General features: G+C 57.4%; 49 protein-coding genes (1 of these 49 only partly in view). 13 read left to right on the forward strand and 36 right to left on the reverse strand.

What is annotated here, in order from left to right:
* The 8 genes from FIV08_RS12820 to FIV08_RS12855 all read right to left on the reverse strand — a co-directional run.
* Positions 1-330, reverse strand: the 5' portion of a protein-coding gene (locus FIV08_RS12820) for a hypothetical protein (protein WP_152438597.1). The gene continues 123 nt to the left of window position 1, outside the view; only the first 330 of its 453 coding nucleotides appear in the window; its start codon is at positions 328-330; its stop codon lies off the left edge, out of view.
* A gap of 20 nt (positions 331-350) precedes the next feature.
* The gene (rfbD, locus tag FIV08_RS12825) at positions 351-1,199 is read right to left on the reverse strand and encodes a dTDP-4-dehydrorhamnose reductase (protein WP_152438598.1); all 849 of its coding nucleotides are present in this window, start codon (positions 1,197-1,199) and stop codon (positions 351-353) included.
* Positions 1,200-1,271: 72 nt separating this feature from the next.
* Positions 1,272-2,345 carry a dTDP-glucose 4,6-dehydratase gene (gene rfbB, locus FIV08_RS12830; protein WP_152438599.1) on the reverse strand — a complete coding sequence of 358 codons (1,074 nt, stop codon included), beginning with the start codon at positions 2,343-2,345 and terminating at the stop codon, positions 1,272-1,274.
* Positions 2,346-2,365: 20 nt separating this feature from the next.
* Positions 2,366-3,121: a Wzz/FepE/Etk N-terminal domain-containing protein gene (locus tag FIV08_RS12835; RefSeq protein ID WP_152438600.1), complete on the reverse strand. Its 756-nt coding sequence runs from the start codon at positions 3,119-3,121 to the stop codon at positions 2,366-2,368.
* Between the two features lie 150 nt (positions 3,122-3,271).
* Complete coding sequence (locus FIV08_RS12840) at positions 3,272-4,210, reverse strand: Wzz/FepE/Etk N-terminal domain-containing protein (RefSeq protein ID WP_152438601.1); 939 nt, start codon at positions 4,208-4,210, stop codon at positions 3,272-3,274.
* A gap of 134 nt (positions 4,211-4,344) precedes the next feature.
* Positions 4,345-6,837: an SLBB domain-containing protein gene (locus FIV08_RS12845; RefSeq protein ID WP_152438602.1), complete on the reverse strand. Its 2,493-nt coding sequence runs from the start codon at positions 6,835-6,837 to the stop codon at positions 4,345-4,347.
* 177 nt (positions 6,838-7,014) lie between these two features.
* Positions 7,015-7,380 carry a GxxExxY protein gene (locus tag FIV08_RS12850; protein WP_058089948.1) on the reverse strand — a complete coding sequence of 122 codons (366 nt, stop codon included), beginning with the start codon at positions 7,378-7,380 and terminating at the stop codon, positions 7,015-7,017.
* Between the two features lie 169 nt (positions 7,381-7,549).
* Positions 7,550-9,031, reverse strand: coding sequence for a capsule assembly Wzi family protein (locus tag FIV08_RS12855; RefSeq protein ID WP_152438603.1), 1,482 nt, complete (start codon positions 9,029-9,031; stop codon positions 7,550-7,552).
* A gap of 763 nt (positions 9,032-9,794) precedes the next feature.
* Between FIV08_RS12855 and FIV08_RS12860 the strand changes: the two genes are divergently transcribed.
* From FIV08_RS12860 to FIV08_RS12870, 3 genes are all read left to right on the forward strand, one after another.
* Complete coding sequence (locus FIV08_RS12860; RefSeq protein WP_152438604.1) at positions 9,795-10,682, forward strand: EAL domain-containing protein; 888 nt, start codon at positions 9,795-9,797, stop codon at positions 10,680-10,682.
* A gap of 90 nt (positions 10,683-10,772) precedes the next feature.
* Positions 10,773-11,858 (forward strand): hypothetical protein, encoded by a 1,086-nt coding sequence (locus FIV08_RS12865; RefSeq protein ID WP_228715415.1) that lies wholly within the window; start codon positions 10,773-10,775, stop codon positions 11,856-11,858.
* A 49-nt stretch (positions 11,859-11,907) separates the two neighbouring features.
* A complete protein-coding gene (locus FIV08_RS12870; protein WP_152438605.1) occupies positions 11,908-12,915 on the forward strand; it encodes a putative solute-binding protein in 1,008 nt (335 codons plus the stop codon).
* 66 nt (positions 12,916-12,981) lie between these two features.
* Here FIV08_RS12870 and FIV08_RS12875 read toward each other — a convergent pair whose 3' ends face one another.
* From FIV08_RS12875 to FIV08_RS12950, 16 genes are all read right to left on the reverse strand, one after another.
* Positions 12,982-13,266, reverse strand: a complete 285-nt coding sequence (locus FIV08_RS12875) for a hypothetical protein (RefSeq protein ID WP_152438606.1) — start codon at positions 13,264-13,266, stop codon at positions 12,982-12,984.
* Between the two features lie 91 nt (positions 13,267-13,357).
* Complete coding sequence (locus FIV08_RS12880) at positions 13,358-13,756, reverse strand: hypothetical protein (RefSeq protein WP_152438607.1); 399 nt, start codon at positions 13,754-13,756, stop codon at positions 13,358-13,360.
* 14 nt (positions 13,757-13,770) lie between these two features.
* Complete coding sequence (locus FIV08_RS12885) at positions 13,771-14,139, reverse strand: STAS domain-containing protein (RefSeq protein ID WP_152438608.1); 369 nt, start codon at positions 14,137-14,139, stop codon at positions 13,771-13,773.
* A complete protein-coding gene (locus tag FIV08_RS12890) occupies positions 14,130-14,555 on the reverse strand; it encodes an ATP-binding protein (RefSeq protein WP_152438609.1) in 426 nt (141 codons plus the stop codon). Before FIV08_RS12890 ends, FIV08_RS12885 begins: the two co-directional genes overlap by 10 nt.
* On the reverse strand, positions 14,497-16,908 hold the full coding sequence (locus FIV08_RS12895) for a SpoIIE family protein phosphatase (RefSeq protein ID WP_152438610.1): 2,412 nt from the start codon (positions 16,906-16,908) through the stop codon (positions 14,497-14,499). Before FIV08_RS12895 ends, FIV08_RS12890 begins: the two co-directional genes overlap by 59 nt.
* Before the next feature lie 26 nt (positions 16,909-16,934).
* On the reverse strand, positions 16,935-18,794 hold the full coding sequence (locus FIV08_RS12900) for a pilus assembly protein TadG-related protein (protein ID WP_152438611.1): 1,860 nt from the start codon (positions 18,792-18,794) through the stop codon (positions 16,935-16,937).
* Positions 18,787-19,659, reverse strand: coding sequence for a tetratricopeptide repeat protein (locus FIV08_RS12905; RefSeq protein ID WP_152438612.1), 873 nt, complete (start codon positions 19,657-19,659; stop codon positions 18,787-18,789). Before FIV08_RS12905 ends, FIV08_RS12900 begins: the two co-directional genes overlap by 8 nt.
* Before the next feature lie 71 nt (positions 19,660-19,730).
* Complete coding sequence (locus tag FIV08_RS12910; protein ID WP_152438613.1) at positions 19,731-20,603, reverse strand: type II secretion system F family protein; 873 nt, start codon at positions 20,601-20,603, stop codon at positions 19,731-19,733.
* On the reverse strand, positions 20,596-21,510 hold the full coding sequence (locus FIV08_RS12915) for a type II secretion system F family protein (protein ID WP_152438614.1): 915 nt from the start codon (positions 21,508-21,510) through the stop codon (positions 20,596-20,598). Before FIV08_RS12915 ends, FIV08_RS12910 begins: the two co-directional genes overlap by 8 nt.
* Positions 21,507-22,706, reverse strand: a complete 1,200-nt coding sequence (locus tag FIV08_RS12920; protein WP_152438615.1) for a CpaF family protein — start codon at positions 22,704-22,706, stop codon at positions 21,507-21,509. The genes FIV08_RS12915 and FIV08_RS12920 overlap by 4 nt, the downstream gene beginning before the upstream one ends.
* Before the next feature lie 11 nt (positions 22,707-22,717).
* Entirely contained in the window at positions 22,718-23,893 is a 1,176-nt protein-coding gene (locus FIV08_RS12925; RefSeq protein ID WP_152438616.1) for a response regulator receiver-like protein, read from the reverse strand.
* Between the two features lie 13 nt (positions 23,894-23,906).
* The gene (locus FIV08_RS12930; protein WP_152438617.1) at positions 23,907-25,106 is read right to left on the reverse strand and encodes a type II and III secretion system protein family protein; all 1,200 of its coding nucleotides are present in this window, start codon (positions 25,104-25,106) and stop codon (positions 23,907-23,909) included.
* On the reverse strand, positions 25,096-25,992 hold the full coding sequence (gene cpaB, locus FIV08_RS12935) for a Flp pilus assembly protein CpaB (RefSeq protein ID WP_152438618.1): 897 nt from the start codon (positions 25,990-25,992) through the stop codon (positions 25,096-25,098). Before cpaB ends, FIV08_RS12930 begins: the two co-directional genes overlap by 11 nt.
* 58 nt (positions 25,993-26,050) lie before the next feature.
* Positions 26,051-26,491, reverse strand: a complete 441-nt coding sequence (locus FIV08_RS12940) for a TadE/TadG family type IV pilus assembly protein (protein ID WP_152438619.1) — start codon at positions 26,489-26,491, stop codon at positions 26,051-26,053.
* A gap of 48 nt (positions 26,492-26,539) precedes the next feature.
* Complete coding sequence (locus FIV08_RS12945; protein ID WP_152438620.1) at positions 26,540-26,761, reverse strand: hypothetical protein; 222 nt, start codon at positions 26,759-26,761, stop codon at positions 26,540-26,542.
* Positions 26,762-26,935: 174 nt separating this feature from the next.
* Entirely contained in the window at positions 26,936-28,303 is a 1,368-nt protein-coding gene (locus tag FIV08_RS12950; RefSeq protein ID WP_106695067.1) for a hypothetical protein, read from the reverse strand.
* A gap of 220 nt (positions 28,304-28,523) precedes the next feature.
* Here FIV08_RS12950 and FIV08_RS12955 point away from each other — a divergent pair, with 220 nt between their 5' ends.
* The 4 genes from FIV08_RS12955 to FIV08_RS12970 all read left to right on the forward strand — a co-directional run bounded on the left by FIV08_RS12955 (position 28,524) and on the right by FIV08_RS12970 (position 34,165).
* Positions 28,524-29,120 carry a hypothetical protein gene (locus FIV08_RS12955; protein WP_152438621.1) on the forward strand — a complete coding sequence of 199 codons (597 nt, stop codon included), beginning with the start codon at positions 28,524-28,526 and terminating at the stop codon, positions 29,118-29,120.
* A 174-nt stretch (positions 29,121-29,294) separates the two neighbouring features.
* On the forward strand, positions 29,295-30,386 hold the full coding sequence (locus FIV08_RS12960; protein ID WP_152438622.1) for an OmpA family protein: 1,092 nt from the start codon (positions 29,295-29,297) through the stop codon (positions 30,384-30,386).
* A gap of 15 nt (positions 30,387-30,401) precedes the next feature.
* Positions 30,402-32,396 carry an Ig-like domain-containing protein gene (locus tag FIV08_RS12965; protein WP_152438623.1) on the forward strand — a complete coding sequence of 665 codons (1,995 nt, stop codon included), beginning with the start codon at positions 30,402-30,404 and terminating at the stop codon, positions 32,394-32,396.
* 212 nt (positions 32,397-32,608) lie between these two features.
* Complete coding sequence (locus FIV08_RS12970) at positions 32,609-34,165, forward strand: methyl-accepting chemotaxis protein (RefSeq protein WP_152438624.1); 1,557 nt, start codon at positions 32,609-32,611, stop codon at positions 34,163-34,165.
* 62 nt (positions 34,166-34,227) lie between these two features.
* Here the strand turns inward: FIV08_RS12970 and FIV08_RS12975 are convergent, their stop codons facing one another.
* The 8 genes from FIV08_RS12975 to cysQ all read right to left on the reverse strand — a co-directional run bounded on the left by FIV08_RS12975 (position 34,228) and on the right by cysQ (position 49,497).
* The gene (locus FIV08_RS12975; protein ID WP_152438625.1) at positions 34,228-37,200 is read right to left on the reverse strand and encodes a parallel beta-helix domain-containing protein; all 2,973 of its coding nucleotides are present in this window, start codon (positions 37,198-37,200) and stop codon (positions 34,228-34,230) included.
* A gap of 84 nt (positions 37,201-37,284) precedes the next feature.
* Positions 37,285-39,768 carry a membrane dipeptidase gene (locus FIV08_RS12980; protein WP_228715416.1) on the reverse strand — a complete coding sequence of 828 codons (2,484 nt, stop codon included), beginning with the start codon at positions 39,766-39,768 and terminating at the stop codon, positions 37,285-37,287.
* Positions 39,769-39,983: 215 nt separating this feature from the next.
* Complete coding sequence (locus FIV08_RS12985) at positions 39,984-41,348, reverse strand: DUF1329 domain-containing protein (protein ID WP_152438626.1); 1,365 nt, start codon at positions 41,346-41,348, stop codon at positions 39,984-39,986.
* Positions 41,349-41,374: 26 nt separating this feature from the next.
* Positions 41,375-43,279 carry a DUF1302 domain-containing protein gene (locus FIV08_RS12990; protein WP_152438627.1) on the reverse strand — a complete coding sequence of 635 codons (1,905 nt, stop codon included), beginning with the start codon at positions 43,277-43,279 and terminating at the stop codon, positions 41,375-41,377.
* A gap of 95 nt (positions 43,280-43,374) precedes the next feature.
* Positions 43,375-46,491, reverse strand: coding sequence for a hypothetical protein (locus FIV08_RS12995; protein ID WP_152438628.1), 3,117 nt, complete (start codon positions 46,489-46,491; stop codon positions 43,375-43,377).
* Positions 46,492-46,725: 234 nt separating this feature from the next.
* Positions 46,726-47,997: a GGDEF domain-containing protein gene (locus FIV08_RS13000; protein WP_152438629.1), complete on the reverse strand. Its 1,272-nt coding sequence runs from the start codon at positions 47,995-47,997 to the stop codon at positions 46,726-46,728.
* Between the two features lie 180 nt (positions 47,998-48,177).
* Positions 48,178-48,657 (reverse strand): transcription/translation regulatory transformer protein RfaH, encoded by a 480-nt coding sequence (gene rfaH / locus FIV08_RS13005; protein ID WP_152438630.1) that lies wholly within the window; start codon positions 48,655-48,657, stop codon positions 48,178-48,180.
* Between the two features lie 72 nt (positions 48,658-48,729).
* Positions 48,730-49,497: a 3'(2'),5'-bisphosphate nucleotidase CysQ gene (gene cysQ, locus FIV08_RS13010; protein ID WP_152438631.1), complete on the reverse strand. Its 768-nt coding sequence runs from the start codon at positions 49,495-49,497 to the stop codon at positions 48,730-48,732.
* Positions 49,498-49,662: 165 nt separating this feature from the next.
* Between cysQ and FIV08_RS13015 the strand changes: the two genes are divergently transcribed.
* Positions 49,663-50,313 carry a transposase gene (locus FIV08_RS13015; protein ID WP_228715417.1) on the forward strand — a complete coding sequence of 217 codons (651 nt, stop codon included), beginning with the start codon at positions 49,663-49,665 and terminating at the stop codon, positions 50,311-50,313.
* Between the two features lie 60 nt (positions 50,314-50,373).
* On the opposite strand, the gene FIV08_RS13020 is transcribed toward FIV08_RS13015, so the two are convergent.
* The 3 genes from FIV08_RS13020 to rlmE all read right to left on the reverse strand — a co-directional run bounded on the left by FIV08_RS13020 (position 50,374) and on the right by rlmE (position 53,442).
* Positions 50,374-51,735, reverse strand: a complete 1,362-nt coding sequence (locus tag FIV08_RS13020) for an MBL fold metallo-hydrolase RNA specificity domain-containing protein (RefSeq protein WP_152438632.1) — start codon at positions 51,733-51,735, stop codon at positions 50,374-50,376.
* Positions 51,736-51,962: 227 nt separating this feature from the next.
* On the reverse strand, positions 51,963-52,601 hold the full coding sequence (locus tag FIV08_RS13025) for a c-type cytochrome (RefSeq protein WP_152438633.1): 639 nt from the start codon (positions 52,599-52,601) through the stop codon (positions 51,963-51,965).
* A 214-nt stretch (positions 52,602-52,815) separates the two neighbouring features.
* Complete coding sequence (gene rlmE, locus FIV08_RS13030) at positions 52,816-53,442, reverse strand: 23S rRNA (uridine(2552)-2'-O)-methyltransferase RlmE (protein WP_152438634.1); 627 nt, start codon at positions 53,440-53,442, stop codon at positions 52,816-52,818.
* Positions 53,443-53,612: 170 nt separating this feature from the next.
* On the opposite strand from rlmE, the gene FIV08_RS13035 reads away from it, so the two are divergent.
* The 5 genes from FIV08_RS13035 (at position 53,613) to FIV08_RS13055 (ending at position 57,185) form a co-directional block, all read left to right on the forward strand.
* The gene (locus FIV08_RS13035; RefSeq protein WP_152438635.1) at positions 53,613-55,250 is read left to right on the forward strand and encodes an NAD(P)/FAD-dependent oxidoreductase; all 1,638 of its coding nucleotides are present in this window, start codon (positions 53,613-53,615) and stop codon (positions 55,248-55,250) included.
* Positions 55,247-56,017: a TrmH family RNA methyltransferase gene (locus FIV08_RS13040; RefSeq protein ID WP_152438636.1), complete on the forward strand. Its 771-nt coding sequence runs from the start codon at positions 55,247-55,249 to the stop codon at positions 56,015-56,017. The genes FIV08_RS13035 and FIV08_RS13040 overlap by 4 nt, the downstream gene beginning before the upstream one ends.
* Positions 56,014-56,364: a hypothetical protein gene (locus FIV08_RS13045; protein ID WP_072676759.1), complete on the forward strand. Its 351-nt coding sequence runs from the start codon at positions 56,014-56,016 to the stop codon at positions 56,362-56,364. The genes FIV08_RS13040 and FIV08_RS13045 overlap by 4 nt, the downstream gene beginning before the upstream one ends.
* Before the next feature lie 136 nt (positions 56,365-56,500).
* Entirely contained in the window at positions 56,501-56,887 is a 387-nt protein-coding gene (locus FIV08_RS13050; protein ID WP_152438637.1) for a glutaredoxin family protein, read from the forward strand.
* Between the two features lie 16 nt (positions 56,888-56,903).
* Positions 56,904-57,185 carry a pyrimidine/purine nucleoside phosphorylase gene (locus FIV08_RS13055; RefSeq protein WP_152438638.1) on the forward strand — a complete coding sequence of 94 codons (282 nt, stop codon included), beginning with the start codon at positions 56,904-56,906 and terminating at the stop codon, positions 57,183-57,185.
* A 64-nt stretch (positions 57,186-57,249) separates the two neighbouring features.
* Here FIV08_RS13055 and FIV08_RS13060 read toward each other — a convergent pair whose 3' ends face one another.
* The gene (locus FIV08_RS13060) at positions 57,250-57,642 is read right to left on the reverse strand and encodes a DUF1622 domain-containing protein (protein WP_152438639.1); all 393 of its coding nucleotides are present in this window, start codon (positions 57,640-57,642) and stop codon (positions 57,250-57,252) included.
* Positions 57,643-57,671 lie beyond the last annotated feature (29 nt).

Raw genomic sequence — 57,671 nt, forward strand, 5'->3', positions numbered from 1 at the left:
GAGCTGTGCTTCAACCGGATACCCATCGCTCGTAACAGCCCAAATATTTTGAGGTAATTCACCCTTCATTTGAACGCTCACCATTCCTTTCGCGGCACCCTCGGACAAAAGCGATTCCGCTATCTCTTGATCAAAGATACCACAATCGTCGCAGAGTGTTTTATGGGGCCTTGGGTCCGCAGGCGGCGTCAGGCCAAAATTTCCAGGGTTGCGCTTGTGTTCCGGGTTTCCGCCGTATTTGATCGTTTTGGCGAGAGCTATGCGCTCATCTCCTGTAAGCGTCGTTTTCAGCTTGCGCTTGGGGTTGAATCGGCTGCGGCGTGGCTTCATTCCTTTGAGAGCTCCTTTGATCAATTTTTCAGGTATTCACTCAGTGTCAGCGTCAGTTGGCTTTGCCAGGTCGGGAGCTGGATACTAAGGGCTTGTTCGAGTTTGGTGACTTCCATCCTTGAATTCAGCGGTCTTTGGGCTGGGGTTGGGTAATCGCTGGTTGGGATGGGGTTTGCTTTTATGTTGTGCCCTGCCAGGTGGAAGATTTCTTTTGCGAAGCCTTGCCAGCTGGTCTCGCCTCTTGGGGCCAGGTGGTAGAGACCCTTGGCCAGCTGGCCATGTATCGCCAGAGTGGTTGCCTGTGCAATTAACCTTGCCGGCGTGGGAGCGCCGATCTGGTCTGCCACTATGTTGAGTTCGGTTTTGCTTTCGGCCAGGCGCAGCATGGTTTTCATGAAGTTGTTGCCGCGCGCGCTGTATACCCAGCTGGTGCGGAAGATGAGGTGGTCCGCTCCGCTTTGCTGGATGGCTTCATCGCCTTCAAGCTTGGTTTGGCCGTATACGCTCAGGGGGCCGGTTGGGCTGGCTTCCTGCCACGGGGTTGTGCCGGTGCCGGGGTAGACGTAATCACTACTGTAGTGAACCAAGCGTGCGTTGTTGGCCTTTGCGTATTCTGCAAGCTGTTTGGGTAAGCCGGCGTTGAGGCGTTGGGCTTCGGCTTGCTGGTTTTCGGCGGCGTCTACGGCTGTCCAGGCGGCGGCGTTTACGATCAGCTCTGGTCTGGTTTGGGCCAGGTAGTTATTTACGGCTTGTTCGTTGGTTAGGTCGAGCTCTTCTCTGCCCGGGGCGGTGATGGGGCCCAGGGGGGAGAGGGTTCGGTGGAGTTCGAAGCCGACTTGGCCGGTTTTTCCTAACAGGAGTATTTTCATGGTATTGGTGTTTGGGGTCAGTCCACGCTGGGACAGACCCCGTCGAGGCCTTGGTTCATTGGTCTGAAAATTTTAACTCGCTACGCCTAGCCGCTCGCGCTGATAGCTGCCGTCTTGCACTCGTTGGCACCAGTCTAGGTTATTCAGGTACCACTGGACGGTTTTGCGGATGCCGGTTTCGAAGGTTTCTTCCGGGGCCCAGCCCAGCTCTTTCTGGATTTTGCTGGCGTCTATGGCGTAGCGCATGTCGTGGCCGGGGCGGTCTTGCACAAAGGTGATCAGGTCCCGGTAGCTGCGTTCCTGCGGGCGGAGGTCCTGGAGGATGTCGCAGATAGTGTGTACCACTTCGATGTTCTGTTTTTCGTTGTGGCCGCCGATGTTGTAGGTTTCGCCGGGTTTGCCTTCGGTGACGACTTTGTAGAGGGCGCGGGCGTGGTCTTCGACGAATAGCCAATCGCGGATTTGGTCGCCTTTGCCGTAGACCGGGAGCGGCTTACCTTCCAGGGCGTTGAGGATCATCAACGGGATGAGCTTTTCCGGGAAGTGGTAGGGGCCGTAGTTGTTGCTGCAATTTGTGACCAGTACCGGCAGGCCGTAGGTGCGTTGCCAGGCTCGTACCAGGTGGTCAGAGCTGGCTTTGCTGGCTGAGTAGGGGCTACTTGGGGCGTAGGCCGTTTGTTCGGTGAACAGGTGTTGTTCCGCGTTGGGCGTTTCGCTTGGGTGCGGCAGGTCGCCGTAGACTTCGTCTGTGCTAATGTGGTGAAAGCGGAAGTTGGCTTTCTTTTCGGCTTCCAGCGCCTGCCAGTATTGGCGGGTGGCTTCCAGCAGGGTGTAGGTGCCTACGATGTTGGTTTCGATGAAGTCTGCCGGGCCGTCTATGGAGCGGTCTACGTGGCTTTCGGCGGCCAGGTGCATGATGGCGTCTGGCTGGTGTTGGGCCAGTACGCGGTCTACTTCAGCTCGGTTGCAGATGTCGACTTGTTCGAAGGCATAGCGTTGGTTATCGCTGACCGAAGACAGGCTTTCGAGGTTGCCGGCGTAGGTGAGTTTGTCCAGGTTGACCACTTCATCTTGGGTGTTGTTGATGATGTGACGGATGACGGCGGAGCCTATGAAGCCGGCGCCGCCTGTTACTAATAATTTCATAATTCGATCGCTTTCCGGATTTATTCGATATCTGCGCCCAACTGGGACCTGACGGCAATGATGAATTCGGTAAAAAATGCCAGGAACACGCCGCCAATCAGGCCTAGCAACGCGGCAAGAACGACAATCAGGCTTCTTGCCGGGCCGGTTTTGTCGGCGCTTTGCCTTGCCAAAACCAGTGTTTCGGTGGATTTCAGGGCCTCAAGGTCACTCTGAAGCCTGGTCTTCCTATCAAAAGCCTCCGCCAGGGCTTGCCCGGTATCCTGCCCGCTTTTGAGCACCTCGATTGATTGATCGATAGACCGCATACGGCTCTCCAGGCTTCGTTTCTCGCGCTCAAGAAGTCCATTATGCCGTTGCTGAACCTGCTCAATCAGGTATTGATGAACCGATTTCACATCCTCTGCGTACTTTGGCGAGGATTCAGAAGTTAACCTGATTAGGCCAGTGTTTTCGGGGTTGGCGAATTTTGTTGTGAATGGCAGTTTCGCATCATTCTCTGACCGGTACATCACTTCTTGTTCTGGTAGCCAGCGGCTTTCCAGCGTGGCGATGGTGGTTGCAGGTGGCTCAAGAAACTTCTCTGACCCTTTCTCAGCGATCTGGATCAGGCTTGTGTACTGATAGGTCTCTTCTGTCACAAAGGCGTAAGCGATACCTGCCAAAATACATACTAGGAAGACCGTATAGAAAATACGACGGCGTTTTACGAAGGTGGCGGCCAGGTCAATCAGGCTTATTTCGTCGTCATACCGTTGGTTTTGCGTTGTGTTCATCAGGCGTTTCCGAATTCGTTATCTTGTTTGTCTGGCACGCTACCGCCCCACTGGCCGTATCTTGTGCTTCAGGCTCGTCCTGCTTTTGCAATTTAGCGTGCTCCCCAAAAAATAGGCACGAATTCTACGCTACGCCGTCCTGTTTTTCAGTTACGCCTTGTTAGACTGCCCGCTACCTTGGACAAACGCCCTTACAAAAACACCGAATACGCCCAGCATTCCACCTAACATAACAGCAAGTATGACGATCAGCGCCCGTTTCGGTTCGCTTTTTTCCTGGGGAATGACGGCGGGGTCTACTGTTTTGAACACGTATTCGCGCTGGGCGTTAGCCAGCATCACGGTTCGGGTCTCGTTTTCGATCAGTTGATAGAACACTTGCTGCATGCCGGAGATGTTGGTTTCACGGAGCTTGCCCTCCAGATAGGCAATACTGGCCTCTGCCTCACGCACATCCTGCTGGCGCATATGTTCATTAATGTCTTTGATCAATAACTCCAGCCACTGTTTCGCCGCGACGGGGGACTCACTGGCGATGGTAACCGTCACCAGGCCGGTGTCTTTGTTATCTCTCACGCTCAGCAGCTCGCGGAAGCGCTTTACCATATCCCAGTTTGTTGGTTTCAGGCTTTCACCGTCTTTGTCTTGTTGCCACTCGCCGGTTTGTTGGTTGTAGATTGATGGGTCTATCACCCATTCCTGCGCGCTCATGCTCCAGCTTTTCGATGCCATTAACGGCACACTCAGGTTATGGCGATGGATGAAGTCCGTTAGGAAGGCTCGGGATTGCAGGGTCTCTTTTGCGATAACGGTTTTGTTGGAGCTTCCGCCGCCTATGTTAATGCCGGCGAGGCTGGCCAGGCCGCCGAGTTGGCCCGGTAGGCCGTTGGCTTTGCTGTCGTCTTGGGCAGGAGCCAGGAGAACGCTGGCCTGGTAGATGTTGGGTTTGGAGAGGGCGTAAGCTACGCCGGCAACTGCAAAGATGATGGTGCAGGCGATGATTAGCCATTTGCCTCGCCATAGGGTGGCGAAGAGCTCTCTTAGGTCTATTTCGTCGTCTGGGTAATGTGTTGTGGTTTGTTCGGCCACGGATATTGTTCCTTGGTTTAGCTTGGGTGCCTTATGGGCCTGACCCAATGATCTTTTAGCCACGGACAACTCGGACTTGCACGGACAAAAGATTCTGTTGTCCGTGAAGGTCTGTGCCGTCCGTGGCTCACGCTTTACAGGTTGCCGACGGCGGCGGCGCCCAGGGCCATTTGGTAGACGATCTGGCTTACGTTGGTCCAGAGTTCGAGTTGGTTCAGGCGGTCTACGTCGATCGGCATGATGATGGTGTCGCCGGGTTCTAGTTGCTGGCTTCTTCCGCCGAACCAGCGGCTGCGCTGGGGAAGTGTCACTGAGCCGTCGGCTTTTACTACGTAGACTCGGCTTTCGTCTGCCTGGCGGGTTGGGCCGCCGGACCGTTCCAGGTAGTCATCCACTGTGAGACCAGCCTGGTGCAGGTGGCTGGTGGGAAATTGTACTTCGCCGAATACGGAGACGGACTGCGGAATGGTGGGTATGGTCAGGCGGTCACCATCTTGCAGGCGGATGGCCTGGTAGTTTTCGTTTTCCAGGACGGCGGCCAGGTCTATGACCATTCGGCCGACTGGGCGGCTGTTTTGCACTTCTTCCAGCAGGTCTTGTACTTGCTGTACCCGCTCGGCGTTTTGGCCGCCGAAGCTGTCGCCTTGCAGCTGTACGCCAAGCAAATCGCCTTGCAGGCGTTCTTCGGCTTCACGCAGGCGCTGCTCTTCGAGCCGTCGGAGTTTTTCGCGGGTGAATACGGCGCCACGGGGGAAGGCGTTGCTGGTCAGGCCCCCTGCCCTTTGCAGCACGTCTTTCAGGGTTTCGCCATCCCGGAAGGTGTATTCGCCGGGGTAACGGACTTCACCAGCCAGGGTGATAGTGCGAGTTTTGGCGAAATCCGGGATGGATTTGATCAGGATGGTGTCGCGGCTTTGCAGGCTGACGTCTGCGTTGCCGGCCATGGCGTCTGCCAGGTTCACGTTGAGGATGTTGGTCTGGCCGATGCCATCATCATCGGTGGTGTAACGGGCCACTTCGGCTTGATATAGAGAGGCGGAGTCTTTCAGGCCGCCGGCTACGAAGATGGCATCTGCCAGGCTGCGGGTAGCGGGCATGGGGTATTCGCCGGGGTAACGCACTGGGCCACTGATGCGGATGGTCTGTTGGGGATCACCGGGTTTGGCCTGGCTTTTCAGGCGCTGAAGTACCGGGGTGAACAGGCTTTCACGGGTGAAGTTCTGGCCGTCTTCCCCGCCCTGCACTTTGCCAGCATCGGAGAAGATGAGGATGCGGTCTTTTTCTTCCAGGGCGATGTCGTGTTCGCTGCCGGGGCGGGTGATGGCTTCGCGCAGGCGCAGGTTGAGTACAGAAATGCTGTCTGTGCTCTTATCCGTGCGCACGATGGCGGCGAAGCGCTTGTCGGCTACTGGCTGCAGGTCTGTGTCCAGGTTCTGGATGATGGAGCTCAGGCGCATGCCAGGCATCCAGGCGAACTTGCCGGCGCGGGTGGCGGCGCCCTGGATTTCTACATACTGGCCGGTGATGTCTGAGATAGACGGTATGCGAACACGGTCGCCGGCTTGTACGCGTGCGTTCTGGCCCTGTTGGGCGGTGTAGTCTGCCTCTGCGATGATGCGCAGGAAATCCTGGTTGGTACGCTCGATGTTAACTCGCTGGGGATAGGCCTGTGGGGTGAGGCCGCCAGCCATGCGCACCAGGTCGGCCAGGGTGTTGTCGCCTTTGAGTTCGTAAAGTGCCGGGCGGTATACCTCGCCTTCTATGCCGGCGCGTTTGCCTACGGGCGGGATGAAGATGACATCGCCCGGCTGCAGGCGGTTGTCTGCGCTGCTATCGCCTTTTAGGAGCAGGTCGTACAGGTCCAGGGTGCCGACGAGTTTGCCGTTGCGTTTGTGTTGTACGTTACGCAGGGAGCCGTTTTGCTTTACCCCGCCGGAGACATACAGGGCGTTGGTGATGGTAGACAGGGAGCTGACGGTGTAGGAGCCGGGGTTGCGGGCTTCACCCAGAACGAACACCCGCATGCTGCGCAGTTCGCCCAAGGTAATGGAGGCTTCTACGCCGATGTACTGTTCAGATACCCGCTTGCGGATTTGTTGGCGGGCTTCATCGAAGCTCAGGCCTGCCACGGTGAACGGGCCGGAATCCGGGAAGCTGATGGTGCCATCGCGGCTGATGGGCAGTTCCAGGTTCTGGTTCTGATTGCCCCACATTTGTATGCGCAGCACGTCGCCCGGGCCCAGGGTGTAATCGGAGGGTACGGGGATTTCGGTTACTGGCGCAAAGGTGGTGGGGCTGCCGGCGAAGAGGTCGTAGCCGTAGGGCTTGAGGCCACCGTTTTTGGCGATTTGTTTGTCTTCCTGCTCTCTTTGCTCGCGAGCCCGGTCTCGTTCTTCATCGGTGATGGTGGTGACTGGCTCTACTACGTTAACCTGTTCCGGGCGCTGGCTGGTGCGTTGGCTGCCGGTGATGTTGTTCAGGTCTATGCCGTATTGGCTCGCCAGGGCTTCCTGCTGGGCCCTTGGGAGTTGCTTGAACTGGTCAAGCTGGGCCTGGCTGATGGATTGGGCTTGGGTGGCCAGGGGGATTAGCAACGCTAGAGGGAGAAACAGGGTTTTCAGGTTCACGGGGCTTGTGTTCCGGTTTTGGTATTGAATTTTGGGTGACTAATAAGTTTTTTGCCACGGACGGCTCGGACGAACACGGACAAAAAGACAAAAAGACAAAAAGACAAAAAGACAAAAAGATTAGAACTGTTTTTTTGTCCGTGCGTGTCCGTGTCGTCCGTGGCTAATCTCTTGGTTCTAGAGAACGAGCCGCTTAATAGTCGCTCTCGGGGCTGTGAAATTTATCAGCATGCCAAGCGGGATGCGCGAGGCTTTCATATAGTTCAGAAGCTGAGCTTCAGCACCCAGGTTCAAGCGGGATTGGGCTTTAAGCTCCAGAATTACTTTACTTTCTACAACGAGATCAAGGCGGTGCTCGCCTACTGACTCACCTTTGTACAGAACGGAGACTGGCTTTTCCGTTTCAACCGCCAACCCTGCGGATCGCAATTCATGGAGCATCGCGTTGTGATAAACGCTCTCCAGAAACCCATGACCAAGGTGTTTATTAACTTCAAATACACACCCCTGAATTCGATAAGTCAGCTCTTCCTCAAGTAACATTTTTTAGTCCGTGTCTGTCCGTGCCGTCCGTGGCTAGGCCTTGCTTCTTCACCGATGGTTTGGAGGTTACTAATTTTTTTGCCACGGACGACGCGGACTAACACGGACGAAATAAAAATTTTCAGATCTTTTGTCCGTGAGTGTCCGTGCCGTCCGTGGCTAACACTCTTTAAAACCGATAAGTCCAGCTGGCTGAGGCGGCGAATTGGTCTTTTTTGCCGCTGATGTATTCGACTTTTTTGTCGGTGGCCTGGAGGTTCAGGTCTAGCCAGCCGTTGAGTACCTGGGTGCCGTAGCCGAGCTGCAGTATTGCTATATCCTGGCTGTTTGCCGGGGCGGTGTAGAACACTTTGTCGTTGGGGGCGACTACTCTGGTGCTGCCGTCTTTGTTGAGTTCGGCGTAGCTGGCTTTGGCGGTGATGTTGCTGCCGCCGGGCAGAAAGTGGTAGGCGCCCAAGGTGACGGCTACAGCGTCGCCTTCAAAGCTGGCGGCCATGTTACGGCCGTAGTGGCGGTAGCCGGTGCGGTAGCGGCTGTGTTCGAAGGCTACGTTGGGCACAGCGCTGCCCATGAAGTCGTCGGCCAGGGTGTTTGCGTATTCCAGAAACCATTGTTGATCGGCATTGAATAGCTGGCTGGTCCAATCTGCACCCATTAACCAGGATTTCTTTCCGGGGAAGGCGCCGGCTTCGTCTTCGCCCATCATCTCCATGTAAAGGCCCATGCTTTGCTGGCCGATGCTGAAGCCGTAGCGGATGTCTATGCTGCCGAGCTGGTCGCCGGGGTCATCTTCTTCCAGCTGGCCATTGTCGCGGCCGATCAGTGCGTTCCAGATGGTGGAAGCGCCCTCTGGCCGCCCTTCCCCACCGAAGATAATGGCGCGAGATAAGCCGATGTCCAGGCCGTTTACGGGGCGGAAGCTGAAGCGCATGCCGATGAGTTTGGCTTCGGGTACCGCGCGGTCTTTTTCAAACTGGCCGGTTAGCAGGGTGGCGTTCCAGGGGCCGAGCCAGCTTAGCCAGGGTGTTTCGAAGGCGGCGGGGTCGTTCCTGGTAACCCAAACCGAGGGCACCGGCCGGGCGTTGTTGGAGAGTATCAGGCTGGATTGCCAACCCGGACCCCACCAGCGGTCGATGGCACCGGCGCCGAATACCCAGTTACTTGCGGTTGTAGCGAGATAGCTGCCGTCCAGGCGGAATTCTTCGTCGTCGTCCGGATCATGGGCGTAGGCGGGTTTGATGCCTGCGGCCCAGGCGTTGCCTTGCCACTGCAGATTGAAAGAGGTGCCGGCTTTGGCCAGGGCGTTGTTCTGAAATCCGGTGAAAGCCGGGATGTCTGACTGGGCGTTTACGTTGAATTCTGCCCGGAACCCCGGCTGAGCTTGTTGTTCCTGTTCAAACCTTAAATACGCGCTGGCCATGCCGACGGATGGCAGGTCGGCGTTGGTGCTGGTTTGGGTGCCGTTTTCCAGTGCTGACCAGTTGATGGGCCAGGTGGTTACGGAGCGGTCCAGGTGGCCACGGTCTGCGAGTTTCTGTACGGCAAAACGGGCCCGGGGGTCGCCCGGTTCCAGCCAGGGGGCCGCCGCAATGGAGAGGCTGCTCAGGCACGCTACCGCCCCACCGACCAGGGCCCAGTGTTTTGAGGTCATAGAATTCTAATTATCTTGAGACAAGGATATAACCAAAAAGCGGGAGGAAAGTTCCTAACGCGGTCCTTGTCAGGTTGTTTATGGTGTATTTCAGAAGTGTGACGATTCTACGGGATGCTGGATTACACGCAAGTGACAAAAAGGCTGACTGAGTATTTTGTGGACAGATTGGGGCGTTAAAGTTTGTCAAAAATTTGGGAATGCAAGTAACTTGGTCACGTTTTCAGCGACTTATCTAAGGGTCTGTCCCCGTATGGGGACTGACCCATTTTGGACCCCCGGGGTCTGTCCCCGGATGGGGACTGACCCATTTTGGACCCATGGGCTCTAACTGGGTGGCATGGACGGGCAAAAGGGGGTCAGTCCCCGTTCGGGGACAGACCCTTGGGGCAGACCCAAAAAAAAGCCCGCGGCAGTGGCGGGCAAACAGAACAAGCGACTTCAGTCTCGGTCAGGTCGGCAACACGCTTTACGGAGTACAGCTTTGCAGCGTTCCGAGACTGAGCGAACCAAAGCGTTCGGAGGAGGACTACGAGTGGGGCCGGAAACCCCGCTTTAGTTCGCATTTATTATGCTATACGATGTTTTTTCGTTTTTCATCCTTTTCTGTGGATTTTTATGGAATAACGTCAGCGGTTTCTATTTCGGTCGAGCGATTGGCCAAGCCGCCCACTGTCGTGTGCCATTTACGCCATAACCCTGGCCTGTTCTGCACCTGTATAGTCAGAATACGCAACCTCATTCGATAACAAGAAGGTGTGTCATGCCGGAATGCGCGGTTTCTGAGCTCGGTAAGATTGATTCTGCAACACGGATTCGGGATGTCATCCGGTCTGTGGGGTTTGACCTGGTATTTCAGCCCAAGGTGGCGTTCAGCCATGGCAAGCTGGGCGGTATTGAGGTGCTGGTGCGGTGGCCAGAGGTGGTGTCTGGCCGGCAGGCTCCGGATCAGTTTGTGCCCCTGGCGGAACAGCACGGGCTGGCCCCGATGCTGGACCTCCACGTTCTGGAGCGCACGCTTCGAACCTGGCGTTCCTGGTCTGCCCTTACCCGCCTTTGCTGGAGCCCCTTCCCTATTTCGGTAAATGTGTCTGCCATGAGCGTTCAGGATGAAGACTTTCTGCGCTCGGTTACCTGGCTGCTGGCAGAATCACCCCGGCCCAAGCTGATGTTCGAGCTGACCGAAACCGCACCTTTCCATAACCCGTTGGCGGCGGCGCAAACGCTGGAAGCGCTCTCCGGCCACGGCATTCAGGTATCGCTGGATGATTTCTGCACCGGCTTCAACAACCATGAACGCCTGGGCACGCTGCCGGTGGCGGAACTGAAGATCGACCGGGAAGATACCGCCAAACTCGACACGGTTGCCGGCATTCGCCATGTGGGGCAGATGATTGAGCAGGCCAAGGCCGCAGGGCTGACGGTAACGGCGGAAGGTATCGAATGCCGGGACCAATGGAAGACGCTGCGCACCCTGGGTTGCGATTACGGCCAGGGCTACTGGCTGTGCCCGCCCCTGAGCGCTTCAGATGCGGTGGAGTTCGTGCAGGGCTACACCCCAAGCCGGTTGCTGACGGCCACCAATGAGGAACACAGCGCCCTCGAGGCCGTTGATCTTGCCCCGGGACTTGTCCATAATTTGCCAAAATGAATTAAGCATGAATTAGTCCATTCGATTAATTTAATGTAAGAAAACCGATAACAGACCAACACATCCAACAATTACAACAAGAGGCAGCCCATGACAAAGGCCTTGATCCATCGCTTACGTGAACGTAGCGCCCAGGCGCTGGGTGCATTCTCTGCTGGCAAGAAGGTTCTGCTTGCCAGTGCGGCCCTTACCCTGGCCGGCTGCTCAGCCAACCCGGTGTACACCACCACGGGCATTGTGCTCTCCAACTACGCGGAGGGCGAAGCCACTCCTTATGTGCTGGAAATGAAAGACCCGGAGATGGCCTGTGCACTGGGGTTGTCCCTGGACCCGCTGGTGTACTCTTTCTCCCGCGTAACCTCCCCGCCCGACACCACCGGCGCCTTGCTGATGCTGTTGGCGGCGAACTGCTCTGAATACAACGCCATGGAGGCGGAGATCACGTACCTTCGCGCTAACCACGAGGGCAATGTGAACGAAGCGCGGGATGCGCGCGAACAGGTCAAGCGGCTGAACGCGGAAATTGCCCACCGTCGCCTGCTGGCGTTTGAACGCGCCATGGCCGCCTATAAGTTTGACCCGGGTGCAGAGCCCCTGGAGTGCCCTTTCCTGTTTGATGATCAGGATGAACTGACCTTTCTGATGGGCCTGGTCACCGGCATGCAGGCCATCGTAAACGATGCCAATTCCGGCGCCATGGCGGGTATTCCGCGCAACATTGCCCCGCAGGCCGAGCGGGCTGTGCGCTGTGTAGAGAATGAAAAGTGGGGCGGCGTGCCCAATGCGGTGCGGGCCCTGGTGTGGCTGTTGCTGCCGGATACCCGCCCACCGATGTCCCCAGACCCGTGGCAGGTACTGGAACACAGCCGGGAGCTGGGCTTTGACCGGGGCTTCCGGGTAGCCAGTGCCCTGGAAGTGGTGGCAGCAGAAACCTTTGGCCGGCCGGATGTGCTGAAGAGCGCCATTCGGGCTGCCGCCGATGCGGAATCGGAGATGGAAGTGTCTTCCGCCTATCAACTGTTGGACAGCGTCGCCCGGCGGGTGTTGCTGCATTCTTCGGATAAACAATGGGCTGCCAACTATGGCTACCGCACACCGTCCAATTCTTTTGGTAGTCTGTCGCCGGTATCGTCCAACCGATCAACCCAAACAATGGATCTGGACGACCTTCTTTAGGGTCGTCACTGACTGAAAACAAAGACAATGTCTGACGGGAGTAATAACCATGCGTAAGTTTATCGGAGCCCTGGCACTCACCTGTGCTGCGCCCCTGGCCTCGGCCAATACTATGTCTGTGTGTGTGTTTGATGTGATCGGTGCCAACGGCGATGTGTTCAACGTGATGAAGGATTATGCCCTGGAGGTGAAATCCCTGGGCGTGAACCTTGAGCTGAAGCCCTACACCGATGAAGGCGTGGCCGTGGGCGATTTCAACGCCGGCCAGTGCGATGCGGTCGCGGCAACGGATCTGCGAACCCGGCCATTCAACAAGTTCACCGGTTCGATCAGCGCCGTGGGCGCCCTGCCCACCTACGATAACCTGGAAACCTTGCTGGCCACGCTGGCCCAGCCGAAAGCCGCCAACTTTATGCAGAGCGATGGTTATGAAGTGCTGGGCATTTTCCCGGTGGGTGCCGGTTACCTGTTCGTCAATGACCGCTCCATTAACACCGCTGGCGCCCTGGCCGGGAAGAGGATGGCCACGTTGGATTACCAGAAAGACGCTATCCACATGGTTAACTACGTGAAGGCCACCGTGGTGCCCTCCGACATCACTAACTTTGCCGGCAAGTTCAACAATGGCTCGGTAGACACCGCCTACGCGCCGGCCTTCGCCTATGAGGCCCTGGAATTGTACAAGGGTATTGAGCCTGATGGTGGCGTGGTGGATTACCCGCTGGCCCAGCTGACCGTACAACTGATTGCCCGTGAAGGCGTGGTGGATAGCGACACGGCCCAGAAAGCCCGGGAAGCGGCCTGGGGCATGTACCCGCAGGTGATGAACCTGATTGAAAGCCAGGAATCCGCCATTCCCGATGAAAAGTGGATCAAGATCCCGCAGCAAGACATTGTGGGTTACCAGGAAATGTTCCGTGAAAACCGCCTGGAAATGCGCGATGGTGTGAACCGCGCCCCAACTGTCTACGACCCACGCATGCTCAAGCTGATGGCGAACATCCGCTGCGCAAGCAATCCGGGTGCCGCCGAATGCACGGCGGCTAATCGGGAATAAACTTTGGGGTCAGACCCCAGGACATTTGATGAGGTGAAATGTCCGGGGGTCTGACCCCAATTTGGTTTACGAGGTGGTTTTGGCGCGCTGGGTGGTGGTGGCGGTTTTGGTTTCGCCCTGATCGCGTTTGATCAACTGCTCTGCGCTGATGTCTGACAAGGCCAGGGAGCCGTGGCATACCGCTGCCACTTGGCGGCTGAATTCCTGGGTCATGTAACGTTCAGAGGTTTGCGCCTCGGCTTCACCAGAGCGTGCCCTGAGCTCACGACCACTGAGTAGCTGCACGGTCATTCCGTTCTCTGCCATGGCTCGGACAGCGTTTAGGTAGGCGTTCTGGTATTCCTGGCGCATGATGCTCTCCACTGTCTCAAATTAACCATTTGAGTTGCGTTGATTCTTTCAATAAATACATACGTCCTTTCTGTATTATCAGCTTAGTATATTAGCCTACTTTGGCTAATTCGCTGACCATTGTCACATAATCCTCATAATACTTTACAGGAGTAATCCACTCCCGTCGTATCAGACCTTCGTCTGAGGCTATGTCGTCGCGCAGGCAGGAGATCAGGATGTAGCCGTAGGTTTTGTAGAAGGCTTTGATTTCATGGCCCTGATGCACATCCGAAGACGACTGCCAGTCGGCATAGACCACGTACTCTTCGCCATCCAGCTCGAACGAAACCATCTGCGGCGAGGCCTTACCAAAGGATTCGTTCAGGAATACGGCATTATTGGGCGCACCGCCGGAAGCCGGCAGGCCATAGAGGAACCAGATCACGTTGGCGACATCACCGCTCTGATCTCTCTGGATTGCGACTGTTCCGTCCAGAACAATAGCCATAGCGTCTCCTTGTGTTACAACTCTTCGCGCCGTTGAATAGCTTCCAGGTACTCGTCCATCTCAGCCTGATCACCAAACACGGTGAGGTCGGGCATGATTTTGACGATTTCGAACACCTTTTTCACCCCTTTGCTCATCTGGCTGACACTTACCTGCCCCTTTCGGGCTTTCATCAATTTCAGGGTCTTGAAGATGACCCGCAAACCGGCGGAGCTGATAAAGCTGACACCGGCCATGTTGAAGGCCACCAGCCGGGTGGTTGGGGTGATGGCTTCAGCCAGGCGTTCGTCCAGCTGCGGTGCGGTATCGCTGTCCAGCGAGCCTTGCAGCTCAAAGCTCAACGCCTCATCAGAGTTGTACTGTTCGATAATGGTCAAAGGCATGGATCGTCTTCCCTGGGCAATGTGGTGTCGAGTGCTACCGTGAGCTTATTGGTGCCATTCTCGTAGCGATAGTTCATCTCGTCGCTCAGTTGCGACATGATGGCCAGCCCCAAACCACCGATGGGGCGGGCCTCCACGGGCTGCTCGCCAGGGGGGCTCGATTGCGTTGGGTCAAACCCCGGGCCAGCGTATTCAAATTCCAGTTTTACCTTGCCATCATTACACACTATCTCAAGAAACCACTGACAGCTGTCAATTTTTGTAGCGACATGCTCTTTGATGTTGGCATGAAACTCGTCAATGATGGTGTAGCAGTCACTCACCCTGTCGTTATCCAGGCAATGCTCGCCGTAGCGATCACGAACTTTTTGCAGGATGCTTGCTATCGTCTCTGTGGACTGGATGGATAGTGCCATGGTGTTGTATCGTCAATAAGGTTATGTCGTCGGATTGTGGTGCACCACTGGCAAAGGATAGCAGCTGTTCACGCATGTAGCCGAGCAGCCCCTCGGGCTGGTTGAACGCCCGGTAGCCCAGGTTCAGTAACCGCTCTTCGCCGAACTCCTGCCCTTCCCTGTCAAACGCTTCGGTTACGCCATCGCTGTACAGGGTAATGCTCTGGTCTGGCCGGATGCTGGCACTCTCTACGTCGTAGTCCACGTCTTCATACACGCCGAAAGGCGTGGCAGGGTTCCCTGGCCACAGTTTCGGGCTGGTTTTGCCGTCTACAAACATGGGCTCGTTATGGCCAGCATTGAGCCATTGGATTTCACCTGAGCCAAGCTCCAGCACGCCCATGATCATGGTCACGAACATACAGGCGTCGTTGGAGCGGCACAGTTCGTTGTTCAGGGCCCGGGCAATGGCGGCCAGATCACCATCCAGCGAGCGGGCCAGGTAGTTGAGCAGGCTGACGGTTCTGGCCATGAACAGCGCCGCCGGCGCACCTTTGTCTGAGACATCGCCCACGGCAATCAGCAGCTTGCCGCTGGGCAGGCGAATCAGTTCGTACAGGTCACCGCCAACGGCTCGGGCCGGTTGCAGCCAGGCTTCGATGGTCCAGTTGCGGTAAGTCTCCCGGAAATGCCCGGCCCCTGGCACCATGGACATCTGGATGGAGCGGGCCACCGACAGTTCAACTTCCAGTTTCTTGCGCTCCCGCTGTTCGTTTTCCATGTCGCTGGCCAGGGAATGCACCAGGTGACGGTTCAACAACACCGTGCGTACCATGGAGCCAATCACCTGCAGGTGGTCGATGGTGGCCTGGGCGATATACATGTAGCGGGACTGAACCGTCAGGAAACCGATAAAGCTGTCCTCGCCCTGTTCGTCGTTCAGCGCTGTGAGCAGTATGGGTTTGGGTTCCACGCCTAACCGGATGCGATCGTAAATGGCATCCTGGGGGGTGATGTATTCTGCCGCGGTGTCGGCCAGCATGTTGGCCACCACCTTTCCAGCGATGGGCTGAATGGTGGCGCTGGTGTTATCAACGCGGCTGGTGTCTGGGGTGTTGTGATGAATCGTGGCCAGGCAGGCGAAGGTTTCGTCATCTCCGGAGCGCTCCCACAATGCCAGGGCACCGAGTTCGTAGTGGCTGACAATGCGGTGCATCAGGTACCGAAGCTTTGGCTCAAACTCGTCGCCACTGGGCAGGTTGACCAGATCAACCCCAAGCTGCCGGATAAACCGCTCACTGGCGGCGGCCGCCTCCATCGCTTTTTGCCACTGTTTTCGTTCAATGGCCAGGCCGGTGAGCGAGACAATGGAGGCCAGGTCTTCCAGTTGCTGTTCATCCGGATTGCGGGGGTGATGGCTGAATACGGTGACAACGCCCAGCAATTCGTCCCGCTGGCTGACAATGGGCTCAGACCAGGACGCCAGCAGGCCGAGGTCTGCCACCACACGGGTGTAACCCTGCCAGCGGTGGTCGTCCACAACCGACTCACACAGGGTTCGGTGGCGGGTGTAGGCGGCGGTACCGATGGAGGTGCCGCCGTAACGGGCGGGTATAACGGGTAACTGTTCCCGGAAGTCCTTGGCTAAGCCCCCCTTGCCCAGCGGTGTGAGCGAGTCCCGCTGCTGGTCGTACCGGGTGATCAGGCAGCGGGTGTCTTGCAGGCGAATCTCAGCCAGCTTGCACAGGCTGTCGGCCAGGTTTTCCATGGGCGCACTGCTGTTGATGCCCGTGAGAATGCCATTGCGGAGTTTGTCCGCTGCCTGGTTCATTTTGTAGGCGTGAATGTTGTTGGCGCTGAGGGTGCGCGCCGGGCGGCCTTCGAAGACGGTATTGCTGATGTAGCAGTCCATCCAGATATTCTGGCGGGCAGCGGTACTGAACAGCCACTCCCGGCGCAGAAACCCGGAGGCCTTGAGCTGGCTTATCCAGCTTTCAAAATCGAGCAGCGAGTAGGGGCTGGGCTGCCAGGCATCCGGGCGCATTAGCACGGTGTCTGAAAGCTCCTCGACAGAATCACAGCCAAACAGATCGAGGGCCTGGCGGTTGGCAAACAACAGGGTAAGTGTGATGCGATCAAACACCAGGATGGCGGCTGAGCCCTGGTCCAGCATGGCCCGGGTGTCTGACATCGACGACCGCAGGCGGCGCTGGGCGTCGTCGTTCGCCCGGGCCAGCGCCTGCTCCCGCTGTCTGCTTTGCTTTCGGGCGTGTTGGTGCCACAACGCGACGGCACCAAGCGCAACGGCCAGCACAACAACCAGCAGCAGCTCTGGTTGCAGTAATCTTTCCGGCAACGCTGTCCCGTCAAACATCTTTACAGCTCTTTGGTTGCACAGGTTTATTCGTCAAAGACTACATTCTCTACCAATTGCGAGCCAGTTTGTTCAGCCCCCAATACCCGCAGTTGCATGCCGCCGAGGTCTGCGCCCAGGGCAGAGAGCAATGGTGACACCAGACTGGTGACAACGCCTTCAAGAACGGTCGAGAGCAGGTTGGTAAACGGGGTCAGAAGAGCATCGCTCAGCTCATCAAGAATGTCCTGTTCGCCACTGGAAGCAGAACCGGCACAGTTGAGCAATGAGAGGTTATTTACCGCCACGTCGACGTTATCGATACCGCCAGTGGACGATAAGCCAGCGGTTTCGCAAACACCTCCCGGGCAATACAGGTTATAGGTTTCCAGGCTTTCATAAGACGCGCTGGAACCGATATCTACATCCGCTTCTGCGCTCAGGCAGACATCCATATCCACTACCGTTACAAGGCCAAGAAACTTGGCTTCTACATCCAGTATGGGGGCATAGATGGGCTCTGGCACAAATTGCTGGGTTACCGGGTCTATCGCCCCGGATTCGGCGTTCGCCACCCCACCCTGCATTCGGAAGTCAAAGCTGGTGGCGTTGCTGGTACCCTTGGCGCACTCCGCGCCCTCGAACACCGCTTCGCCACCGCCAACGCGCACGGCGAGTGGGATCTGGATGGCGTCCTCGCCGCCGCCCAGAAGTTTTACATCCAGCGAACCCAGCGACATCAGGTTGAGCCAGTAGGTCACGGTATTAACCAACGATGAACTCAAATCCACCGCAATTCGTGCATCCAGGGCAATATCCGCTGCCGCTACCCGGGTCATCCATTGTCCGTTACTATCTTGCCGGGCCGGCCCGATGACAATTTTCGGCGGTTCATCCACCCATAAACCCAGCGATACGTCCAGATCAGCCAGCAGACTTTCGGAACCAACAAGGCTGTTCAGCAACGCTGAATCGGAGGTATCCAGGTCCAGTGACAGCAAACCATTTCCCGCCTGATTTGAAGCGCGAACGCTGTTCATCACCAGGCTGACCACGAAATCGTAGGCCGGAACGGTGGTCTGCCGCGGAGGTGGGGGCTCTGCCAATACTTCAAAGATTGCAGACGCGTTCAGGCCGCCAAGGCCAACGGCGCCCGCCAGGTCGTCCACCACCCGGCCAGCCGGGGTCGCGGTGCCACCGGCAAGCGTTACCACTGCGTCCAGAACATCCAGCAGCGGCTCGTCGACCAGATCGGTCAGATCGTCCACACCAAGAGCGGCCAGCAGATCCCCGAGGCCAATCAGGGTATTCTCAAGGCTGTTCAGTGCCGTTGCATCCAGACTATAACCGGGCATACCCAGCACGCTGCCAATCAACATACCCAGCAGACCATCTTCCACTGTGGCGGTTGAGCCGGCAGCACTCAGGGTGGCGTAGACCTCTTTGCGGGCAACGGCATCGGCGGAAATGGTGATGGGCGGGAACAGCTTCTGTGGCAGCAGGAAAGAAACAGGCTCGGTGCGGGTATAGCGTACCAGCGTGGCGTTGGTCTGGGCCATTTCCGTGCCTGGGTTGCGGCTGGCGAACCGCATGGGACTGGTGGCGGTTTCACCGGGGCGCAACACACCGGGGAGGATTTCCAGATCGCTCGCCTCGCCGTCAAAGCCTGCTGCTTCGGCCGCCAGCAGGGCGCGTTGCTGCATAGAAGCCCAGGTAGCGTCTGTACCGCCACAGGCCTGGGCTTCATCAGCCGCTGCGGTGGCGGCGGAGTTCACAATAGACTGCATTTGAGACTGCATCATCAGCAGTCGGGAGCCGTCGATCAGCAGGGTCACGAAGATGAACACCAATGCCAGTAGCAACGGTGTTGCAAAAATCAGTACGCCCTGCTGCCGACTCTTATTCATCGCGGGTAGACTCACCTATGCGTTGCGGTATCGGTTGCTGGAAGGATTCTTTCAGCCTTTCCAGGGTCTGGATAATGACCGGTTCGCTCAGCTCACCGCCCCTGGCAGGCTGTTCAGATTGGGCTTCCAGAATCCGGGAAACCGTTGAGTCCGATTGTTGCTCAAAAGAGAGGCCGGCCAATTGGCTCGCCTGACGTTTGCCTGCGGCAATGTGTTCTTCTGTCAGGCCGATCTGCTGCTGCAACTGCTTGATCGCCGCATCGCCACCGTTCAGGTAATAGGCGGCAATCAGGTTCTGCCGGGTAGATGGCCTGCCCCGCGACAGCTCGTAGGCGGTGCGCAGTTCAAACGCAGCGCGGTCGTAGCGGCCAGCGCGCATCAGGGCGTAGCCCAGATCGTTACGAATGTCGGCATTGGCCGGTGCCTGGGATTTGGCCCTGGTCAGCAAATCGATCGCTTCAAGGGTGTTGTCTTTTTTCACCTGTACCACACCCAGGCCATGCAGTGCCTGGTAGGAATTGCATTCGTCCACGATGGCCCGGAACACTTCCTCGGAATAACCCAGCCGGTCTACCTGCCCCAGTAGCTGAGCCCAGCGCAGCCAATGGGCCTGGGTGTCGAACGACAGCCCTTCAAGCCTGGCCAGTGCGGCATAGTATTGGCGGTCTTCCATGGCGGCATCGATGGCGTCCAGCTCTACCCGGTGCTCTGGCTGCGCCACCTCGGAGCAGTTGATCAGGTAAACCCCGTTATCCAGCGCACCGCTCGTTTTGGCTGGGCCGGTGCTGCCTGTGCCCGTGGTGGCCATGGAGGAACAACCCGCCAGCGCCAGGCCCAAGCCTATGCCGCCCAGCTTCGCTGCCATTCCTTGCCATTTGCCTGATGTGTTTACTACCCGCATGGTCAGAGTTCACCTTTTGTTGTCACGGTTGTGCGCTATCGCTGGAATGCATCAAGTATCGACAGTACCGCCGGCCCGCCGATTAACATGAACAGAGACGGCAGCATGAAGATCATCATAATGATGGTCATTCGGGCGCCAATCTTGTTGGTTTCTTCTTTAAGTTTGCTGCGTTCTTCGTGCTGGGCTTCTTCCACTATCTGGTCCAGCCCGCCGGCCACCTTGGAGCCCAGGGTGCCGGACTGTTTCATCAGGGCCACGTAATGGCGCAGCACGGTGAGGTTTCGGTTTCGGCCCAGTTCGTCCAGGGCGGCGGTGCGGTCTGCCCCGCTTTCCATGACGCGGTTGAACCGGTCAATGCGGTGAATGAGCCGTGGCATGAGATCCCGGGCCTGATGGGAGATTAGCTTCAGGGAGCGCTCTGGGCTGAGGCCGGCTTCCAGTAGCATTCGGGTCATGTGGCAGAGTTCGATGGCTTCGCGATTTTGCAGTTTTTCGGCGTCTTCACCGGCGCTGCGGGCAAAGCGCCTGGGCAAGTAGAAGGCTGCCAGCAGCACCAACGCAGCCATCACGAAATCCAACCACCAGAAGGCGGCAAAGGCAACGCCAAATGGCACCAGCCAACACCAGAACAGATAATGTTGGCGGGCCTGGAGGGGCGTTTTGCCGGTGGCGTCCAGAGCCGGTTCCAGTTCCCGGAAATCCGATGCGAAGAGTTTTCTGTCTACCAGCCACATCAGAAATTCGCTGTAGGGGGACTCGGCCTGGCCGGTGTCCATGGCGATTTGCTGGCGACGCAAACGGGCGCTTACTCGGGCTTTGAGGGCCCAGCGCGGTGCCCCGTAAACACCGGCAATCACTGCCAACACCGCCAGCACGGCGGCCAGAATCAGGGCAAGATTAGCCACGGCCCACCCCCCTGATCAGATTCCAGATCATCACTATGCCCAACAGTTGCAGGCCGCCGGACACCATTAACAGGGTGTGGCCCACCTCCGAGTGCAACAGTTTCTCGGAAAACTGTTCGTTCAGCACCACCATGTACACCGCCAGGCCCGGGGGCATGATGGCGAAGACGATGGCCGTGAACCGAGTTTCCGCCGTGGCGGCCATGAATTCCCGGCGCAGTTCCTGCTGGGAGCGAATGGCCTTGGCCACTTCAAACAGCACCGGTTTAACCGAAGAACCAAAGCGGGAGGAGGTTCTTAAAGCAATGGCGATCTGGGTAAAGGCAGGAATCTGGTAGAAGCTGGCAAAGGCGTCCAGTACCAGTGTGTAATCCCGGCCCTGGCTGACGGCGTTTTTAAGCCGGAACACCATGGGATCAAACACCGGGGAGGCATCGCTGAAGGCGTTGACGATGCTTTGTTCCACGGAGCGGCCAACGGAAATCGAACGCAGCATGCCATCGAGAATGCCCGGCAATTCCTCGAAGATCTGCCGACGCTGGCGCTCGAATTTTACCCGCCAAGTGGTGATAGACACTGTGACCACAAAAAACACCGCCACCAGGGCTTCCACCGGCCCTCGCAACATCAGTACCGCTAACAGGATGGCCAGAATCACCGCCACCATCAGCATGAACCTGGTGCCAGACATACGGAAGCCGGCCCGCAGCAGTATGTTTTGCAGTGGCCCGAGATCGATTACCGAGACTTTCTGCTCTACCCGCACTTCCGGAGTCAGGCGCCGCGCCGTGCGTTTTTTTATCTCGCCGGCGGCCAGCATGCGGCTCAGGGTGAGCTGCAGCATGATCACCAGCACCGCAGCCACGCCGGCCATCAGGCACAACAGCCAGATCAGCTGGCTATTCACGGGGCAACCTCGGTGTCTTCCGGCGCCAGCCAGTCCAGTTCGCTGGAGCGGTACAGGGTTTCCATGCGGTAGGGGTCTTCTTTGGTGGGGCGCAGGGCGACCACTTCACTAACCAGGCGGCGGCCGTTGGGCAGGCGCGTGAGCTGAACCACCACATCCAGAGATGAGCCGATCAACCGGGCAATGGCCCGTTCGCCGGCATCGTAGCCGTTCACCGCCAGCAGGGTTTCGATACGAATCAGCGCATCTTTGGCGGAATTGGAGTGGATGGTACTCATGGAACCTTCGTGGCCGGTGTTCATGGCCTGCAGCAGTTCAATGATTTCTCCGGAACGAACCTCACCCACAATCACCCTGTCTGGCCGCATCCGCAGGGCGTTGACGATCAGGTCCCGGGCGGTGACGCGGCCGGTGCCTTCAGTATTGGCCGGGCGAGTTTCCAGGCGCACGATGTGCGGGTGGTTCAGCTGCAGCTCGGCGGAATCCTCAATGGTGACGATGCGCTCGTCTTTGGGAATGAATTCGCTGAGCAGGTTCAGGATGGTGGTTTTACCGGTACCGGTACCGCCGCTGACCAGCAGGTTGCGACGGGATTCCACAATACCCGCCAGAAGGTCCAGGCACTCCCGGGTCATGGAACCCATGTTAACCAGCTGGTTGGCTGTCAGGTGTTTGCTGGAGAACTTCCGGATGGACATAGACGGTCCATCCAGCGCGATAGGCGGGATGATGGCGTTTACCCGGGAGCCGTCCGGCAGGCGCGCATCCACCATGGGGCTGCTTTCGTCCAGACGGCGCCCAAGGGGGGCCAGAATGCGGCGAATGATGCGCAATACGTGGTCGTCATCAATAAACCGAACCTGCACTTTTTGCAGCACGCCGGCAATTTCCACGAACACACTGCGGGCGCCGTTGATCAGGATGTCATTCACCTGGTCATCCGCCAGCAACGGCTCCAGCGGGCCAAAGCCCACGACTTCGTCCACCATTTCCCGCACCAGCATGGTCTGGTCGGCCATGGCCAGGGGGATGCGGTTGACGGACACATACTGGTCTACCGTGGACTGGATAAACCGGTGAAGCTGCTGGGCGTCTACCCGTTCAACTTCGATACCCTCTTCGTCCAGACGCTCCACCATATGGGTGTGAACGTTCTTTTTCAGGTTCTGGTAATCGTCGTCAATACGGGTCGCCATAATCCGCCCTCTTAAACCGCTACGCGTTTAAAGGTGAATTTTCGGCGGGTTTCCCCTGTTGCACAGCAGGTGCGTATGAAGCCCCCCATGTTCCTGTGGTAGGTGCTCTTGTGCAGCATGTTGGCCATTGGCAGCCCTGCATTCATGGCATCCAGGCGGAAGCGCCATTCCATCGGCAGCACAAGGTCGCATTTCTGATCGAGTGTTTTCTCAATGTCGGAAAGCGATAGGCTGGCTCTTCTGTGATATCCGTCGACCGCAATATACCGGGAACATTCCGGAGCAACCCACTCCTTGATCTCCTGCAGTAATGTTTCTGTCGCCTGTACCTGATCAACCACCGGATGGGTAACCACGATGATGCGGTTAACGTTGGCACCGATGGCTCGGAGCCATTCCCCGGTGTGGGCGGGGTCAACTCGGATCACCATATGATCGAACAGGGTGGCCAGTTGGCTGATGGTGATGTACAGGTCGGCGGCGGCGTCGCCTTTAAGCAGTTCACTGCTGATATCGCCAGACAAAAGCCGCAGGCCGTCCCGGTATTCCTCCAGGGCGGTTTCCACCAGCGAACGGTCGATACTGTCGCCACGGCTGATCAGTTCGTCCAGGGTCAGGCGGCTGAGGTTGTCGAAATAGAAGGTGCGGTTGGCCTCGGAGTTGGAATCCATGGCCAGGATGCTTTTGCCAGTCTGGCATTCATTCAGTTCCGCCACAAAGTTCTGGCAGAAAAAGCGGGTATCAACAATGCTGGACGCCGAGACCACCAGCGTGATATCGCCCCGGCTTGCGTTAGGTACAGAGGCCGGCGCCTGGGCGGCGGAATCGGCTATGCGCCGAATGCGATCGCGGGCGGTATCGGCGTCTACGCCGGTCACCAGGCAATCCCGGGCACCGGCACGCATCATGCTGAGCAGCAGGCCCTGGGACAGCCGATGGGCAACCCCAATCAGCTGTGAGTTCGGGCAGGCTTTCTGAATGGCGGCAAACACCTTCAGGGCCCGGTTGGCGTCGTTCTCATCGATGGCCACCAGCACCACCGGTGCCCCGGTTGCCTGCACCAGGCGGCTGACCCGAGACAGATCCGTGGAGCTGAGGCATTCCAGATTCCACTCAGATTCCAGCACTCGCTCAAGCCAGACGCGGGCGCCTACATCATCGGCTACGCAGATTATGGATTCGCTCATGGGTACCCTTCCCTTACCAGCTCAGGCCGCTTTCAATCGGCTCGCCTGCACTGCGACTATTGATCACCATGTCCAGCCAGCCGGTGCTGCTGTACTCATACTCTTTACCGAAGTTGCGAACATCCGCCGGCAGCTTTCGCTGGGGGCTAACCAGCCTGGGGGTGACCACCATGATCAGCTCCTTGTCTTCGGAGGCGATGCGGTCTGACCGGAAAAAGGCACCAAGAATCGGAATATTACCCAGGCCCGGCAGGCGGTCACTGGTGTTGGTGGTGGAGCGGCTGACCAGGCCACTGATGATGAAGCTCTCGCCGGAAGCCATGGAGACCATGGTTTCGGTGCGGCGAATGCGCAAACCGGGCACGGCTACACCACCGGTGGCGACACCTGATGAGAAATCGAGCTCACTGACTTCGGGGGCCACTTTCAGGATGATCTGGTCTTCACTGACCACGGTGGGTGTTAGTGCCAGGCTGACGCCAAATTCCTTGAACTCAATCTGGATATCACCGTCCCGGGACGACACCGGAATGGGAAACTCACCGCCCGAGAGGAAAGTGGCAGTCTGGCCACTGAGGCTGACCAGCGAGGGTTCCGCCAGAGTGTAAGCAAAGCCGCCGGATTCCAGGGCATTGATGATGCTGAGGGAGCTGGAGCCGAAGCTGAACAGGTTGAAGCCCTCGGCGCCCACGCCCGGCACACCGGCTGCGGAAGCGCCGGGGAAACCCCGGGTGGCACCGCTGCCCGGTGGGGCGATGGTAACGCTGTTGTTGCCGCCATTGAACAGTCGCGAATAATAAACGCCAAGGGTATTGAGCTCGGAGCGGTTCACTTCCACCACGCGAATGTCGGTTTGCACCTGCATGGGCAGCGGGTTTTTGGCCCCCAGAAGGTCAGACACCTGAAAATTGGTCTGCCGCGGGCTGGTTTCGCCTTTCAGCCAGGCGCGGACAATGGCGGAACCCTGCGCTTCTGCTGTCACCAGCACTTCCTGCTTGCCGGTGGCGGTGACAGACACGACATCCGGATTGGACACTGAGAGCTTTTCCAGCGGTTTCATAAAGGTGAGCACGTGTTGCTCGCCCGGGGCCACGGATACCCGGCCGGCCTCCGCCAGCACTGGCGCGGCAATAACAGCAAAAAAAGCCGCTAACAAAGTAGTCGCAAACGCCCTGCCCGATGGCTTCAGGCGGGAACAGAGATCAGCGTACATAGACACTCCTTGTGCCGGAACCTTCGTAAATCTTGACCTCCTGGCCGGGATTTCTGGCCGGGGCTTGCCGGGGTTGCGGTGCGGACGCAGGCTTGGCTCGAGCGCTTGGGCGAATGTCTGTGAGCAAACTGATTTGCTGCTCGTCTTCAGGCTTAGTGATGGTTTCGCCCTCTGCCTGTTCACTGGTCATTTTCAGCTCCGGCCTGGCGGCGACAAAACTCAGTCGTGATTCTGAAGCTGCGAGAACCAGGCGAGCCACATCCGCCTGCGGTACCGACAGCACCATGGTCTGGTTACGGCGCTGGGCGTCGTCACTGGCGTCACTGCCAGGTTCCAGGGCACCGCGCACTGCCAGCACCTCGACATTGCGCATCAGGCGGGTGGTGCCGGTATCGGTTCCGCCAGGACCCTTGAAGGTCGCGTAAATATCCACTTGGTCGCCCGGCTGGATCAGCCCACCGACGCTGGACAGAGCGTTCAGTTCAAAAGCCATGGCGCGAGCGCCGTCGGCCAGGGACAATTGCAGCGGCGTGCCCGAATCAATGCTGGATTGCGACAGCAGCATGCCCGCTTTAAGCGGTCTGTTTAGAGCCGTTCCAAACGGGGCTTGATCTGGGGAGAGAGCGCCTTCCAGGGCCGCCGACAGTTCAAACTCCTGGAACTGTTCCTGCGCGAGCACGGTGCCGGCTTCCAGGTCTTCAGTGGCGACCAGATAGCGGAAAACCGGTGCTACCTCTTTCTCCTCTGCCGCCGGGGCCGGCGCCTGGTCTGCTGACGGGGTGGCTACGGGCGCTTCCGGAGATTGCATCAGCCCGTAGAGGGCAAGGCCGATAGCGGCCAGTGCCAGTACCAGGGAGGGCGCTGCGTATACGAACTTTGACCTCATTCAGTCTGTCCTTATTGTTCGCAATGAGAGTTGCCGCGCAGGGGCAAGGTTTGTCATTTCAAAACGCAATGGCGGAGCGGGCGGTGAGCTGACTGGGCATGGGCGGAAACGCACCAATGCCCGCAAACCGCACCTGGGGCATAAAGGAAGAGTCGCCCGCATCTGCCACCAACACACACTCCAGCAGCTGCACACCACCATGGTTGACCAAACCACATTCGCGGGTTGCAAGGTGGTCGGCGGCCGCTGCCGGCAACCGACCACTCAGCACTGTAAGCACTTCGCTGCTGTAGGCTACGGCGTTGTCTGCAAAGGTGCTGTACTCCCTCCGGTCCAGCGAGAATACGGCGGACGCGGCGCGGTCTACTGCTACCTGCATCTGGTACTTGTTATAGAAGAGTACCCCGTATCCCGCCGCCCCGTAGATGATTGCAAGAATCATGGGGAAGACCAGAAGAAACTCCAGAGCAATAACGCCTTTTTCTTTTTTTATAGTCATAAGGCACCTATGCAAATCAATACTTGTACCGCACAAACAAGTTGTTGATCAGTTGGCGTCTACTTGATCCTGAGCGTTGCCAAGCAGGGAGTTGAAAGTATCAACTATTTTACTGCCAATGCCGCCTTCGTCGCCGGCGGTTGCGATGACCACCCCCAGAATAATGACAATGACCGCCCCGAGCATGAGGTATTCGAGGGATGACGCACCTTTTTGGTGGGAGCCAGCAAATGCTTTGGAGAATGCGTTTCTAATATTATATTTATTCATGGCCAGACCTCTTTATATGAAACCAGTTCTTGTTTGATGCGTACAGAATAACTGACCGCATTCGATCCTTCGTTCCATGAATGCATTTTCATCCTAACTGCATTATTCGCACTTGACACCTTTATAACTGAAAAGGTTTGTAAAGTTATTTGCCCGAAATGCCAAGTTTCAAGGCTATTTGTGCCAACGGCCATCCCGCCAGAACTGCCCGAGGTCCAGCCCACGGGCGATAACTTCCTCCTCTACACACTCACGCATGGCCCGGTAGATTGGTTCCCCTTTCTGCCTTTGCTGCCAGAAAACGGTGGCAAGGCGGCGGGCGAAGAATGGACAAGCGGCCTCTGGCTCCGCAAATTCATAACTCATTACCCTGGATGCCCCGAACAAAGGCGCCAGCTGGCTCAGCTTGAAGTCCGGATCTTCCTGCTGGATGGCATCGAAAATGTCGCGGCCAGAGGCCGGTACCGGCATGAACAGATCGATATCGTCCGGGTAGCGGAACAGATAACGCAGGAGAATAGAGGTAGGGGCATCGATACGCTGGTTCGCCCGCTGGCGGAATCGATAGAAGGCTTTTACCTGAATACCAAATACCCAGTATGCCTCGGCACTGGTGAGACCAAAGCTTTCCCGGAACAATGAGAAGGGGCTGTCACTGCGACCCAGAATCGGGCGTTGGGCGCGGCTATAGGAGGCCAGTTTCTGGTCAGACACCTCTTCGGTGTTGGTCCATTTACCTTTCTCGATCGCCTGCTCAGGACTGGTATCCCGTGAGGCGGCCTCGTCTTTCAGAATGCCAAGGTATTGATCGTTGAACCAGACCTGAAAGCGCTGATTCACGTCGTTTTCGAAGTTCAGCAGCAGTTCATCATTCATCCAGTCCGTTAGTGAATCCCGCTCGCGGAGCAGGGCCCAGCCATTCAGGTTCTTTGCGGTGGCCAGGACATCAGCGGGCACTTCTGGGGTTTTGCTGGCCAATGCCGCGAGTGCGTCCGCGAATGCACGCGCATACTTGGCCACCACCAGGCGCTGCAGGCGAATGATGGGCAAACCGGCCCCTTGGGAGCCGTCAGCGCTCTCTGACAGTAGTTTGTAGGAAGAAATATACGAGCGGCCAAACAAAGGCGCAAAGCCCGCCTTGTTGGGTGTTCTGCCATCAGCCCCCGGCATAAACGGCTGCAACAGGGAAAACACTTCCGGGTGGGAGGGGCGCAACGGAATGGGTACCCACTCCGGGTGTTTCAGCAGCAATCGCACCAAAATGGCCTGGCTTGGCCGCAATCCGGGAAGCTCGGCCACCGCGTCGTCGTCATCGGCCAGGCCCAGGGTTTCATCGGGCGTTACGTCTCGCCCGACCGTTTCGATAGAGCTTTTTGCTCGCTTAAGCTGGCTCAACCGATTCAACGGGACATTCATCAGCATGGCCAGATCAAGATCACGGACTTCGCCGCCCCCTAGGTAGCTCTCCAGCACTGCTTTGAGGCTCATCAGGGATTGGCCGTTGATCGGTTTTGACGGGTGAGTGAGTTCGCTTCTTGCCATGCTCTGCCTTTATCCTTTAATACTCATTGATAATATCCACACTGAATCACAAATGGCACGCTTTCGTTTTTGTATAATATTTTTTCAATGTTACCATACGAAGCTGAACAGTCTGGGTGCTTCTGATGGACATTGAGCAAACGCTCTGAGGTGCAGAAAATAGTGCGCTGACCATTACCCAGGCTTTCATCATGCTGATTTTCCGGAGTGTAAAGCCACCGTGTCTGCCATTGGTACCAAAACGTTCTTCTTCTACGAGGGCGAACAGCAACCTGCAGAATACACCATCTGCCAACCTGACTATTTTCAGGGGCCGGATTTTCAGCTTCCCCGTAAAGGCATTACCCTCCTCTATGGCAACAAGGGCCCTGGCAGCCTGATCGGCGCTGCCGTTCGTGAAAGCGCATCGACAGGCCTGGGCGTCTGCTTTGCCGATATCAAAGTCGATATTGGCGATTGGGACAGCAATAAACAGAAGCTGTCCACCTTCAACGCTTGCCGCTTCCTCAACTTGCCCCTGCGGGCCAACCGGGAAGTGCTGGACGACGTTAACCGGTTATGGAACCAGTGGCTGAACGCGGAATGCGCTCCCCGTGAGGATTTCCCCCGCAAGCCTTCCAACCGGATGGACCTGCTGGACAAACTGGTGGAGCTGGACCCATACCGGGAGTTAACGGCCATTGCCTATGACGCCGTCACCCGCTTCGGTACCGCCAAGTTCGTCACCATCTATAACCTGGACGCCATTCTGGACGACCAGATTACCGTGATCCCACCGCAGACAACGCTTCGCTTCTCCTTGCCCAAAAACGCCTGACCCCTTCCCTGCTGCACCACTGCATAAAAGGCCATTAAGCCGCCCCCTACCCCTGCGCAAAGCAAGCCGCTCGGGCCAGAGTGTCAATTAACGTGAAATTGTGTAATCTTTTGTTTGAGTATCGCATAATACCACTTATACTGATTTTGCATTGAGATCACAAGGAGATAATCCATGCAACGACGCATTCTGGCTCTAGCTGCACTGTTCGGTGCCGCCCTTGCGCCCGGCCTGGCCGCCGCTTCTGAAAACTTTCCGATCAGCTACACCTCTGTCGGGCTGGAGGGCAGCTATGTTGACTCCGGCAACTCCCGCAATAAATCCGCGGTAGAGGACAACCTGGCCAATTACTGGGAGGGCGGGCTTAACATTACCCACCAGTTCAACCCCAATTTCAGTCTGTTCGGCCAGGCCAGCTACGCCGAGCCGGAAACCCGCGTAAATAAGGTCGATCTCGAACTGTGGCGCTTTTCATTGGGTGGCCGCATTCACCCCGGCAAATTCCGCCTGGGTGGCTGGCGCCCGTTCGCCGGCGGCGGCTACAGCAACACCAACCTGGATATTGATGGTGGTGGCAGCAAGAACGAAGACAGCCTCTACCTGGAAGGTGGCCTGCAGCGCATGCTGGCGCCCCGCTTCATGTTTGAAGCCGGCGTACGTGCCCGCACCGAACTGGAAGACGGCTATGTAGACGGCCAGTACTTTGCCGGCATTCACTACCTGTTCAACCGCAAGTTCCCCGCAGCTCCCAGTTCCGAGATTGAGCCACGGCGAGAGCCGGTGATTGCTCCGCCAAAAGATTCTGACGGCGATGGGGTGATTGACGAACTGGATAAATGCCCGAACACACCCCAGGGCGCCCTGGTGGATGCCGACGGCTGTCCGAAAGAGCTGACCCGTGAAATTCGCGAGACCCTTTACGTTGAGTTCGAGCTGGACAAAACCGAAGTACGCGAAGCCTTCTACCCGGACATCGAAAAGCTGGCCAAGGTGATGAAGCAATACCCCACTTCCACGATCTTGCTGGAAGGCCACACCGACAGCACCGGTTCCGCCAGCTACAACCAGCGGCTGTCCAAGAGCCGCGCCGATGCGGTGATGAAAGTGCTGATCAACGAATTCGGCATTATGCGCAACCGGATTACCACATCAGGTATGGGCGAATCCCAACCCGTTGCTTCGAACGACACACCGGAAGGTCGTGCACAGAACCGCCGAGTGGAGGCCGTTGTCTCCGGCGAGCACACCGAAATCATGAAGAAATAAGCAGAGGACGCGATCATGACGATTACAAAACGCACTTTGACAGCATTGGGTATTGCCTCATCACTGGCCTTGGCAGGCTGCGGCGGCAGTGGTGAAGGCCCGGGTGATCCGAGAGTCTCCGTACCTCAGGACCCGACGCGGGACCAGACTGAGCAGGCGCAGTTCTGCGCATCCTCAAGCAGCACTTTTGCGGTGACGGAATTCGTACCGGCAGATGGCGCAAGCGATGTGGCGCTGAACAGCAATGTGCGAATCACCTTTAACGCCAATATTGACCCAGCCAGTGTGGCGGCCCACGTTCGCTTGCTCAACGGTGTCAACCAGGTGGCGCTTGAAGAGGGCAGCCCCCGGGTGATGGGCAAGTCTGTGGTGCTGAACCCACAGGGCAATCTGAGCGCCAATACCGAGCACACCATTGAAGCTTTGTCTGGCCTGCAAGCCGATTGCCCGGATAACGACACTGCTAAAACCCTGGGCACCCAAAATGCCGCCAGCTTTACCACAGGCGACGTTACTCAAGAAGACACCACCAGCCCGACCGTGGCGGCTTCCAGCCCACAAAATGGCGAAACCATGGCGTCGCCTGATACCCGCATATTCATGGAGTTCAGTGAGCCTGTTGACCCCACTACGGTTAATGAAGATACCTTTGTTGTTCAGGAACTGGACGATAACGGCAATGTTGTGGGCGTGGTCTCCGGCGCCATCGGTGTGGCTGGCAACTCGATTGAGTTTACGCCTGATCAGAACCTCTCTGGGCAAACCTACTATCGCGTCATCACCACCAACGGCATTACCGATCTTGCCGGCAATGGTGTGGAATCAACGGATTCGGTTGTGTTCCGAACCGGTGGCCTGGTGCTGGCCCTGAATGAAGGCGTTATCAACCAGATCCCGCTGCTGGGCGCGGCCCTGAACGAACTGGGCGGAACCCTGCTGGACCCGCTGGCGTTCGGCGATTCGGAGGATGGCCTTAACAGCCTGGACAACGCACTGATCCTGAAGCTGCCGCTGATTGAGGGCCTGGCAGATGCCATTAACGGGGACACCCAGCTTGGCGGAATGTCGACTACTAGCGTGGATGGGGTTGATTTCCTCAATTTCCTGACCGGCGTCATTGCCGTTTGTGATCCGAAATCGGTAAACAATGGTGAGCCCGGCGTTGACTGCACCCTGGCACTGGATCTGGGCCTGGGCCAAAGCCAGATCACTGCCCTGGCGGACGCATTCACTGGCGGTAACCCGGAACAGGTTCCTGACCTGCTGCTTGGCCTGATTGAGGGCTTGTCCTCCGGCGACCTGAGCACCGTTCCGCCTGAGCTGGCCGACCTTTTCGAGGAAAACGACCGGGGCTTGCTGCAACTTCGCCTGGTGGATGACAACGGCCTGCCACTGCCCTCTCCGCTGGAGGATGGCCTTATGATGGTGTTGGATGCCACCTCGCAGATCCCGGTACTGGGCGAACTGACCAACCAACAGGATGCCAAGGCACTGGCCGATATTGGCCTGCTGCAGGGCTCCCTGGTGAGGGTTGACCTTGGCGGCCTGGCTTCCATCACCGTTCTGGACGGCTTCGAAACCTTCGTTGGCCCCAACGGTGTTCTGAATCTGGGCGGCGCCCTGTTCGACACCTTGCTGGCGCTCGCCCCTGAAGAGGGCGGAAATGGCGGCATGCCGAGCCCTGAAGACCTGCCCCTGATTGGTCAGTTGATCGGCCTGCTGGATGCCGGCGGCTTCCCGGACGGTGGAGAGTTTGGGCTGGCAGATGAGTTCATCGAAAGACTGCAAAATCTGTTCGAGATGGACACACCTTTTGAGCCGGAAGACCTACCCCTGCTGGGTGACCTCCTCACCCTGCTGGACCCGGCAAACTTCGGCGAAGGTGACCTGCCGGTGATTGGCGACCTGATCGAGGAACTGATGGCTCTGGGCGACCTGTTCGACCCAAGCAACCTGACCGAACTGCCGGAAACCTTCGCAGGCCTGTTCGGCGACTTCTTCAACTTCTAATCCCACCTTTGGGGTCAGACCCCCGGACATTTGGCACCATCAAATGTCTTGGGGTCTGACCCCATTGTTTGTTTTTTGATCACACCAATTGATCTCCGTCTATTACGGTCGCTGCACAATTTCTTACAATTTAGTCCTACGGAAGACTTAAGCAGTGCCGTTATTGTTGTTGGGAATTACCTTATAACTAAAGTGCGCTTTACGGAGTGCTTATGCGAAAGAACCTTCCTGTTACCAACACCGAGCGCACCTTCTCGCCCAGCCAGAAGTTGATTTCTTCCACCGACCTGAAAGGCAAGATCCGGCACTGTAATAAAGCATTCGTTGACGTCAGTGGCTTCAACCGTGAAGAGCTGATTGGCCAGCCCCACAATATTGTTCGCCACCCGGATATGCCGCCGGAGGCCTATGCCGAGATGTGGGGGTGTCTGAAAGCCGGCAAGCCCTGGATGGGATTGGTGAAGAATCGATGCAAAAACGGCGATTTTTACTGGGTGAGCGCCTACGTCACACCAGTGACCGAAAACGGGGAGGTCATCGGGTACGAGTCGGTTCGCTCTTGCCCCGCCCGGGAGGATGTGGCCCGGGCCGAGAAACTGTACGCCAGTATTCGGGCGGGTAAGCCGGCACTGAAACTTCGGGGCTATGCATCCGCTATTCCGCATATCCTTGTCGGCACTGCGCTGGTTGCTGCGGCCCTCCTCTACGGTGCCGGGCAGGTTGCCGGGGCCACGGGCTTACTGGCATTTGTCCTGGTTGGTCGGCATGTCTGGGCAACGGTGTCGCAATCGAATCTGATCACCTCCGTAATGGAACAAATGGGCAAGACCTTCACCAGCGATCTGGCGGCACAAACTTATACCGATGCCGGGCTCGGCCTCGGCCGGCTAAAAGTAGCGGTTATGGCTCAGAAGGCGCACCTGGACGCGGTGCTAACCCGACTGGAGGATTCATCTGCGGCGATGAGGTCGCACACCACGCGGGACCTTGAAATAGCCCACGACACCCAGCAAAACATGCAGAAACAGCAGCAGGAAACCGAACAGGTGGCGGCTGCCATTCATGAGATGTCGGTGACCATCGGTGAGGTTTCACAGAATGTGCAGTTGACTGCCGACAAGGCGGACAACGCCCGCCAGGCGTCTGATCAGGGTGTTGCCACCATCAACTCTACCCGGGCCGCCGTCGAGAATTTGAAGCAGACCGTACACAACATCGGCCAATCGGTTAACGATCTGGCCCAGCAAACCCACCGGATTGCCTCTGCCGCGAAAATTATCGAAGACATCGCCGAACAGACCAACCTGCTTGCCCTGAATGCCGCCATCGAGGCAGCACGGGCTGGTGAACACGGCCGGGGCTTTGCGGTGGTGGCCGATGAAGTGCGCAACCTGGCCCGCCGAACCCGGGAATCGACCAAGGAGATTCATGGTGTGGTTTCCGAACTCATTGGCAAATCCGAGCAATCGGTGCAGGTCGCCGAAACCGGCGTGACAGCCGCTGATAATGGCCTGGAAAAGATGCTCGAAGCCCAGGCAAGCCTGTCAGACATAGCCGAGTATGTGGTCACTATCGCTGAAATGGCCCTGCAGATGGCTACCGCCGTTGAAGAGCAGGCGCAGGTGTCTGATCAGATCAACGAACAGGTGGAACGCATCTCAAATATGGCGGAACAGAACCTGGTCAAGGGCGAGGAATCCACCCAAAGCGTGCGCGAGATGGGCGACATCGCCAAAGACCTGCACGAGCTGGTCGTCCGCTTCAAATAAAAGTTGGGGTCAGACCCCAGGACATTTGATGGTGCGAAATGTCCGGGGGTCTGACCCCAATTTCAGGGGGTGATGGACTGGAAGATGCCGGAGCCGCCGCAGGCTTCGGCGTTGTCGTAACCGGAGTCCACAACCTGGCCGATCCAGTAGTTCAGCAGCTCGACGGCTTCGGTGTGGCTGACGCTTTTGGCGATGGGCGGCATTTTGCGCTGGGGGTCGCTGGCGTCTTCCACTCGGCAGGAGACGATGGAGCGCCCTGGATCACCTGGTACGACGACATGTTGCCGGCCGCAGGAGCCGCCGCCGGTGGCGGTGGGTTTCTTGCAGATGCCGTAGCCGGCGTCGATCTTGCGGTAGTGGTCCAGGTAGTAGCCGGTATTAGAGGCCGCGCCTTTGTCGTTGTGGCAGTGCTGGCAATTCACTTCCAGGTAGGCCCGCAGGCGGGCTTCCACGTCTTCATCCGAGCCACTGGCCGCGCCGCTGTCGCCCGGTACGTTCCAATGGGGCAAGCGTTCGATGTTGGTGGCCACGCCGCGACCATCGATCTGCAGGGGCGGTGCGTTGGCCAGCAAGCCCTGGTCCTTCCAGTACTGCAATTGGTTCACCCGGGGGAAGCCGCCCTGCCCTGCGGTGCCCATGAACTCCGATTCCGGTCGATAAGCCCGGTTCAGGTTGCGGGGTTTGGGGCCGATGGGGGCAGCGCCCGCTTCCTGATCGTCATTGGAATGACAGGTGATGCACTGGTTCTGGTTGGGAATGGCATAGCTGTCTGTGGATCCGGCCAGCAGTTTGCCGGTGTGCTGGTCTTGATAGTGCCAGCTCACGCTGCGGGTTTCGCCACCGGGGACCAGCTTCGCTACTTTCTGGCCATTGGCATCCGTTGTCCAGCTATAGGTGGGGCCACTCCACACCGCCTTGCCACTCTGGGAGGTGCGCTTGATTAACAGGCGGGTTTCCACCAGTTCCTCTGTACCCTTGCTTTCGTCGGTAAAGGCGAAGGTTTTAGCGATCACGGTGCCAGTGGGGAAGTGAATGGTGCCGTTCAGGTTACCGCCGTTCTGGCCATCCACATACAACGCTTTGGTGCCGGGCGGGATGAATGCGACCCGGTACTTGGTGGCATAGTCTGAGAACAGCTTGGAATTGAGGACAAACGGCACACCGCCTTCGTGGGGCATGCTCCGGGGATCCTGTGCGTCTGCAAACAGGTTGTACTGGTCCAGTCTGGGGCAATCCACGGCCAGGGCCTCGCGGTTGATCTGGCCGTCGGCAACCGGCGCTTCACACAGCTGGTTGATGAATTCTTCGGAAGGTGCTGGATCTATGCCTCCACTGCGCTCAAACGGGGGAATGGTCACCCGGGGCAGGCTGGCCAGGGTGCGGCCGAAGCGGGCCTGGCAGTCGTGTACGCTCATATCCGAATCGGCAAAGAATTCAGTCGGGCCGGTGAGGATGTCGCTCAGGCTCTGCCAGGAGAGCAGTGATGGGTCTGGGTCCATTGCCGCAAATAACAGCTCAAGGCCGCGGGTGCCGTGGAAGTTCATGTAGGCAAGGCTGTCGCTGGAAAACTCGTTGCTGTGAATACAGGCGCCCCATTCCGGCAGTTTACGGTTGCCCTGGTTGTCAAATTTGTAGGCGTTGTACAGGCACTCGGGGTTGGGGTGCTCGTTGGTATGAATCGGCTTGCCATTGGCTTTTTTCGGCACTGGCTGGCCATTGGCATCCACCGGGTAGGGGCAATCGGCATCCAGCTCATCCAACAGTCCGTCCCAGACAATATGGGCGCCCTTCCCCGGCCGGTTGATGTTCTTGATGCCGATGAGTGTGGGCAGCACGGTTTCCACCTCGCCCTCCACCAGCACTTTTTCCAGATTGGGCGGCGGCAGATCGTAGCCGGAGTTCTTCATTACGTTGTTGTGAATGTGAAGGCCTTCGGTGTAGGGGTCCAGCTTTTTGTCTGAGGTTTTGCCCTTGCCGTCGATCAGCTCGTAGCTGGTGTAGATGATCGCTGCGGTGCTGTTGTCTTCGAAGAGGTTGTTGTATATCTCGATGTTGTCGTAACCCAGGGTGATGAACCCGGTGCCCCGGGGTACCGCAGAGACGATGCCGCTGGGGGCAAAGTTGTAGGTGTTGTTGTTACGGGAGATGTTATTGAGCATCACCGAGGTGTCGCCGTACTGGGTGATGTTTTCCAGGTCGTAGATCAGGAAACCTCCGGTGTTGCATTCCGCCAGGTTGCTGTCGTATTCCCCGCCCTGCACGTTTTCGATCTCGAAACCCATGACGTTATAGGCGGCGCGGCTGTTGCGGATAATGGCGTTATTGGTCTGGCCAACGTAGATGCCGGCGTCTGAGGCGCCGATGGATTCGGAGTTATCCACCAGAATGTTTTCCGACTCCACGGGGTAGATACCGTAACGGCCACTGGAGGCACTGGGCACGTAATCCGGCGTTGGGTCGCCCTCGTTGAATGGCGGGCTGGTGCACTCCACGTGCAGCCGGCTGGCGACGTTATCCCTGGTGATAGGCTCACCGCCACCGGACCAGATAGCGCGGACATTGAGCAGGGTGCCCCACTTGACGCCCTTCAGCTTGAAGGCATCGCCCGGGGAATCCAGGATGGTGAGATCCTTCACGGTAATGCCCCTTACATTCAACACTTCCAGACCGGTCACGTTGTCGCTGTTGCGGAAATTCAGCACGGTCTCATCCTTGCCGCAACCGCGAATCTCCACGTCTTCCGTGGCCTGGATCAGCAGGCCATGGTAAAGCTCGAAATAGCCACAACCGAATTCCAGGCTATCGCCAGGGCGCAGCTGAATCATCGCCGCCACCATGTCTTCCGTGGCCTGTTCACCAGGCGCCACCTGGAACACCCGGCCTTCACTGAACCTTGGCGGTTGCTCCGTTTCCTGGCCCGGCCGGTTGGCATCGGTCCGGTCATTACCCGACGACCCGCCAAAACAACCGGACAACAGCAGCACTGCGCTGATCCCCAGCACCGCAAAACCTGACGTTCTCAGTCTCTGTATCATGGCAATTATCCTTCTTCTTATATTTTTGGGGTCAGACCCCAAGACATTTGGTGGTGCGAAATGTCCGGGGGTCTGACCCCAATTTCATAGCGGGGCGTTTTCGATGCGTTCCCACATGCGCAGGTAGGCTTCGGCCGAGGTGAAGAGTTGGTTGACGGCGTCGTCGATCAGCTCTTGCGGGCGGTCCGAGTGGAGCATCATGTCGGCGATCTGGTCTGGGTAGAGGCCGTAGTGGGCCACGCCTCGGCCGTCGTAGAGGCCGAATTCCCGGTCGCCGGTTTTTTGTTTGTGGAACACCACGCGGCCATCCACGGAGGTGAACGGGTACAGCCTGGCTTCGTCTTCGGCGCTGCCGGGGTTGTTGGCAAGCTGGGCGATGCCGTTGACGTCAGAGGCAAAGCCAGCGCCGCCGAAGGGGCCCACTTTCTGGTCGTCCGGGCGTGGGCGGTTGCCATCCCGGACCAGCTTATCGACCCAGTCTTCACGAGTGCCACCGAACGAGGCGGTGATGCCACCCTGGGCGGCGATACGGTCTCGCAGGGCTTCGGTGCCACCCCAGCCGCCGTGGCTGTTGATCACCGGATATCCCAGCTTCTGAGTGATGTCGAGGATACGGGCAGCGGCTTTGCGGCTGATGTGGTCGGTTTCGATCATCATCTTTCGGCGGACCAGTTCCTGGATGAGGAAGTCGCCCAGGTCTGTGAGGCCACGACGGTTACACAGGTGTCCGGTGCCCTGGCGTGGGTCCAGGGCTTTGAGTTCTTCAGGTGTTTCCGGGAAGCGGTCGCCCAGGTAGTCAATCTGGAACAGCAACTGATCCAGGATGCCAAAGGCCTGCATGTCGGCATTCTGATCGGTTTCGTCGCCGACGTATTCGGTGCCTTCCGGGCACTCTTCAAATTCGATGGGATGACCGGTTTCCAGCAGGTTGCCGCCATAGAGCACGGCACCGATACCAATACCGGAGGAAAGGTCCGGCAGATGGCCGCCGAACGCGTTGTCGAATTTGTGCACGGGGAACATGTTACGAACCCCCAGTTGATAGAGCTGGTCCAGTCGCTCCACGATGTCTTGCGCGGTGCATTCGGGGACGCCCATGAACTCGCCGCAGCGCATGACTTTCGACATCTCGATGCCCAGCACCACAGCCATCTTGCCCTCACCGATCACTTCCCTGGCCTGCGCCGGGCTGGTGACAATCTGGAACCAGCCTTCACCGGGACCGCCGTGCTGCGCGTCTATGTAGTTCTGCATTTCATACATGCGCTGGATTTGCAGCAGGATGGCTTCCATGGGGTCGCAGTCATTCTGCTTCTGGGGGTTGATGCCGCAGAGCACTTCGTTATGAACCAGATGGTTGACCAGGATTTTCATGCCGGAGTAATGGGCTCGCTCTAACCAGCGGTAGTAACTCTGATGGTGTTGCAGGGAATTGAAGCGAGGCCAATCGTTGAAGGTTGGCCATCCCTGGGTGTCGTGGGGCCCGGTGCCACTGGTAACGAGCTCCAGGAAGCCTGTGGTACCCCAGGGACCATGGGCTACCTCACAGTTTTCCAGGGCATGGGTAACGCCGAATTTATGGAACGGAGCGCCATAATTAACGCGGCCGCCGATGAATTCATAGGCCGAGATGTGGGAGTGAGTGTCTACGTACCCGAAGATATCGTCGTTATCAATGCCTTTAATGTTTTTGAAGCGGTCAACCTCTCTCAGGTACACCGCCGGGCCGCGCTTGTCGGCCACTTCCAGACTGAGGTCGGCTTCGGGGTAATCAGCACAACCTTGGGCTGGCTCAAAAGTGAAGGCATTGCTGGTATCACGCAACGATGGTGACGACAGGGTTAAACCCTCTTCCGAGGCGCCCAGCATCAACCCGGTGACGGCAGAGGTGAGCGTATACTCACTGTCTTGCAGCTTGTTGAGCTTCCAGACCGCCAGATCGTTCGGGCTATCTACCGTTGCCAGCGCCGGGCGCACGTCTGTATTGGCCAGCTGGTCCCCAGCGTATTCCAGGCTTTCACCCAGTTCCCGCAGCAACCCGCCCAGCGGGGCAATCGGGTCTAACAATAAATTAGTGGTATCCCCCAACCCGGCCACCAGATAGCTTAGCTCGCCAATGAACATGCCGGTGGTATCCAGAAATTCGCCACCGGGATCACTGATGCCCAGCAGTTCAAATTGCCCAGCTTGGCCGGCTTCGCGCTGATAATCCGACATCAACAGATAGGCACCGAGTTCGGTAGGCCGCAGATAGAAACGGGCAGCCTGACTGGCGTTATTGGTTACGCCGTAGGTCTCGCCCGTGCTTTCCGAGATAAACCGGCCGTCGGCCTTCAGGTTGTAGCAACCGTTGGCAAAGGCAAAGCGGGTGTTTTCGTAGGCATAAGGTTTGGTTGTCTTGCCTGGTGGCAGGTCGGGGGCTGAATTACCGGAACCCGGGCGCTGCTCGTTATTTGGGGTTGCCGTTGGAGAAGAATCACCACCGCCGCCACCACAGGCGGACAACAGAAGTATGGAACTTGCACAAACCGCCGAAACCAGCAGACGCTGGCGCGCTAAAATGGCCACGTTATGTCTCCTTTACGGACTTCGAGTCCTTCTTGTTTTCGTATCGCACTACATATCTTATGCTTAATTATTAACCAAAAATAACAAGACGTCACGTCTTACAAAGAGGCATTGCGGGCCAATCTTTTAGGCGCGGGGAAAGTTGATGAACAGGGAGGGGGAAGGAAGAGCCCGCCCCGACCGGGGCGGGCAGAAGGTATAAGACGGCGAATCTGTTAACGAACACCCGCCCGGCGCAGGGCAGCCGGAGTGTAATCGTTGGAGCGCGCGGTAACGCCATAGGTGTACGGGTCACTCTCTTCATTGCTCAGCCCCATCACCAGGTAGCGACCAGACATCAGGTCATAGAGGGTTTCGGCAGCGTAGGCCGGCACGTTGATGTCGTAGCCCTGAACGTGGTGGGACTCTGCAACGCGCCACAGGTCACCACGGCCGTCATAGTGATCTACCACGGCAATCTGCCAGGAATCTTCATCCACGAAGAAGTCTCGACGAGCATAAATGTGCCGCTCTCCATCTTTCAGAGTTGCGCGCACGTGCCATACCCGATGCAGCTCGTAGCGAGTGACCGACGGGTTGATGTGGCCCGGCTGGATGATGTCATTGTAGCTCAGGTCACGGGACGCCAGGCGGTATGAGTTGTACGGGATGTACATTTCCTTCTTGCCCACCAGTTCCCAGTTGTAACGGTCTGGCGCGCCGTTGAACAGGTCCAGGTTATCGGAAGTCCGCTGGCCGTCAGCTGCAGTACCCGGGCCGTCATAGGCCACCTGCGGTGCCCGGCGAACGCGGCGCTGGCCGGAGTTGTACAGCCACGCGCGGCGCCCTTCTTTTACCTGGTCCAGGGTTTCGTGAACCAGCAGTACGTTACCCGCCAGGCGAGACGGTGCTGTGATCACCTGTTTGAAGTAAAACAGGACGTTGTCATCCATACCCGGCTTGTAATCCGCCAGCTCGACCCGATCCGTCAGGTGCTCGGTGAATTTCACCGGGCTGAAATCGCCGTTGGCTTGGGGCGTTACCTGAGCCACGTTACGGATGATGGAGCCACCCCGGTAACGGGTGATGTGGTTAAAGATCACTTCCTGCCCCTTCTGAGGGATCGGGAAAGGCACGCCTCGCTCATAGTTCTGCAGGCCGTTGCCATCCTGTGTCAGTGACACCGTGGTAGCATTTTCCTTCGCCAGGCCCATCAACTCCTGTGGGTAGGTGGACGTGCGGCGGGTTTCATACACCGGAATCGAGAAGGTGCTGTAGGTTTTGATCATCGCCACCTGGCCAGGGGACAGGTTGTCTGCGTACTGGTCCACGTTGCTCTGATCAATCACGAACTTCACTTCGTCATTCGGGAACGGGTCCGGGTAAATACCCTGCTGAGGCTGATTGACGCCGGGGTCGGTCAAACCACCATCCCAGGCCGGGATGGCGCCGCCGTTGCCGGCCTTTTCAGCGCCAATTGGCGTCAGCTCGTTACCCAGCTTGGCCGCTTCGGATTCGGATACCGCAGCTATGGCTGCAGAAGCTCCGAACAGGGACAGCGCAATGGCGCCGGCAATGAGGTGTTTCTTGTGGGTTTTCATGGTTGATACTCCTGTTATTTTAGCCATTAGAATGAGTAGGAGATGCTGGCCGCGATAAAGTCGCGATCCGAGATTTCGTTGTATTTGCCACCAAAGAAGTTGGTGTAGCTGATCGAGCCGGAGTAGCGGTTCTGGTAGTTGGCATCCACTCCGATACTCACGGACTTGTTACCTTCCTTGAAGTTGCCGCCTGGGTCTGGCGCGTAGCCTTTTACGTCGTGTGAAAGAACCAGCTTTGGCAGCAGGTTGATGCCGGCAAAGGCGTTGGAGTAATCCAGCGCAAACAGTGCCCGGTAACCCCAGGAGAAGGATGTGGTGAACCCGTCGCCACCGCAGTTGGTGGGGTTAATGTTCAGGCGAGTGGTTTCATCACCCGGGCCCTGGCTACAGAAATCACCGGTGAAGGATTCACCGTCCAGTGGAACCGGGCCGACGCCAAATAGGCCAGAGCGACCATAACGAGCTTCACTCTTATCGGGTAAGTCATGCACATAGGTAGCGCCAAGCTCGGCGATGGCAATAAAGCGGTCCGCGCCAACCACCCTGTCCACGAAGTGGATAAAGGTTGCTTGGGCCTGAGAAACGTCGTAACGATCGAAGCCATCCACCGGCTTACCTGCGTAATTAAAGCCTGGGTCGCTGGCTTGCACGCGTTGCTCCAGCTTACTGACTACCTGCCCATCAGGACCACGCTGCTGAATGCCACCGTAGATCAACTCAAAGGTATTCCACTGAATAGGCTGATTGGGACGGAAGCTGTATTCCGCACCAAACGATGTGCCTGTGGGGAGCGTGGTGTTGATGCTGATACCGTAGAGTTCGATGCCCTTGGGGTAATCGATGTAGTAGCTGGGAAAACGGGAGAACGGCAGATCAGGATCGTTGATCTGACCTGCTTCCGGTGATTCCGGGTTTGCCACGATACCGCTGATGAACGGTAGCCGGCTGTGGTAACGCAGGTAGTAGAACCCGAGTTCGGAATCCAGTGCCGGCACGTACCAGCGCAGTGCTACACCAAACTGGTCTCGATCGCCAGGCTCTACGTCACCTTCGCGAGGCGCCACAAACCCTTCCTCAAATGCCTGGGCATCGGGCACCTGCCCTGCCAGAAGCACTGGGCCACAGCCGTCAGAAGCCACGTCTGCGGTTGAGAAAAAGGTGCCACAATCATCAACCTTGAACGGTTCCCACTCAAGCTGAACGTAGGCTTCGAGCGTTATCTCCGGAGTCAGGCCTACAGAGGTGTAAACCATGTTGACCGGCAAAAGCACATCCTTCAGTTCTGCCCCCGGGGTGCGAAAGGCCCCGGCATCAATCGGGTTTATCGAGTTTATGCCACCCAGGATAAACGTACTCTCACCCCAACTGACCACCTGCCGCCCAACCCGGGCAGAGACAGGCACATTGCCCGCGTACCAGTCCGTAAATATGTAGGCATCGAGCAGATCGACCCCTGCAGCGTTGTCTTTGGCCTCGGGGTTCAGCTCACGGCGCTGGCCCACGGGGTCGACAGCGCGTTTGTTGTCCTTGAGTTCGAAATCATAGTAGTAGGAGCCGCGAACCAGAGCGCCAATCCGGGTGAGGTAATCACTGTTTGGCCGGTAGTCGAGGAACAACTCCGAGCGGCCCCGCAGAATCTGCGAGTAGGGGTCACCTTTCTTGAAGTTCAGGTTGCCATCGTCAAAGTTGTTGGACGAGGCACCGGTATTGCTGAATGCAAACTCCGGCCCGAGGTTGCCCTGTGAGATAAGGTCTGGGTCCTGGTCTTCCACACGAACGGCGATACCGGCAGTTAATGTGGTGCTGAAGGACGCATCGATGCCATAGACATTGAAATCAATGGCCGCTGCGGGCGAGGCAAGCAGTGCAGATATTGCCGCTGCCAGGCCTGAGTTACGAGCTTTGAATCGTTTGTAGTTTGTTGTTGTCATGATACTGCTCCAGTGTCTGGGTTGCCCCGGCGACACCTTGGCCGGGGCAACTGATAGCCGGTTTGAATAAGAGAGCTAGCGGTGTGAATGGAGGCTCAGCCCCCAAACAATCCACCCAGGAAGCCGCCCAGGCCGCTATCGAGCAGGCCACCGCCTCCACTTCCTTCGACGCCTTCGGGCTCAGAGGGGTCGCGACCCGCGTCGGTTTCACCTTCACAGGCGGCATCACCCGGAGAATTGCCGACTCCTTGCACCACACAGGTATTTGTCACGCCAACACTGAAGGGAACCGCCGGGCCGGTCTTGCTGCGGAACAGCGCAACCATCTGGGCCGACATCTCGTCAAACACAGCACTGGAGCTGAAAGGGTCTGCATCCTTCTGACCGGCGGAAACCGGATTGCCGTGGGAGCCCTCCAGGTAGCGGGTAATAACCGGGCGGTTACCGTCATTCTCGGCACTACCGGTGTCGACTGCCCCCATGAACCGGGCCAAGGGATCGGTCCCTGCCAGAGGAGCCGGCTGGCTGTTTATCTGGAAACCGGCATCAGTCACCAACTGCAGCGGGCCCTGGTCATACAGATCGGCGTCTGCGGCGTTCGGAATGGTGCCATCGGAGGGACGGTCCGCATCGCCTTCCAGGCCGACAATCGAGGTAAGCAGGGTTGCACTGTTGCCGGATTGCTCGAACAGCGGAGCGAACGCTACTGGATCGGTGGAATCCAGCAATGCCTGGAACACGTTGAAGTAAATGTTCAGCTCGGTTCTACCCTGTGACAGCAGGCCATCGGACGCCTCGTTCAACGTAGGCAACAGAACTGGCGCGACAGTCTCGCGGGAGTTCTCCGCGAGGCGGCTAAACTGACCGCCAGTGTTGAACAGAACAGAGGCCAGAATCGGGTTAAGGTCTGGATTATCCTGCGCTGCCAGGTTGTTGATAACCGGGTACGGCACTCCGCCCATACCACTCAGGGAATGGCTAATGAAGTAGACCCTGTCGGTGTTCATGTTCAAGCCATCGCCACACTCGGCACAGTCGTTGATGGCTTGTTCAATAGCCGGCAGCAGTGCGTTCACATGCAACAGATCCAAAGCGCCCTGGCGCATGTTGTCACGGGTGTTGGCGAAGTTGGTGAAGTTCAGGAACAGGCTGCCAGATTCAGGGCTTTCCGCTTGGTCACCGGGCACTGCCTGCATGTTGGGCCCCGCCGTGAAACCAAAGTGGCGCTCGGTGGCGTCTTCCGAGGCGCCCGGCTGCTGGCTGATTTCCACCATGCCACCGTCTGCGCTGGCAGCAGCCTCACCAAAGACACCGTTCAGGGGCATGTCGATGCCTACAGTGATGAAGCAGTCTTCGTTATTGGTTGGCGTGGGGTTATCGGACAAGCACAATAGCCCTGCGGCTGTCGCCATGGGCAAAATGGCTGACCGATCCTGAGTGGCGGCGTGCTGATAGATAATCACCGGGTAACCACCTGCCGGGCCAGGGCCAAACAGCGGATTGGCATCCGGTGCGGTGACAATAATCGGAATGGTCACATCGCCCTGCTTCTGCGCAAACGGGAATCGATGACTCACTCGGTCTGACTTGGCCTGCGGCAGCTCAGGAATCTCGCTGAAATCAGCAGGGAGCCAGGAACCATTTTGCAGCGCCGAGCCATCCTGTCCCTCGGGAATCTGCTGGTAATAAGGCAGTGAAATCTCCCCTTCGTACACTCGGATGTTCACTCGCACATCAGTGATCACCAGATCAATCGCCACCTGCTCCAGCGCCGGATTCACCTCACCGCCGGCTTTCTGGCTGAAGAATCGCACTGGTGCCGGTTCACCAGATGCCGGATCGTAAGCACGGGGAAGGTCGGTAGCTTGTGCCACTTTTTCAGCCAGCTCAGTCGCCTCAGCTGCAACATCAACGGCGTCTGCCGCAGCTTGAGCCGCAGTCACTTGAAGGGTAAATGCCAGCTGTCGGTCGGCTCTTTCAGACGCTACCAGATCGGTATAGCGAAGCTGAATACCGTTCTCGCTGGCATCACTGAGAATGTTGGCCAGATCTTCCCGATACAGGCGATAGTTCGGGTCTGTGAGCAGCTCGAAGATTCTCTGGTTAATCTGGCCATCCTGTTCGGACTGGCCCGAAACCGTTTGATTGGTGAAGTTGAGTTCACCACCGATAACCTGATCAATCACCTCCTTCTTGAGGTCCGTTAACAGGTGCTGACGGAACCAGGCTGCGGGTGCTGCGTTTGCCAGCAGCACATCTTCAACAGCGGTTGTCGTGAAGCTGATCGCAAAGGTGATGTCGTCGTAGGTGGAAGGTTCCGCTGCGCTTCCACCCTGCTCCCTTTTGAAGCTGAAGAAATCGCTGCCGTAGTCACGGGCAGGCGCCATGATGTCCCGGAACGGCTGAAGGGCCGGGTTGCTGATGACGAACTCAGGGTTAGAAGCGGTCTCAAAACGATTTTCTTTGGTAAGCTTTTCGCCGTCCTTATCCACAATTTTATTGCCCAGAACCACTGCATACTTGGTTTTCGGCTTCAGCGGCTTGATAGGCAACAGCCGAATGGCGTTGTTCTGGGAGCCACCAGCGGCACCGGCTGGGCCGTTCGCATCCACGGTAATGATTTCAACACGGAAGTTTTCTTCCAGCAGACTCTGATAAATCTCATCTGCAGCGGCAGTGTCGCCCTCAGCTTCCAGGCGTTTGGCCAGGCGGTAGCGATCGGCGGCAACAATGCCACCCACTTCGCGGGAATGCTGGAACACGCTGTCACCGGAGGGGAATTCAATTTCCAGCACGTAGATGTTCTGATCCGGGTTGGGCACCACCTCGCCATCGATCTCAACGAAGTTGCGGGCGTCCAGTGTCTGGTTCGGGTCCAGGCTATCGCTGATCTTGATATCGAACGGCGCGAGGATGGAGTTGCCATCCACAAAACCCAAACCGGTAGTGACCGGGTTGGCGGGGTCAGTGCCGTTAAGCATGGTGCCATCCAATTCCGGATTCAGGAAGAACAGCGGATCGCTGGGCAGCGGAAATGCCGTCTCCAGTGGCCTGAAAATTGGACGGGTACCTTCAGAAACAATGTTCGGGTTGCTTATGTTGGGCGTAGGGTTAGCGTTTGTGTTGGTTTTGCCTCCGCTCTCCAGACACCCGGTGAGTGCAGTACTGGCGGCGAGGGCGGTGACGAGTGCTCTGTGTTTGAATCTAGCCATTGTGACCATCTCTCCTGCTTATTTTTGTATTTCTGGCAAGACAGACTCCTTTCTACCAAGCCTTTTCACTGAAAAGTCTATCGCATAATATAACGCATTCCAACCTTTTTAATTCAAATATACACCCACTATGGCGACACAACTACCTTATAATACAATTTATGCTTTATTCTCAGATGGTTAAGAAGAAGGAATGAACAAATATTCAATACTTGGCGGATGGAGATTGTCTGGTCAGGCGACTTTAGACTGCGCCAACACCCGGTTTCGGCCCGCCTTCTTGGCTTTATACAGAGCTTCATCGGCGCGTTTAACCAGGCTTTGGGCGGTATCGTGGGGGGTGAATTCGGCAACACCCAGACTGATGGTGACAGAACGGCACACCTCAAAATGGGCGGATTCCACCGCTTTTCGAACATTTTCAGCAACCACCATGGCACTGTCGAGGGTGGTTTCTGACAGGATCACCAGAAACTCTTCTCCGCCCCAACGGCCTAATACATCGGTTGATCGTATCGCCCCGGCTGAGAGCCGGGAGACTTCCTGCAGTACCAGATCGCCCACGTCGTGGCCGTAGGTATCATTGAAAGACTTGAAATGGTCGATATCAAATAGCACGACAGACAAGGGGTTGCGGTAGCGCTGGGAACGCTCAATTTCCTTTACCAGGGACTCTTCGGCAAAGCCCCGATTGGTCAGGCCTGTGAGCTTATCGGTTCTGGCCTGGCTGAGAATACCGTTCAGGTAACTGTGTCGCTCCAGAATGATGGAGGTGACAAACAGGTAGTTTGCAATTCTGTTGCTGTCCGGCAGTGGGAATCCCTCGTTGAAGCTCAGGATATCGAAGGTGCCCAGTACACTACCGTCTACTTTTTTGATGGGAAAGGAATGCCAGGCCTGGACCGCTTCCGGTAATCGGGTAACCGGGGGCTGATCCCGGTGTTTTTGTGCGGTGGGCTCTCGCCTGACCACCACGTGTTCGCCGAGCAAGGCCGATGTTGCGTGCGGGGCACTTCCATGTATCAGCCTTGCTTCGCTGAACTGTCGGGCAACTGCCTCCTTGATTCCCTGGTGCCAGGCAAGTTTGAGTGTTTTGGTGTTCTGGTCCAGCACAGAGATGCCGAAAGCCATCCAGAGAGTCGACTCCGGGCTCGGGTGAAGTAGTTCGAAGGCTTTTTCGAGGCCCTTTGACAGATCGCCCTCGTTGAGGATCGATTTGATGATGCGGTTTTCCTGCTCGGCGGGGGTTACCGCAAGCGACGAGTCTGGGGCGCTGGCGATAGAAGCCGAATCGCGAAGGTCATCCAGTGCCGAAGCCACTTCAGTGTGCTCATTGCTTAATTGCGCTACATGGGCATTCAACCGCTTCAATTGCTGGTTGGAAGTGGTTCTCAGTGTTCTGATATCGGCCCTGAGCTTCACCACGCTGGCAAGCAGTGCAACTGCAAGCACCAGAACAGACAGACCGATCAACATTGAAAACGGCTGATCCAGATATTCGGCCAAGCGTGATCACCATCCTTTGATTACGTCTAACCCCGAGTGCCATTAAAGCATCGCGGTTGCCGACAACACATCGACTAATCAACATGCTGCCTTTAGCCCACTGCCTGATTCAGTATGGTTTATGTAATGATAGAAAGAGAAATGTGAATTCGCGTAATAGCGCACACTTTCTTTTGGTCGCTAGCGACGGATAACGGAAACCGGCACCTTTACCTGCTGCTGTTTCTGCATGAAGGTGATCAGAACAATGGCCCGTTCCTCACCATCGTAGGCCTGAAAGATAGCGCTGATGCCCTTGAACGGCCCTTCGTCCAGCTCAACCGGTTGGCCCGGCTTGATACCACCCTGCTCCGCGACTTTATCCAGGCTGACTTTGATGTGCTCAATCACCTCATCGGCGATGGCGGCCGGCTTGTTGGCAAATCCCACGATACGAGCGACCCCCCGCGTGGAGCGAAGCTTCGACCACATCGGATCGGTCTGCTCCAGGTTCACAAACAGGTAACCGGGAAACAGCGGCTCCAACTTTCTGGTCCGCTTGCCGGCCCGGATCTTCTCCACCTCAATCTTTGGGTAGAAACAGGCCACCTCCTGATTCTGCAAATGTTGCAGTGCCCTATCCCCTTGGGCCGGTTTGTATTGCAAAGCATACCAAGTCATGAAACATCCATCTTTGGGGTCAGACCCCAGAACATTTGATCAGGTGAAATGTCTTGGGGTCTGACCCCAACTTCAAAAATACCAGCTACCCGCCGCAATGAAATGCGGATTCAGCACATCTTCCTTGCCGTATTTCAGGGGTTCGCCCTGGGGCGTCTGCACGTTGCCGCCAGCGGCCAGGAGGATGGCGTGGGCGGCGGCGGTGTCCCATTCGCTGGTGGGCCCCATGCGGGGATAGATGTCGGCATGGCCCTCCGCTATGCGGCAGAACTTCAGGGAGCTGCCCGCCTGCACGGTTTCGTGGTCGCCAAGGCTATCAATAAAGGTGCGGGTTTCCTCGTTCAGGTGGTTTTTACTAGCCACCACCCGCAAGGTTTCCCGGGGTTCCACTACGCGAATGCGGTGTATGCGGCCAGTGCGATCACGCATGCTGGCGCCCTCGCCTTTGATGCCCCAGAAGGCTTCTTTCAGTGCCGGCGCGGTGACCACGCCCATCACCGGTTCGCCGTCTTCGATCATGGCGATGTTGACAGTGAACTCACCGGTGCGCTGGGTGAAATCCTTGGTGCCGTCGATCGGGTCAATCAACCAGAAACGACGCCAGTGTTTGCGCTCTTCCCAGGGAATCTCTGCACCTTCTTCCGACAGAATCGGTATATCCCTTGTCAGGTTGCGCAGCCCCTTCACGATAATGTCGTGGCTGGCCGTGTCGGCCGCGGTGATGGGTGACTGATCTTCCTTATAACTCACCTTGAAGTCGGACTGGTAGATATGCAGCACCTTCTCGCTGGCTTCATCAGCAATTCTGATCACGTCCGGAAGAATCGAGCTGTAATACATGTTTGCATCCTGCTGGCCGTATCTACCGCAATAATAGCAAATTTTGGGGTCAGACCCCCGGACATTTGGTGGGGCGAAATGTCTTGGGGTCTGACCCCAACTTGAATTTTTGGGCGGGTTGCGGCAAATTGTTGCGGTTACAAATCAATTCACAAGGACTGTGAGATGCCCCGCCGACCACGGATTTGTCCGGCCGGGATGCCCCAGCATGTTATTCAGCGGGGGAATAACCGGCAGGAATGTTTTCAGGATCTGGCCGATCGCGCCACTTATGCGACCTATCTTTCCCGCTATCAACGTGAGTTTCAGGTGGATATTCACGCCTGGGTACTGATGAGCAACCATACTCATCTGTTAGTAACGCCCAACGTTGACGGCGCGCTCTCAAGCCTTATGAAGGCCGTTGGTCAGCGCTATGCCCAGTATTACAACCATAAATATGACCGCACCGGCACCTTGTGGGAGGGGCGGTTCAAATCCTGCCTGGTGGATACCGATCAGTATTTCCTGCAATGCCAGCGGTATATCGAGCTTAACCCGGTGAAGGCGGGCATGGTGGAGTATGCCGGCGACTATCAATGGTCCAGCTATAACTGCCATGCCTACGGGATGCGCTCGGGCATGCATACGCCACACGACTGCTATCTGAACTTTCAACCCGATGCCGAGAGGCGCTTCATCAGCTACCGCTCGTTCGTCGCCAGTCCCAGCCCTGACGGAATGGATGAGCAGATTCACTATGCGGCGATCTCCGGCAAGCCGCTCGGTTCTGAAAAATTTCGGGAGCGTATCAAGGCGAAATTCGGAGAGTTCTAATTTGGGGTCAGACCCCAGGACATTTGATGAGGTGAAATGTCCGGGGGTCTGACCCCAATTTTATATTTCGACTTCTTCGAAGAGTTCGGGCACTTCGGCGGGCCAGCCGAATTTCTCGGTGATGCGTTTGCGCATTGTGTCGCTGGCGACGGGTTCGCCGTGAGTGACGTAGACTTTTTCCGGCTTCAGGGTGCCCTGCTCCAGCCAGGCCAGGATTTCGTTATAGTCGCCGTGGGCGCTCATGGAATCGAGGTTGTGAATTTCCGCTTTCACTGGCCAGTATTCGCCGTGGATTTTGACGGATTCGGCACCGCTTACGAGTGCATCGCCACGGGTGCCCGGCGCCTGGAAGCCGGCAAAAACCACGCTGTTGCGGGGGTTTGGCAACAGGGTTTTCAGGTGGTGCAGCACGCGGCCACCGGAGGCCATGCCACTGGCGGAGACAATCACGCAGGGGTAGCGCACGGCGTCGAGCTCGATCGATTCCTCAACGGTTCTGACGAATTCGGTTTTCTCATCCATCAGCTCACATTGGGCGCGGTTGAGTTTATGCTCTTTGTGGTGCTGGCAGAATATTTCTGTGGCTTTGATGGCCATCGGGCTGTTCAGGTACACCGGCAGTTTCGGGATCTTGTCCTGCCCCATGAGTTTGTGAATCACGTACAGGAGCATCTGGGCGCGGCCCACCGCAAACGCGGGCATTAATACGATACCTCCCCGGCCAGCGGTTTTGGTGATGATGTCAGCCAGGTCGCCTTCCGGGTCTGATTCCCCGTGAGTTCGGTCGCCGTAAGTGGATTCGCACACCAGAACGTCCGCATGTTGCAACGGCTCGGGTGGTCGCATAATAAGGTCGTTCTGGCGCCCCACATCACCGCTGAACACCACCGTGCGCGCGGCGCCTTTGTGGTGAACGTGCACGCAGGATGAACCCAGGATGTGCCCCGCCGGAGTGAAGCTCACTTCAAAGCCTTTCACGGGTTCGAACTTCTCGTGGTAGTGCAGGGACTCGAAGTGCTTGAGGGCTTCCCGGGCGTCTTTTTCGGTGAACAGCGGCTCGGGTTTTTCGTGCTTGGAGAATTTCTTCCGGAACGCGTACTTGGCATCTTCTTCCTGCAGAAAGCCGGCATCTGGCAGCAGCACTTTGCACAGCTCATGAGTTGCCTTGGTGCAGTAGATCTTGCCCTTGAAGCCGTTTTTCACCAGTGCAGGCAGGTAGCCGGAGTGATCAATGTGGGCGTGGGTGAGCACCACGGCATTGATGGTTGACGGGTCTACCGGAAACGTCGCCCAGTTTCGCCGCCGCAAGGTTTTTACCCCCTGATACATGCCGCAATCCACCAGCAGGCGGTGGTTTTCATCAGAGAGCAGATAGCGAGAGCCGGTGACGGTGCCTGTGCCGCCGAGGAAGCGAAGTTTCATAGGCGTGTAAATCCTTGTCTGGTGGATACTATTTCCAGCTTAGCGCAAAAATACTAACGGGTCTGTCCCCAACGGGGACTGACCCACTTTTGCCCGTCTGTTGCACTAAGCCCGAGCCCATGGGTTCCAAGATGGGTCAGTCCCCGTTCGGGGACAGACCCTCGGGAGATAGGCCGCGGTAAAAATGGGTCAGTCCCCATTCGGGGACAGACCCTTCAACAGCCCCTTTACAGGCCTTGCAGATAGGCGGCAAGTGCCTGGATATCTGTTTCGGACAGCACAGCGGAAATACCAATCATGGGGGAGGTGTGTTTTGCTGGGTCCATGCCCTGGAAGCGTTTCAGCGCCAGCGTGACGTATTCCGCAGGCTGGCCGGCCAGGCGGGGCATGTCGCGGAAGCCTTCTGCGGTTTTGCCGTGGCAGGCGGCACAGCGCTGTTCGTAGAACTGCCCGCCCTTTCCGGCAAGCCTGGGATCGGCACCGGGGCGGGGCTGAGCCTTCTGTTCGCTGTAATACACGGCGATATCAATGCGCTCCTCTACGGTGAGAGTTTTCGCCAGCTGAGACATTACGTAATCCTCTCGGGCACCGCTGCCGAATTTCTCGAACTGCTCGAACAGATACAAAGGGTGCTGGCCTGCCAGGTTCGGGATGTAGTCGCGTTTACTGTTGCCGTCGCGGCCGTGGCAATAGCCGCAGAAGCGGATACGCTCTTCTCCGGCATCGTAGCTGGTTTGCCGGCGCTCATCGTCGGCAACGATTTCTTCCAGCTGGGCCAGCGCGCTGTAGACGGAGGAGGCGCCGGCGCAGGGTGTGAGTGCCAGTACTGCGATAAAAAGCAGGAATTGAGTTGAGCGGTTTTGCATTCGTATTGCCCAGATGAGTTTGGATGGGCAAAGGATAACGATGGTGCTGCGGTGTGATCTTGCGAAAGATCAATTAATTTGGAGTTTGGGGGCTGTCCTCGGGGTCTGTCCCCAGCGGGGACTGACCCACCTTTGCCCGTCTGTTGCACAGAGCATGAACCCATGGGATCCAAAATGGGTCAGTCCCCGTTCGGGGACAGACCCTAAACAGACCCTAAACAGACCCCCTAAACCCCTTACCAACCAGATAAACTTCCCGCGAGCGGGCTCGTGAGGAGTCGGGTTTTCTGACGACGACCTTGGTGAAGACTTCACGCATGGCTTTAACGTAGTCATCGTAGCCTTCGCCGTGGAAAACTTTGGCGACGAAGCTGCCTTTGGGCTTGAGTACCTGGCAGGCCATGTCGAGGGCCAGTTCCACCAGGTACATGGAGGCGGCTTGGTCGGCGGCGTTGACACCGCTGATGTTGGGGGCCATGTCTGAGATGACCACATCGGCCCTGGCGCCATCCAGTATCGCCATAATCTGGTCAAATACTTCCTGCTCGGTGAAGTCACCCTGGATGAATTCGACGCCGGCGATGGGGTCCATATGCAGGATGTCAGAGGCCACGACCCGGCCTTTGTGGCCAACCAGCTTGGCGGCAACCTGAGACCAGCCGCCGGGTGCCGAGCCCAGATCCACCACCAGATTGGTGGGCTGGATTAGCCGGTCTTTATCGTTGATTTCCAGCAGCTTGTAACTGGCACGGGAACGGTAACCGTCCTGTTGCGCTTGTTTCACAAAGGGGTCGTTAACGTGCTCTTCGAGCCAGCGGTTACTGCTTTTGGAACGGGCCATGGTTTGATATCTGCGTTACTGCGGAAAAAAGGCATTGTACGCTGCCACCGGCGTTGCCGCAAAAGCACGGGCGCCTGACAAGTACCCATCTCCAAAGTACAATGGCGGCCATTCTGACTTTTATTCCAACCCTAATCCGCCGGGCAGTCGCCGGGCGGCCTGGACACACCATGATTCGCGTTACCGAACTGGCTTTACCCCTTGACCACCCCGAGGCTGCCCTGAAAGCCGCGCTACTGCATCGCCTGAAACTGAAGGACGATGAGCTGCTGGATTTCACCGTCTTCAAGCGCAGCTACGATGCCCGCAAGAAGAACACCGAGATCAAGTTTGTTTACATCATCGACCTGACCGTACAAGACGAAGCCGCCGTGCTTGCCCGTTTTGCCGACGACACCCACGTGCGCCCGGCGCCGGATACCGCCTACTACCCGGTAGCGCAGGCGCCCGCCGGTTTGGAACAACGGCCGGTTGTGGTCGGCCTTGGCCCCTGTGGTTTGTTCGCGGCTTTGTTGCTGGCGCAGATGGGGTTCAGGCCAATTGTGTTGGAACGGGGCAAGGATGTGCGCCGGCGCACCAAAGACACCTGGGCGTTATGGCGCAAGAAGCAGCTTTCACCTGAATCCAACGTGCAGTTTGGCGAGGGTGGTGCCGGGCTGTTTTCCGATGGCAAGTTGTATAGCCAGATCAAAGACCCAAAGTTCTACGGCCGCAAGGTGATGGCGGAGTTCGTGAAAGCGGGCGCGCCGGAAGAAATCCTGTACGTGAGCAAACCCCATATCGGCACCTTCCGACTAACCGGGGTGGTGTCGAAGATGCGCGAGGAGATCATTCGCCTGGGTGGCGAGATTCGCTTTGAACAGAAAGTCACCGACCTGCTGGTGGACAATGGCCAGGTAAAAGGGGTGGAACTGGCCAGTGGCGAGCAGCTGATGAGCCGGCATGTGGTGATGGCACTGGGGCACAGCGCCCGGGAGACGTTCCGCATGCTGCACCAGCGTGAGGTGTTCCTGGAAGCCAAGCCTTTCGCCATCGGGTTTCGGATTGAGCACCCGCAGAGCCTGATCGACCACGCGCGGCTGGGCAAATACGCCGGCCACCCGGCACTGGGGGCAGCGGATTACAAGCTGGTATACCACGCCAGCAACGGCCGTGCGGTGTACAGCTTCTGCATGTGCCCAGGGGGCACCGTAGTGGCCGCCACCTCCGAACCGGGGCGAGTGGTTACTAACGGCATGAGCCAGTATTCCCGCAACGAGCGCAACGCCAACTCCGGTATTGTAGTGAACATTGACCCGAACAAAGACTTCCCGGGTGGCCCGCTGGCCGGCGTCGAACTGCAGGAACAGCTGGAAGCCAATGCCTATAAACTGGGCGGCAGCGATTACTGCGCACCGGGGCAATTGGTCGGGGATTTCATCGCGGGTAAGCCGTCTGAAGAACTCGGCGAGGTGGTTCCGTCCTACAAACCCGGTATTCGATTGGGCGACCTGGCCCCTTCCCTGCCCCCCTATGCCATCGACGCGATTCGTGAGGCCTTGCCCGCCTTCGGCCGGCAGATACGCGGTTTCGACCGGGCCGATGCGGTGTTGACCGGCATTGAAACCCGCACCTCCTCCCCCGTGCGCATCACACGCGACCGGGACACTCTGCAAAGCCTGAACACCCGGGGACTTTACCCGGCTGGCGAAGGCGCAGGTTACGCGGGCGGCATTCTGTCTGCCGGGGTGGATGGCATCAAGGTAGCCGAAGCGGTGGCCAAGGCCATGATGGCTGATCTGGACACCGCCGGGAGCAATCCATCGTGAAGCTAGACGACATCAAGAAACTGCACCAGAAAAAATACCGCCAAGCCTTCGGGCATTTTCTGGTGGAGGGGGAGCATCTGGTGTTGGAGCTGGAGAAGGCTCGTGGGCAGGCACCTTCCACCTGGGGGCAAGCGCAGCTCTACGTAACCAGCGCCTACGTACACTGGAACAGCCCCTGGCCGAAGCACCTGATCAGCGACCGGCAAATGGCCCAGCTGGCCGACACCAAAACGCCTCAAGGTATTCTGGCGGTGGTACCAATGCCGCCAGCGTCAACGGAAAGCCCCGCCCCCGGTGAGAAAGCCGTTTACCTGCACGAAGCCCAGGACCCCGGCAATCTGGGCACCATCTTGCGCACCCTGGCCTGGTTCGGTGGCCTGCGCTGCCTGCTCAGCCCTGGCAGTGTCGACCCCTTCAACCCGAAAGTGGTCCGTGCCAGCATGGGGGCGATTTTTCATGTGCCGATTGAAACCGAGGTGTCACTGGACACGCTCGCCAACCGCTATCCTCGCATCGCCTGCCTGGACATTGGCGGCGCCCCCATCGCCAATCCGGCTTTCGCAGAACACGACTGCTACCTGTTTGGCAATGAAGCCCGCGGCGTGCCGCAGGAAGCTTTGAATGAGCTAGCTGCCCAGCGCTTCACCATTCCCGGCGCTGCAAAGATCGAGTCCCTGAATTTGGCCTCTGCGGTAAACATGGCGGTTTATGAGCTGAACCGGAGCACCATCGCCAACGCTGCATCCCCCTTCAAGGCAAACCAATGATTCGCAAGTACGTAATCGGAACCCTTTCCCTCGGAGTATTCCTGGCCTTCATCCTGGCCATGGTGCTGATGGTGCAACTGCACCGCTACGGCATCGCCGTGGATGTGGCCCGCCTCGAAAACCTGCAGACCTGGGCCGGCGACGATGCCGAACGCCAGGCACAGATGCAGAGATACTTCGAGCAGTGCATCGACAACCACCGGGATGTGGAAGACAAGCGCAGCCCAGAGCACATCCGGTCGCTGTACCAGTGCGCCGAAGAGCATGGTTCTGCCGAGATTGCCCTGATGGTGCGGCAGGCGCCTGAAACGGTGGAAGCCCCCGCGCCCCTGCGCTGGTTCTGGTAATTCAAGTTGGGGTCCGACCCCAGAACATTTGATGGGGTGAAATGTCTTGGGGTCTGACCCCAAATTTTTAGCCGTGGTATCCTTGCCGCCCTATTTCCAGCAAATACGCCCATTTCCAAATAGTTTAGGTTTTAGTATGCGAATGATTATCCGAGCTTTTTTCCGCCTGCTGCGGCTGGTTCTAACACCGTTTATGTTGCTTTCGGAGAAACTCAGTACACCGAAGGCCATCAGCCGCTCGCCTGAGCAGCAAGCAGAGATTGATAAAGCCACCGAAAACCTGGCGCTTTACCAGTTCCGGGCCTGCCCGTTTTGCATCAAGGTTCGCAAAGAGATGGCCCGGCTGGGCCTGAATATCGAGCTGCGTGATGCACAACACGACCCGGCGAATCGTGAGGATCTTTTGAATGGCGGTGGCGCCGTAAAAGTGCCCTGCCTGCTGATCACTGATGACCAGGGTGAGACGCAATGGATGTATGAATCTGGTGATATCAATGCCTGGCTGAATCGGCAGTTTGGATAAATAAGGGGTAATTACGATGTTAAATGTAAACGAATACTTTGACGGCAAAGTAAAATCCATTGCCTTCCAAGGCGAGTCTCTGCCTGCAACCGTAGGTGTGATCAGTTCCGGTGAGTACGAGTTCGGGACCAGTCAAAAAGAAGTGATGACCGTTGTCAGCGGCGCGTTGACCGTTCAGCTTCCAGGTAGCGATAGCTGGACCCGCTACGGGGCTGGTGATGCCTTTGAGGTAGCGGCCAATACGAGTTTCAAGGTAAAGGCTGACGTAGATACCGCCTACTTCTGCACCTACGAATAACAACACTGGGGTCTGACCCCAGAACATTTGGCGGGGTGAAATGTCTTGGGGTCTGACCCCAAATTCACTCACCCTCGCCGTTGTGATCGGATAAACGGCCAGATTGTGCCGACTGGTGAGTTCGTTCCATTTCCCGCTCCAGAAAGTAGCTCAGCACCACCCTGATCAGTACAACAGCACCGAGCATGGCAATGTGCTCCCAGGCGGGCGCTATAACGCTTTTGATGATGTCTGCGCCGATGAAAATATCCAGCGCCAGCAGAAGATGAGCACCCAGGCGCTCACGAATACGGGCAGTTTTTCTCACCAGCTTCGCGTGAGCGCCCCTGTGGCCTGCCAGCAGTGTGACGAAACGAATCACAGCCTCCGCAACACCCCAGGCAACAACGGCCACACCCAGCAGGCTTATCAGGTAGAACAACATCGTCACGATACGGACAGTCAGGTCTTCGAGCATGAATTCTCCACGTCTGTGGGCATGGCATG

The sequence above is a fragment of the Marinobacter sp. THAF197a genome, from assembly GCF_009363275.1.
Lineage (GTDB): Bacteria > Pseudomonadota > Gammaproteobacteria > Pseudomonadales > Oleiphilaceae > Marinobacter.

Excerpts from the sequence above, each read along its gene's own strand:
- rfbD (WP_152438598.1), bottom strand. The coding sequence starts at position 1,199 with ATGAAAATACTCCTGTTAGGAAAAACCGGCCAAGTCGGCTTCGAACTC.
- rfbB (WP_152438599.1), bottom strand. The coding sequence starts at position 2,345 with ATGAAATTATTAGTAACAGGCGGCGCCGGCTTCATAGGCTCCGCCGTC.
- FIV08_RS12835 (WP_152438600.1), bottom strand. The coding sequence starts at position 3,121 with ATGAACACAACGCAAAACCAACGGTATGACGACGAAATAAGCCTGATT.
- FIV08_RS12850 (WP_058089948.1), bottom strand. The coding sequence starts at position 7,380 with ATGTTACTTGAGGAAGAGCTGACTTATCGAATTCAGGGGTGTGTATTT.
- FIV08_RS12855 (WP_152438603.1), bottom strand. The coding sequence starts at position 9,031 with ATGACCTCAAAACACTGGGCCCTGGTCGGTGGGGCGGTAGCGTGCCTG.
- FIV08_RS12860 (WP_152438604.1), top strand. The coding sequence starts at position 9,795 with ATGCCGGAATGCGCGGTTTCTGAGCTCGGTAAGATTGATTCTGCAACA.
- FIV08_RS12865 (WP_228715415.1), top strand. The coding sequence starts at position 10,773 with ATGACAAAGGCCTTGATCCATCGCTTACGTGAACGTAGCGCCCAGGCG.
- FIV08_RS12870 (WP_152438605.1), top strand. The coding sequence starts at position 11,908 with ATGCGTAAGTTTATCGGAGCCCTGGCACTCACCTGTGCTGCGCCCCTG.
- FIV08_RS12875 (WP_152438606.1), bottom strand. The coding sequence starts at position 13,266 with ATGCGCCAGGAATACCAGAACGCCTACCTAAACGCTGTCCGAGCCATG.
- FIV08_RS12880 (WP_152438607.1), bottom strand. The coding sequence starts at position 13,756 with ATGGCTATTGTTCTGGACGGAACAGTCGCAATCCAGAGAGATCAGAGC.
- FIV08_RS12885 (WP_152438608.1), bottom strand. The coding sequence starts at position 14,139 with ATGCCTTTGACCATTATCGAACAGTACAACTCTGATGAGGCGTTGAGC.
- FIV08_RS12890 (WP_152438609.1), bottom strand. The coding sequence starts at position 14,555 with ATGGCACTATCCATCCAGTCCACAGAGACGATAGCAAGCATCCTGCAA.
- FIV08_RS12895 (WP_152438610.1), bottom strand. The coding sequence starts at position 16,908 with ATGTTTGACGGGACAGCGTTGCCGGAAAGATTACTGCAACCAGAGCTG.
- FIV08_RS12900 (WP_152438611.1), bottom strand. The coding sequence starts at position 18,794 with ATGAATAAGAGTCGGCAGCAGGGCGTACTGATTTTTGCAACACCGTTG.
- FIV08_RS12905 (WP_152438612.1), bottom strand. The coding sequence starts at position 19,659 with ATGGCAGCGAAGCTGGGCGGCATAGGCTTGGGCCTGGCGCTGGCGGGT.
- FIV08_RS12920 (WP_152438615.1), bottom strand. The coding sequence starts at position 22,706 with ATGGCGACCCGTATTGACGACGATTACCAGAACCTGAAAAAGAACGTT.
- FIV08_RS12925 (WP_152438616.1), bottom strand. The coding sequence starts at position 23,893 with ATGAGCGAATCCATAATCTGCGTAGCCGATGATGTAGGCGCCCGCGTC.
- FIV08_RS12930 (WP_152438617.1), bottom strand. The coding sequence starts at position 25,106 with ATGTACGCTGATCTCTGTTCCCGCCTGAAGCCATCGGGCAGGGCGTTT.
- cpaB (WP_152438618.1), bottom strand. The coding sequence starts at position 25,992 with ATGAGGTCAAAGTTCGTATACGCAGCGCCCTCCCTGGTACTGGCACTG.
- FIV08_RS12940 (WP_152438619.1), bottom strand. The coding sequence starts at position 26,491 with ATGACTATAAAAAAAGAAAAAGGCGTTATTGCTCTGGAGTTTCTTCTG.
- FIV08_RS12945 (WP_152438620.1), bottom strand. The coding sequence starts at position 26,761 with ATGAATAAATATAATATTAGAAACGCATTCTCCAAAGCATTTGCTGGC.
- FIV08_RS12950 (WP_106695067.1), bottom strand. The coding sequence starts at position 28,303 with ATGGCAAGAAGCGAACTCACTCACCCGTCAAAACCGATCAACGGCCAA.
- FIV08_RS12960 (WP_152438622.1), top strand. The coding sequence starts at position 29,295 with ATGCAACGACGCATTCTGGCTCTAGCTGCACTGTTCGGTGCCGCCCTT.
- FIV08_RS12965 (WP_152438623.1), top strand. The coding sequence starts at position 30,402 with ATGACGATTACAAAACGCACTTTGACAGCATTGGGTATTGCCTCATCA.
- FIV08_RS12970 (WP_152438624.1), top strand. The coding sequence starts at position 32,609 with ATGCGAAAGAACCTTCCTGTTACCAACACCGAGCGCACCTTCTCGCCC.
- FIV08_RS12975 (WP_152438625.1), bottom strand. The coding sequence starts at position 37,200 with ATGATACAGAGACTGAGAACGTCAGGTTTTGCGGTGCTGGGGATCAGC.
- FIV08_RS12985 (WP_152438626.1), bottom strand. The coding sequence starts at position 41,348 with ATGAAAACCCACAAGAAACACCTCATTGCCGGCGCCATTGCGCTGTCC.
- FIV08_RS12990 (WP_152438627.1), bottom strand. The coding sequence starts at position 43,279 with ATGACAACAACAAACTACAAACGATTCAAAGCTCGTAACTCAGGCCTG.
- FIV08_RS12995 (WP_152438628.1), bottom strand. The coding sequence starts at position 46,491 with ATGGCTAGATTCAAACACAGAGCACTCGTCACCGCCCTCGCCGCCAGT.
- rfaH (WP_152438630.1), bottom strand. The coding sequence starts at position 48,657 with ATGACTTGGTATGCTTTGCAATACAAACCGGCCCAAGGGGATAGGGCA.
- cysQ (WP_152438631.1), bottom strand. The coding sequence starts at position 49,497 with ATGTATTACAGCTCGATTCTTCCGGACGTGATCAGAATTGCTGATGAA.
- FIV08_RS13015 (WP_228715417.1), top strand. The coding sequence starts at position 49,663 with ATGCCCCGCCGACCACGGATTTGTCCGGCCGGGATGCCCCAGCATGTT.
- FIV08_RS13020 (WP_152438632.1), bottom strand. The coding sequence starts at position 51,735 with ATGAAACTTCGCTTCCTCGGCGGCACAGGCACCGTCACCGGCTCTCGC.
- FIV08_RS13025 (WP_152438633.1), bottom strand. The coding sequence starts at position 52,601 with ATGCAAAACCGCTCAACTCAATTCCTGCTTTTTATCGCAGTACTGGCA.
- rlmE (WP_152438634.1), bottom strand. The coding sequence starts at position 53,442 with ATGGCCCGTTCCAAAAGCAGTAACCGCTGGCTCGAAGAGCACGTTAAC.
- FIV08_RS13035 (WP_152438635.1), top strand. The coding sequence starts at position 53,613 with ATGATTCGCGTTACCGAACTGGCTTTACCCCTTGACCACCCCGAGGCT.
- FIV08_RS13045 (WP_072676759.1), top strand. The coding sequence starts at position 56,014 with ATGATTCGCAAGTACGTAATCGGAACCCTTTCCCTCGGAGTATTCCTG.
- FIV08_RS13050 (WP_152438637.1), top strand. The coding sequence starts at position 56,501 with ATGCGAATGATTATCCGAGCTTTTTTCCGCCTGCTGCGGCTGGTTCTA.
- FIV08_RS13055 (WP_152438638.1), top strand. The coding sequence starts at position 56,904 with ATGTTAAATGTAAACGAATACTTTGACGGCAAAGTAAAATCCATTGCC.
- FIV08_RS13060 (WP_152438639.1), bottom strand. The coding sequence starts at position 57,642 with ATGCTCGAAGACCTGACTGTCCGTATCGTGACGATGTTGTTCTACCTG.